This window comes from Luteimonas huabeiensis HB2, from assembly GCF_000559025.1.
In the GTDB taxonomy this organism is placed as follows: Bacteria; Pseudomonadota; Gammaproteobacteria; order Xanthomonadales; family Xanthomonadaceae; genus Luteimonas; species Luteimonas huabeiensis.
The window spans coordinates 1-57,671 of sequence record NZ_JAAN01000046.1; the positions used below are offsets into that span (position 1 = coordinate 1).

The 57,671-nt window shown below is 72.1% G+C and carries 45 protein-coding genes, 1 CRISPR repeat array and 1 riboswitch (1 of these 47 running past the window's edge); of the genes, 21 read left to right on the plus strand and 24 right to left on the minus strand.

What is annotated here, in order from left to right:
- Positions 1-90 precede the first annotated feature (90 nt).
- Both Z164_RS0118175 and Z164_RS0118180 read right to left on the minus strand, forming a co-directional pair.
- Entirely contained in the window at positions 91-888 is a 798-nt protein-coding gene (locus tag Z164_RS0118175; protein WP_024892098.1) for a TatD family hydrolase, read from the minus strand.
- A 70-nt stretch (positions 889-958) separates the two neighbouring features.
- On the minus strand, positions 959-2,746 hold the full coding sequence (locus Z164_RS0118180) for an endonuclease (protein ID WP_024892099.1): 1,788 nt from the start codon (positions 2,744-2,746) through the stop codon (positions 959-961).
- A gap of 99 nt (positions 2,747-2,845) precedes the next feature.
- Between Z164_RS0118180 and hrpB the strand changes: the two genes are divergently transcribed.
- Positions 2,846-5,344 (plus strand): ATP-dependent helicase HrpB, encoded by a 2,499-nt coding sequence (gene hrpB / locus Z164_RS0118185; protein ID WP_024892100.1) that lies wholly within the window; start codon positions 2,846-2,848, stop codon positions 5,342-5,344.
- A 119-nt stretch (positions 5,345-5,463) separates the two neighbouring features.
- A complete protein-coding gene (locus tag Z164_RS0118190; RefSeq protein WP_024892101.1) occupies positions 5,464-5,856 on the plus strand; it encodes a hypothetical protein in 393 nt (130 codons plus the stop codon).
- A gap of 51 nt (positions 5,857-5,907) precedes the next feature.
- On the opposite strand, the gene Z164_RS0118195 is transcribed toward Z164_RS0118190, so the two are convergent.
- The 3 genes from Z164_RS0118195 to Z164_RS0118205 form a co-directional block, all read right to left on the minus strand.
- Positions 5,908-7,023 (minus strand): hybrid sensor histidine kinase/response regulator, encoded by a 1,116-nt coding sequence (locus tag Z164_RS0118195; protein ID WP_024892102.1) that lies wholly within the window; start codon positions 7,021-7,023, stop codon positions 5,908-5,910.
- 123 nt (positions 7,024-7,146) lie between these two features.
- Positions 7,147-7,686, minus strand: coding sequence for a pseudouridine synthase (locus Z164_RS0118200; protein WP_024892103.1), 540 nt, complete (start codon positions 7,684-7,686; stop codon positions 7,147-7,149).
- Positions 7,687-7,713: 27 nt separating this feature from the next.
- Positions 7,714-8,595: a class I SAM-dependent methyltransferase gene (locus Z164_RS0118205; protein WP_425477243.1), complete on the minus strand. Its 882-nt coding sequence runs from the start codon at positions 8,593-8,595 to the stop codon at positions 7,714-7,716.
- A gap of 171 nt (positions 8,596-8,766) precedes the next feature.
- Here Z164_RS0118205 and Z164_RS21005 point away from each other — a divergent pair, with 171 nt between their 5' ends.
- The 4 genes from Z164_RS21005 to Z164_RS0118225 all read left to right on the plus strand — a co-directional run bounded on the left by Z164_RS21005 (position 8,767) and on the right by Z164_RS0118225 (position 11,577).
- Complete coding sequence (locus Z164_RS21005) at positions 8,767-9,729, plus strand: aldo/keto reductase (protein ID WP_043690879.1); 963 nt, start codon at positions 8,767-8,769, stop codon at positions 9,727-9,729.
- A 4-nt stretch (positions 9,730-9,733) separates the two neighbouring features.
- Positions 9,734-10,762 (plus strand): NADP-dependent oxidoreductase, encoded by a 1,029-nt coding sequence (locus Z164_RS0118215; RefSeq protein ID WP_024892106.1) that lies wholly within the window; start codon positions 9,734-9,736, stop codon positions 10,760-10,762.
- A 43-nt stretch (positions 10,763-10,805) separates the two neighbouring features.
- Positions 10,806-11,159 (plus strand): hypothetical protein, encoded by a 354-nt coding sequence (locus Z164_RS0118220; RefSeq protein WP_024892107.1) that lies wholly within the window; start codon positions 10,806-10,808, stop codon positions 11,157-11,159.
- A gap of 61 nt (positions 11,160-11,220) precedes the next feature.
- Complete coding sequence (locus Z164_RS0118225) at positions 11,221-11,577, plus strand: hypothetical protein (RefSeq protein WP_024892108.1); 357 nt, start codon at positions 11,221-11,223, stop codon at positions 11,575-11,577.
- A gap of 136 nt (positions 11,578-11,713) precedes the next feature.
- Here Z164_RS0118225 and Z164_RS0118230 read toward each other — a convergent pair whose 3' ends face one another.
- On the minus strand, positions 11,714-13,945 hold the full coding sequence (locus Z164_RS0118230) for an NADP-dependent isocitrate dehydrogenase (protein WP_024892109.1): 2,232 nt from the start codon (positions 13,943-13,945) through the stop codon (positions 11,714-11,716).
- Positions 13,946-14,422: 477 nt separating this feature from the next.
- On the opposite strand from Z164_RS0118230, the gene cas1f reads away from it, so the two are divergent.
- The gene (gene cas1f, locus Z164_RS21010) at positions 14,423-15,190 is read left to right on the plus strand and encodes a type I-F CRISPR-associated endonuclease Cas1f (protein WP_236621829.1); all 768 of its coding nucleotides are present in this window, start codon (positions 14,423-14,425) and stop codon (positions 15,188-15,190) included.
- Positions 15,187-18,576, plus strand: coding sequence for a type I-F CRISPR-associated helicase Cas3f (gene cas3f / locus Z164_RS0118240; protein WP_024892110.1), 3,390 nt, complete (start codon positions 15,187-15,189; stop codon positions 18,574-18,576). The genes cas1f and cas3f overlap by 4 nt, the downstream gene beginning before the upstream one ends.
- A gap of 14 nt (positions 18,577-18,590) precedes the next feature.
- Here the strand turns inward: cas3f and Z164_RS0118245 are convergent, their stop codons facing one another.
- Together Z164_RS0118245 and Z164_RS0118250 are read right to left on the minus strand one after the other, a co-directional pair.
- Positions 18,591-18,962, minus strand: coding sequence for a HepT-like ribonuclease domain-containing protein (locus Z164_RS0118245; protein WP_024892111.1), 372 nt, complete (start codon positions 18,960-18,962; stop codon positions 18,591-18,593).
- Complete coding sequence (locus Z164_RS0118250) at positions 18,959-19,249, minus strand: nucleotidyltransferase family protein (RefSeq protein WP_024892112.1); 291 nt, start codon at positions 19,247-19,249, stop codon at positions 18,959-18,961. Before Z164_RS0118250 ends, Z164_RS0118245 begins: the two co-directional genes overlap by 4 nt.
- Positions 19,250-19,677: 428 nt before the next feature.
- Here Z164_RS0118250 and csy1 point away from each other — a divergent pair, with 428 nt between their 5' ends.
- From csy1 to cas6f, 4 genes are read left to right on the plus strand one after another with little or no spacing between them, the layout of a single operon-like run.
- Positions 19,678-21,018: a type I-F CRISPR-associated protein Csy1 gene (gene csy1, locus Z164_RS0118255; RefSeq protein WP_043690882.1), complete on the plus strand. Its 1,341-nt coding sequence runs from the start codon at positions 19,678-19,680 to the stop codon at positions 21,016-21,018.
- Positions 21,015-22,010, plus strand: a complete 996-nt coding sequence (gene csy2 / locus Z164_RS0118260; RefSeq protein WP_024892114.1) for a type I-F CRISPR-associated protein Csy2 — start codon at positions 21,015-21,017, stop codon at positions 22,008-22,010. Before csy1 ends, csy2 begins: the two co-directional genes overlap by 4 nt.
- Positions 22,011-22,031: 21 nt before the next feature.
- Positions 22,032-23,069, plus strand: coding sequence for a type I-F CRISPR-associated protein Csy3 (gene csy3, locus Z164_RS0118265; RefSeq protein ID WP_024892115.1), 1,038 nt, complete (start codon positions 22,032-22,034; stop codon positions 23,067-23,069).
- Positions 23,070-23,074: 5 nt separating this feature from the next.
- Positions 23,075-23,641, plus strand: coding sequence for a type I-F CRISPR-associated endoribonuclease Cas6/Csy4 (cas6f, locus tag Z164_RS0118270; RefSeq protein WP_024892116.1), 567 nt, complete (start codon positions 23,075-23,077; stop codon positions 23,639-23,641).
- Positions 23,642-23,770: 129 nt separating this feature from the next.
- Positions 23,771-26,079: direct repeats of the CRISPR family, unit length 28 nt; unit sequence GTTCGCTGCCGCGTAGGCAGCTCAGAAG.
- A gap of 346 nt (positions 26,080-26,425) precedes the next feature.
- Here cas6f and panE read toward each other — a convergent pair.
- From panE to Z164_RS0118300, 6 genes are all read right to left on the minus strand, one after another.
- Entirely contained in the window at positions 26,426-27,361 is a 936-nt protein-coding gene (panE, locus tag Z164_RS0118275; protein WP_024892117.1) for a 2-dehydropantoate 2-reductase, read from the minus strand.
- A gap of 102 nt (positions 27,362-27,463) precedes the next feature.
- Positions 27,464-27,970 (minus strand): hypothetical protein, encoded by a 507-nt coding sequence (locus tag Z164_RS0118280; protein WP_024892118.1) that lies wholly within the window; start codon positions 27,968-27,970, stop codon positions 27,464-27,466.
- Between the two features lie 44 nt (positions 27,971-28,014).
- Positions 28,015-28,383: a LysM peptidoglycan-binding domain-containing protein gene (locus Z164_RS0118285; protein ID WP_024892119.1), complete on the minus strand. Its 369-nt coding sequence runs from the start codon at positions 28,381-28,383 to the stop codon at positions 28,015-28,017.
- Between the two features lie 100 nt (positions 28,384-28,483).
- Complete coding sequence (gene queF / locus Z164_RS0118290) at positions 28,484-29,302, minus strand: NADPH-dependent 7-cyano-7-deazaguanine reductase QueF (RefSeq protein WP_024892120.1); 819 nt, start codon at positions 29,300-29,302, stop codon at positions 28,484-28,486.
- 61 nt (positions 29,303-29,363) lie between these two features.
- Entirely contained in the window at positions 29,364-30,683 is a 1,320-nt protein-coding gene (locus Z164_RS0118295) for an amidohydrolase (RefSeq protein ID WP_024892121.1), read from the minus strand.
- Between the two features lie 77 nt (positions 30,684-30,760).
- Entirely contained in the window at positions 30,761-32,074 is a 1,314-nt protein-coding gene (locus tag Z164_RS0118300) for an amidohydrolase (RefSeq protein ID WP_024892122.1), read from the minus strand.
- 391 nt (positions 32,075-32,465) lie between these two features.
- Between Z164_RS0118300 and Z164_RS0118305 the strand changes: the two genes are divergently transcribed.
- A complete protein-coding gene (locus Z164_RS0118305) occupies positions 32,466-33,095 on the plus strand; it encodes a nicotinamidase (RefSeq protein WP_024892123.1) in 630 nt (209 codons plus the stop codon).
- An 87-nt stretch (positions 33,096-33,182) separates the two neighbouring features.
- A complete protein-coding gene (locus Z164_RS0118310) occupies positions 33,183-33,773 on the plus strand; it encodes a hypothetical protein (protein WP_024892124.1) in 591 nt (196 codons plus the stop codon).
- Positions 33,774-33,866: 93 nt separating this feature from the next.
- Here Z164_RS0118310 and Z164_RS0118315 read toward each other — a convergent pair whose 3' ends face one another.
- The gene (locus Z164_RS0118315) at positions 33,867-34,292 is read right to left on the minus strand and encodes an acyl-CoA thioesterase (RefSeq protein ID WP_024892125.1); all 426 of its coding nucleotides are present in this window, start codon (positions 34,290-34,292) and stop codon (positions 33,867-33,869) included.
- 198 nt (positions 34,293-34,490) lie between these two features.
- Here Z164_RS0118315 and Z164_RS0118320 point away from each other — a divergent pair, with 198 nt between their 5' ends.
- A complete protein-coding gene (locus Z164_RS0118320; RefSeq protein WP_024892126.1) occupies positions 34,491-35,759 on the plus strand; it encodes a glutamate-5-semialdehyde dehydrogenase in 1,269 nt (422 codons plus the stop codon).
- A 216-nt stretch (positions 35,760-35,975) separates the two neighbouring features.
- Positions 35,976-36,329 (plus strand): hypothetical protein, encoded by a 354-nt coding sequence (locus Z164_RS0118325; RefSeq protein WP_024892127.1) that lies wholly within the window; start codon positions 35,976-35,978, stop codon positions 36,327-36,329.
- 542 nt (positions 36,330-36,871) lie between these two features.
- On the opposite strand, the gene Z164_RS0118330 is transcribed toward Z164_RS0118325, so the two are convergent.
- Together Z164_RS0118330 and mntR are read right to left on the minus strand one after the other, a co-directional pair.
- Positions 36,872-38,206 (minus strand): GTP-binding protein, encoded by a 1,335-nt coding sequence (locus Z164_RS0118330; RefSeq protein ID WP_024892128.1) that lies wholly within the window; start codon positions 38,204-38,206, stop codon positions 36,872-36,874.
- A gap of 196 nt (positions 38,207-38,402) precedes the next feature.
- Positions 38,403-38,885, minus strand: a complete 483-nt coding sequence (gene mntR, locus Z164_RS0118335) for a manganese-binding transcriptional regulator MntR (protein ID WP_024892129.1) — start codon at positions 38,883-38,885, stop codon at positions 38,403-38,405.
- 188 nt (positions 38,886-39,073) lie between these two features.
- Here mntR and Z164_RS0118340 point away from each other — a divergent pair, with 188 nt between their 5' ends.
- Together Z164_RS0118340 and Z164_RS0118345 are read left to right on the plus strand one after the other, a co-directional pair.
- Positions 39,074-41,236: a TonB-dependent receptor plug domain-containing protein gene (locus tag Z164_RS0118340; RefSeq protein ID WP_024892130.1), complete on the plus strand. Its 2,163-nt coding sequence runs from the start codon at positions 39,074-39,076 to the stop codon at positions 41,234-41,236.
- Positions 41,237-41,264: 28 nt separating this feature from the next.
- A complete protein-coding gene (locus Z164_RS0118345; protein ID WP_024892131.1) occupies positions 41,265-41,828 on the plus strand; it encodes a thioredoxin-like domain-containing protein in 564 nt (187 codons plus the stop codon).
- A 30-nt stretch (positions 41,829-41,858) separates the two neighbouring features.
- Here the strand turns inward: Z164_RS0118345 and Z164_RS0118350 are convergent, their stop codons facing one another.
- The 5 genes from Z164_RS0118350 to Z164_RS0118375 form a co-directional block, all read right to left on the minus strand.
- Positions 41,859-42,227 (minus strand): hypothetical protein, encoded by a 369-nt coding sequence (locus tag Z164_RS0118350; protein ID WP_024892132.1) that lies wholly within the window; start codon positions 42,225-42,227, stop codon positions 41,859-41,861.
- A gap of 172 nt (positions 42,228-42,399) precedes the next feature.
- Entirely contained in the window at positions 42,400-42,717 is a 318-nt protein-coding gene (locus Z164_RS0118360; protein ID WP_024892133.1) for a DUF2149 domain-containing protein, read from the minus strand.
- On the minus strand, positions 42,717-43,199 hold the full coding sequence (locus Z164_RS0118365; RefSeq protein ID WP_024892134.1) for a MotA/TolQ/ExbB proton channel family protein: 483 nt from the start codon (positions 43,197-43,199) through the stop codon (positions 42,717-42,719). The genes Z164_RS0118360 and Z164_RS0118365 overlap by 1 nt, the downstream gene beginning before the upstream one ends.
- On the minus strand, positions 43,196-47,083 hold the full coding sequence (gene cobN / locus Z164_RS0118370) for a cobaltochelatase subunit CobN (protein ID WP_024892135.1): 3,888 nt from the start codon (positions 47,081-47,083) through the stop codon (positions 43,196-43,198). Before cobN ends, Z164_RS0118365 begins: the two co-directional genes overlap by 4 nt.
- A 1-nt stretch (position 47,084) precedes the next feature.
- Positions 47,085-49,022: a TonB-dependent receptor domain-containing protein gene (locus tag Z164_RS0118375; protein WP_043690885.1), complete on the minus strand. Its 1,938-nt coding sequence runs from the start codon at positions 49,020-49,022 to the stop codon at positions 47,085-47,087.
- A gap of 295 nt (positions 49,023-49,317) precedes the next feature.
- Positions 49,318-49,555, plus strand: a riboswitch (cobalamin riboswitch).
- A 216-nt stretch (positions 49,556-49,771) separates the two neighbouring features.
- Between Z164_RS0118375 and metE the strand changes: the two genes are divergently transcribed.
- Positions 49,772-51,835 carry a 5-methyltetrahydropteroyltriglutamate--homocysteine S-methyltransferase gene (gene metE, locus Z164_RS0118380; protein WP_024892137.1) on the plus strand — a complete coding sequence of 688 codons (2,064 nt, stop codon included), beginning with the start codon at positions 49,772-49,774 and terminating at the stop codon, positions 51,833-51,835.
- Positions 51,836-52,116: 281 nt separating this feature from the next.
- Here the strand turns inward: metE and Z164_RS21565 are convergent, their stop codons facing one another.
- Together Z164_RS21565 and Z164_RS0118390 are read right to left on the minus strand one after the other, a co-directional pair.
- Positions 52,117-53,142, minus strand: a complete 1,026-nt coding sequence (locus tag Z164_RS21565; protein WP_024892138.1) for a FecR family protein — start codon at positions 53,140-53,142, stop codon at positions 52,117-52,119.
- Entirely contained in the window at positions 53,139-53,699 is a 561-nt protein-coding gene (locus Z164_RS0118390; RefSeq protein ID WP_024892139.1) for an RNA polymerase sigma factor, read from the minus strand. The genes Z164_RS21565 and Z164_RS0118390 overlap by 4 nt, the downstream gene beginning before the upstream one ends.
- A 161-nt stretch (positions 53,700-53,860) precedes the next feature.
- On the opposite strand from Z164_RS0118390, the gene Z164_RS0118395 reads away from it, so the two are divergent.
- Together Z164_RS0118395 and Z164_RS0118400 are read left to right on the plus strand one after the other, a co-directional pair.
- Entirely contained in the window at positions 53,861-56,878 is a 3,018-nt protein-coding gene (locus Z164_RS0118395) for a TonB-dependent receptor (RefSeq protein WP_024892140.1), read from the plus strand.
- 38 nt (positions 56,879-56,916) lie between these two features.
- Positions 56,917-57,671 carry the 5' end (the start) of a S9 family peptidase gene (locus tag Z164_RS0118400; protein WP_024892141.1) on the plus strand. 1,192 nt of this gene lie beyond the right edge of the window, so only the first 755 of its 1,947 coding nucleotides appear in the window; the start codon lies at positions 56,917-56,919; its stop codon lies off the right edge, out of view.

Genomic DNA, 57,671 nt, shown 5'->3' on the forward strand with positions numbered 1-57,671 from the left:
CACCTTCTCCCGCTTGCGGGGGAGGGGACGGCATGGGCTCGCTTGCGGGAGAAGGAACGACATGGCCACGCTCGCCGACGGCCGCCGCGCTCAGGCGGCGGGCGGCAGGCGGAAGAACGCGGTGGCGGTGGCGGTGGTCGTGGCGGCGGTGGCCGCCGGGTCCTCGCCGCGGTCGCGGGCCAGTTCCGCGACGATGTGCGGCAGGAAGGCGGGTTCGTTGCGGCGGTCCTTGGGCATCGGCGACAGCGTGCGCGGCAGCAGGTAGGGCGCGTCGGTCTCCACCATCAGCCGGTCGGCGGGGATGTGCCGCACCAGTTCGCGCAGGTGCGCGCCGCGCCGTTCGTCGCACAGCCAGCCGGTGATGCCGATGTGCCAGTCGCGGTCGAGGTAGGCGAACAGTTCCTCGCGGGTGCCGGTGAAGCAGTGCACCACCGCCGGGCCCAGGCGGCCGTCGAACGCGCGCATGATCGCCAGGAAATCGGCGTGCGCGTCGCGCTGGTGCAGGAACAGCGGCTTGCCGGTGTCGGCGGCGATCTGCAACTGGCGTTCGAAGGCGCGGCGCTGCGCCGGGCGCGGGGAGAAGTCGCGGAAGTAGTCCAGCCCGCATTCGCCCACCGCCACGACCTCCGGGTGCGCGGCGAGCGCGCGCAGCTCGGCGTCGCATTCCTCGGTGTATTCGGCCGCGTGGTGCGGGTGCACGCCGGCGGTGGCGAACAGCACGCCGGGGTGCGCCTGCGCCAGCGCGAGTGCCTTGGGCGAATGCTCGCGGCTGGCGCCGGTCACCACCATGCGCGCCACCCCGGCCGCGCGCGCGCGTTCCAGCACGGCGTCGCGATCGCGGTCGAAGCTGTCGTGGGTCAGGTTGGCGCCGATGTCGATCAGGGTCATGCGCGCGGGCCGCTGGCGGAAGGCGCGCATTGTAGTCGGCGCGCGCGAACGCGCGCCGACCGCTGGGGCGTCAGTCCGGCAGGCGGCAGGTGGCCGGCTGGGTGCTGGTGAACAGCGCCCGCGTCGCCCACTCCGGGTGGTCGATGAAGGGGTTGCGGTTGCCCTGGAAGCTGTACACCACCTCGTTGCGCGCGCGCTCGGCGGCGTCCGGCGGATCGGCGTGGTGCCAGGCGAGCAGGGTCGAGAGCAGGCCCATGTACGCCGGCGAGCCGGAGGTCGGGACGATCCGGCTGCGGTCGTCGGTCAGCTCCAGGTCGGGCTCGGACTGCCCGGTCTGCGGGTGGCGGCCGCCCTCGTAGCGGATCGCCATGTACAGCACCGCGCGCGCCATGTCGCCCTGGCGGTGCTGCCAGACCTGGAAGCTGCTGGCGTTGGTCCAGTTCGAGTTGCCCGGGTACGTGCCGGTGCCGCCGCCGACGCCGTGGTGCGATTCGGTCGCGCGCTCGCTGCAGTTGGCCGCCGGCCCGCAGTCGGCGTAGGGCTTGTTGCCGCGCGCGGCGTTGTGGTCGGTATCGGTCAGGTAGAGCATGTGCGCGTCGGTGTGCGGCGCGTTGGGCAGGCCGCGGTCGCCGGTGGCGCTGCCGAAGCCCAGCGACTTCGGCCAGGTGTGCTCGCGGTTGTAGGTCAGCCCGCTGCCGGTGCCGGCGCGCGCGCTGCCCTTGGGGTAGCTGCGGTTGCGGTAGGCGTCGAGGATGCGGTTCTCGTCCAGCGGGTCCTCGTCGGCGATCTCCAGGATCGTCCAGGTGCTGGTGCCGCTGCCGCTGTAGGGATACGCGGTGTGGCCGCGGATGGTGTGGTGCAGGGTGCAGCGCAGCTGCTGCGGCGTGCTCGCGTCCACCCGCGCGTAGTAGCCGCCCGGCGCGCCCGGGCCGCCGCCGCCGGCGTCGGCCACGGTGAAGCGCACCGTTGCATCCGCCACCGGATGCAGGCCGCCGGCATCGGCGATGCGCTCGGCGCGGATGTCCAGCGTGCACGGCTCGCCGGCGTGCAGCGCGGTGTCGGTGGACAGCGCGAAGCGCGTGCCGCTGGCCGGGTGCGACAGCGGCACCTGGCCCGAGCGCGCGCAGGCCAGCGCGAAGGCGCCGGGCGACAGCGTCACCGGGGTGTCGAAGACCACCTCCAGGTCGCCGGCGGCGGGGAAGCCGGTCGCGCCGTCGGCGGGCACGGTGGAGACCAGCGCGGGCGGCGCGTCCTCGCCGCCGCCGCCGCCGGTGAACGCCTGCCCGGCGTTGCAGCGGCCGAAACTCTGCGCCGAGGCCGCGGCCCAGGCGAAGTCGGCCGCCGCGCGGCCGCTGCCGCGCAGCTGCAGCGAGTGGCCCACCGGCGTGGACGATCCTTCGGAGACCGGCAGGTTGGCGCTGGTCATCCCCGCCGCGGGGCCGTTGCCGGCGACGATCGCGCCCTCGTAGCTGAGGAACTGCACCACCGCGCCCTGCGCATCGACCAGGGCGATGCCGTCGTGGCTGCCGTTCTGCAGGCCGTCGCGCGGCCAGGTCACGGTGGCGATGCGCACGCTGGCGTCGCAGTCGGCGGCCTGCCCGGCGGGGACCGCCGCGTTGCCGTAGGTGCGCGCGTTGCCCGGGGCGCCGCTGCCGTTGTACAGCCAGAGACGATAGCCGGACAGGTCCTCGCCGGCGGTGGCCACGATCTCCACCGCCTCGCCGACGTCGGCGCCGACGTTGTCGTAGTGAAGCTCGTTGACGAAGACCTCGGCGAAGGCCGCGGGGCTGGCCAGCAGCAGGAGGCAGGCCAGCGGCAGCGCCCGGCGGCGCTGTGGGCGGGGGCGGCGATCGCGCATCGTGAAGGTCCCTGGGGTGGCGTCGTTGCCGAATGTAGCCCCGGGAAGATGACAGCCGCTCGCCGGAGGCGGCCAGCGGCTGGTGTAGTGTGTCGCGCCGTGATCGACGTCGCCTTTCCCATCGCGCCGCTCTTGCCGCGCATCGCCGCCAGCCTCGCCGCGCATCCGCGCCTGGTGCTGGAGGCGCCGCCCGGCGCCGGCAAGACCACGCAGGTGCCGCTGGCCCTGCTCGACGCGCCGTGGCGCGAGGACCGCCGGATCGTGATGCTGGAACCGCGCCGCGTGGCCGCGCGCGCCGCCGCCGGCTTCATGGCCGCGCAGCTCGGCGAGGCGGTCGGCGAGACCGTGGGCTACCGGATCCGCTTCGAGCGCAAGGTCTCGGCGCGCACCCGCATCGAGGTGGTGACCGAGGGCATCCTCACCCGCATGATCCAGGACGATCCGACGCTCGACGGGATCGCCGCGCTGCTGTTCGACGAGTTCCACGAGCGCCACCTGGCCGGCGATCTCGGCCTGGCGCTGGCGCTGGACGTGCAGGCGCAGTTGCGGCCGGACCTGCGCATCGTGGCGATGTCGGCCACGCTCGATGGCGAGCGGCTGGCGACGTTCCTCGACGCGCCGCGCCTGTCCAGCGCCGGGCGCGGTTTCCCGGTGGAGATCGCCCACTTCGCCGCGCGCCGCGACGAGTCGCTGGAGGCGCAGGCGCGGCGCGCGGTCGAGCACGCGCTCACCGCGCATCCGGGCGACGTGCTGGTGTTCCTGCCCGGCCAGCGCGAGATCGCGCGCCTGCAGGCGGCGCTGCAGGCCGCCGCGGTCGAGGCCGAGCTACTGGCCCTGCACGGCGAGCTGCCGGTCGAGCAGCAGGCGCGCGTGCTGCGCCCCGATCCCGGCGGGCGCCGGCGCGTGGTGCTGGCCACCAACGTCGCCGAATCCTCGGTGACCCTGCCCGGGGTGCGCGTGGTGATCGACAGCGGGCTGGCGCGCGCGCCGCGCTTCGATCCCAACAGCGGCTTCTCGCGATTGCAGACGGTGGCGATCTCGCAGGCCTCCGCCGACCAGCGCGCCGGCCGCGCCGGTCGCGTCGCCGCCGGCTGGGCGTGGCGGCTGTGGCCGCAGTCGCAGCGCCTGGAGCCGCAGCGCGTGCCGGAGATCGCCCAGGTCGACCTGGCCGCGCTCGCGCTGGAGCTGGCCGCCTGGGGCGAGAGCGCGCTGCGCTTCCCCGATCCGCCGCCGCCGGGCGCGCTGGCCGCCGCGCGCGACCTGCTGCGCCTGCTGGGCCAGCTCGATGCCGAGGCGCGCATCACCGCCGCCGGGCGCCGCGCGCTCGCGCTGGGCACCCACCCGCGCTGGGCGGCGATGCTCGACGCCGCCGCGGACCCGGCATCGCGCGCGCTCGCCTGCGACCTGGTGGCGCTGCTGGAGGGGCGCGATCCGCTGCGCGCGCGCTCCGATGCCGTGGCCGCGCGCTGGCAGGCGCTGGCGGCCTGGCGGGACGGCCGCGCGGCGGACCCGGCCGCGCGCGGCGCGCTGGCCGCGGTCGATGCCGCCGCGCGGCAGTGGCGCCGCCGCCTGGGCGTGGAGCGCGCGCCGCCCGCGCACGTCCCCGCGCACGCGCTCGGCGACCTGCTCGCGCACGCCTTCCCGGACCGCATCGCCCATCGCCACGCCGCCGATCCGCTGCGCTACCAGCTCGCCAACGGCCGCACCCTGCGCCTGTTCGACGACAGCGCGCTGATCGGCGAGCCCTGGCTGGTCGCCGCCGAGCTGCGGCACGAGGCGCGCGACGCGCTGTTGCTGCGCGGTGCGCCGGTGGACGAGGCCGTCCTGCGCCGCGACATGGCCGAGCGCTTCGCCGAGGCCGACGAGGTGCGCTGGGACCCTGCGCGGCGCGCGCTGGTCTCCGAGCGCGTGCAGCGTTTCGCCGGCATCGTGCTCGACGCGCGGCCGGCCGGCCGGGTCGATCCGGAACGCGCCGCGCAGGCGCTCGCCGACGCGGTGCGCGCGCTCGGCCTGGATGCGCTGCCGTGGACCGAGCGCCTTCGGCAGTGGCGCGCGCGCGCCGGCTCGCTGCGCGCGTGGATGCCGGAACTCGGCCTGCCCGACCTGTCGGACGCCGCCCTGCTCGACGGCCTGGACGGCTGGCTGCGCCCCGCCCTCGCCGGCCTGAGCCGGCTCGACGCGCTCGGCGAGGACGCGCTGGGCGAGGCGCTCGCCGCGCAGCTCGACTGGCCCGCGCGCCAGGCGCTCGAGCGGCTGGCGCCGGTCCGCATCGCGGTGCCTTCGGGGCAGGCGCGGCGCATCGAATACGCGCTGGAGCCCGACGGCACGCCGCGGCCGCCGGTGCTGGCGGTCAAGCTGCAGGAGCTGTTCGGGCTGGCGGAGACTCCGCGCATCGCCGACGGTCGCGTCCCGCTCACCCTGCACCTGCTGTCGCCGGCCGGCCGGCCGCTGCAGGTCACCCAGGACCTGCGCAGCTTCTGGGAACGCACCTGGCCGGAGGTGCGCAAGGAGATGAAGGGCCGCTACCCGCGGCACCCGTGGCCGGAAGACCCATGGAACGCGGTCGCCACGCATCGCGCCAAGCCGCGCGGGACCTGAGCAACGCGGTATCGTTCAGCGGCGGTGCGGCCGGCGCTCACGCATCCGCCACGATGCGCCGCCCACAATGCACGACCACGTATTTTCCGTTGCGCAGCACAGACCCAAGGACATCCCCCATGAGCAAGTTCGACGCACTGCAGGACCGGGCGCTTGAGTTGGCGGGCCATCTCGGCGACAACATCCGCCACGCCATTCCCGACCACGCCGGCAAGTGGCTGCAGACCGGTGCCGCGCTGGGCGCGGCGCGCGCGGCCACGCGGACCGCGGGCCGCTCCATCACCCGCCACCCGGCCATTTCCGGATCCGTGGTCGTCGCGGTGATCGCCGGCGCCGGCCTGCTGTGGTGGGCGAGCAAGCGCCGCAAGCAGAAACAGGCGGCCGGGTCCGGGCAGACCATCGAAGGCAGTTCGCACCGCGTCGAGGCGCGCCGCGCGCCGCGCCGGTCCGGCGCCCGTCGCGGCACCCGCACCACCGCCACCGCGCCGCGCGACGCCGACAGCGCCGACTGAGCGGCGCGCCATGCCCGACCGAGGACGCCGGCACCCGCCGGCGTCCTGCGTTCAGGGCGAGGCGCCCTTGCGGCCGCGGGCCTCGGGCAATTCGACCACGAAGCGGGCGCCGCCGCCCTCGCGGTCCTCGTACCAGAGCTGGCCGCCGGCGTTGGAGACGATCTCGCGCGCCAGCGAGAGCCCGAGGCCGGTGGAATTGCCGCCGTCGCCGCCGGCGCTGTCGTGCAGCCGCACGAACGGCTTGAACAGTTCGCGCTGGCGGGCGCTGGCGATGCCGGGCCCCCGGTCCTCCACCAGCAGCTGCCAGTAGCCGGGCGCGCCCGGCCGGCAGGTGATGTCCACGTCGCTGCCGGCGGCGTACTTCATCGCATTGCTGACCAGGTTCTCGGCGACCTGGCGCAGCACCAGCGGGTCGATCGCCACCCGCACGTCCTCGCTCCCGTGGGCGCTGACGCGCATGCAGCGCTGCCGCGCCTCGAACTGCAGCCCGTAGCGGTTCTCCAGCCAGTCCACGGTCTCGTGGAGCGAGGCGGTGGCGTTGCGCTCGGTGTGCTCGCGCGTGCTGCGCTGCATCTCCAGGTAGCGCTTGATGTAGCCCAGCGCGTCGCTGGCGCTTTCGTAGATGGTGTCCAGGTAGCGCGGCACGCGCTCCGGGCCGACGCCGTTGCTGCGCAGGATGTCGCTGGCGAACAGCACCGAGCTCAGGGGGTTCTTGAGGTCGTGGGCGACCAGGTTCACCAGCTCCTGGCGCTCGCGCGCCACCCGTTCCAGGCGATCGCGGGTGAGCTTCAGGCCGACGTGGGCGCTGACCCGGGCCAGCAGTTCCTCGGGCAGGAAGGGCTTGGTCACGTAGTCCACCGCGCCCGCGTCGAACGCGCGCAGCAACTGCTCGCGGTCGCGCGCGGCGGTCAGGCAGACCACCGGCAGCCGCATCAGCGTCTCGCGCTGCTTGATCTCGGCCAGCACCTCGAAACCGTCCATGCCCGGCATCAGCACGTCGAGCAGGATCAGGTCCGGCATCGCCTCGGTGGCGATGCGCAACGCGTCCTCGCCGTCGGTGGCGTTGAGCACGTCGTAGCCGTTGCGCGACAGCAGCGCGCTGACGACGCGAAGGTTCGCCGGTTGGTCGTCGACCACGAGAATGCGTCCGGCCGCTACCTTCGTCATCGCCCAATCATGACCCTGAACAGGAATGCGCGGACGGTAACAGAAGCGTGCGGGGCGTACTATCAGAAAAGTCTGCAAGTCCTTGGACGCGCAGCATGTTTTCTGAACAATTCATTCGCGCGTTCAGGAAACCGCGCGCCAGCTGCCGGGTTGCAGCCCGTGCACGTTCCAGGGGCCGATCGCCACCCGCACCAGCCGCAGCGTGGGCAATCCGACCGCGGCGGTCATGCGCCGGACCTGGCGGTTGCGTCCTTCGCGCAGCACGATCTCCAGCCACGCGTCGGGCACCGTCTTGCGATGGCGCACGGGCGGATCGCGCGGCCACAGCGCCGGCGGCGGATCGAGCCGGCGCACGCCGGGCGGCCGCGTCGGCCCGTCGCGCAGCACCGGCCCGGCGCGCAGCGCCTCCAGCGCGGCCTCGTCGGGATCGCCCTCCACCTGCACCCAGTAGGTCTTGGGCAGCTTGTGGCGCGGATCGGCGATGCGATGGATCAGCCCGCCCTCGTCGCTGAGCAGCAGCAGGCCCTCGCTGTCGTGGTCGAGCCGCCCGGCCGGGTAGATCCCGGCGGGCAGCCCGAATCCGGCCAGCGTGGGCCGCGGCGGCACGCTGCGGTCGGTGAACTGGCACAGCACGCCATAGGGCTTGTTGAAGGCGACGAGCACGCGGCCGGCGAACGCGGGCGAGGGCGGTCAGTCCTTGACGAAGCGCAACGTCATGCGGTCGCTTTCGCCGATCTCGCGGTACTTCTGCGCATCGGCCTCGTCGTGCCGGTTGGTCGGCGGCAGCGTCCACACGCCGTTGGGGTGGTCGCGGGTGTCGCGGGGGTTGGCGTTGACCTCGCTGCGTTCGTCCAGCCGGAAGCCGGCGGCCTCCGCCAGCGCGATCACCGTCTGCTCGGCGACGTAGCCGGAGCGGTCGTCGGGCGGCAGTTCGCGTTCGGCGCGGTGTTCCACCACGCCCAGCACGCCGCCCGGCTTGAGCACCTTGTGGAAGCCCTCGAACATCGCCTGCGCATTGCCGGCCATCAGCCAGTTGTGCACGTTGCGGAAGGTCAACACCGCGTCGGCCGAACCGTCGGGGCCGAACGAGGGCGCGGCCGGGTCGTACTCCACCAGGGTCGCGCGGCCGTAGACCTCGGTGGGCTCGCCGCCGAGCTTGGCGCGCAACTCGTCGCGCGCGCGGGTCGGGTAGGCGCGGCGGTCCTCGGGCACGCTGTCCGGCGCCACCACCGCACCGACGTAGGTGCCGCGCTCGCGCAGGTAGGGCGCCAGGATCTCGGTGTACCAGCCGCCGCCGGGGGTGATCTCGATCACCGTCATGTCGGGGCGGATGCCGAAGAACGCGAGCGTCTGCTTCGGATGGCGCCAGGCGTCGCGGGCGGCGAACTCCGGGCTGCGCCAGGCGCCGGCGATCGCGCGATCGAGCGCGGCTTCCGCCTCGGCGTCGAGCGCGCGGCCGGCCTCGGCCTCGGGCGTCGCCGCGGCGGCGGCATCGGCCGTCGCGTCGGCCGCGGTATCGGCCGGCGTCGCCGGGTCGGCGCCGCAGGCGGCGAGCAGCGCAACGGGCAGCAACAGGGGCAGCAGCGGTTTCATGGGCGCTCCATCGGGGTCGGGACCGCCAAGGGTAGCGGCTGGCGCGACCGGGAGCATGCCGGCGCGCAACACAGCATTCCCGCCGTCTTCGCAGCGTACCGACCCCGCGGTGGCTTAGGCTGGCGCCGATCGAACCCGAGGAACCGCTGCATGAGCTTTCCCGACCTGCGCCCGCTCGGCCGCTCCGAACTGCGCGTCCGCCCGCTGGCCTTCGGCGGCAACGTGTTCGGCTGGAGCGCCGACGAACCCACGTCCTTCGCCCTGCTCGACGCCTTCGCCGGCGCCGGCTTCGGCCTGATCGACACCGCCGACGTCTACTCGGCCTGGGTGCCCGGCAACCGCGGCGGCGAATCCGAGACCATCATCGGCCGCTGGCTGGCCCGCCGCGGGCGCCGCGACGACGTGGTGATCGCGACCAAGGTCGCCAAGTGGGGCGAGCGCCCGGGTCTGTCCCCGGACAACATCGCCCGCGCCGCCGAGGATTCGCTGCGGCGCCTGCAGGTGGAGACGATCGACCTGTACTTCGCCCACGAGGACGACGCGCGGGTGCCGATCGCCGACACCCTGGGCGCGTTCGCGCGCCTGATCGAGCAGGGCAAGGTGCGCGCGATCGGCGCCTCCAACTTCAGCGCGCCGCGGCTGGCCGAGGCGCTGGAGGTCTCCGCCCGGCACGGGCTGCCGCGCTACGAGGTGCTGCAGCCCGAGTACAACCTCTACGACCGCGTCGGCTACGAGGCCGAACTGGAGCCGCTGGCGCGCGAGCACGGGCTGGGCGTGGTCGCCTACTACGCGCTGGCCAGCGGCTTCCTCAGCGGCAAGTACCGCCGCCCGGAAGACGCCGCCAAGAGCGGCGCGCGCGGCGCCGGGGTGGTGGAGAAGTACCTCAACCCGCGCGGGGAACGCATCCTCGCCGCGCTCGACGCCATCGCCGCCGCGCACCGCGCCGCCCCGGCGCAGGTCGCGCTGGCCTGGCTGATCGCCCGCCCCAGCGTGACCGCGCCGATCGCCAGCGCCACCAGCATCGCCCAGCTGCGGGAGCTGGTCGCGGCGGCGGAACTGGTCCTGTCGGCCGACGAGATCGCCGCGCTCGACGCGGCCAGCCATAGCGAGTGACCCCATGACCACCGCCGTCCGCAACCGCCGCATCGTCCTCGCCGCCCGCCCGCAGGGCGAGCCGAAGCCCAGCGACTTCCGCCTGGAAACCGAGATCCTGCCGCTGCCGCGCAAGGGCCAGGTGCTGCTGCGCAACCGCTGGCTCTCGCTCGATCCCTACATGCGCGGGCGCATGAACGCCGGGCGCTCCTATGCGCCGCCGCTGGAGATCGGCGAGACCTTCGTCGGCGCCACCGTCGCGCAGGTGGCGGAATCGCTGCATCCGGAATGGGCCCCGGGCGACTGGGTGCTGGCCTACGGCGGCTGGCAGGACTACGCCATCGTCGATGGCGACGCCCTGCAGCGCCGGCTCGACCCGGACGCGCTGCCGGTCACCACCGCGCTCGGCGTCTACGGCATGCCCGGCTTCACCGCCTACGCGGGCCTGCACGAGATCGGCAAGCCGAAGCCGGGCGAGACGCTGGTGGTGGCGGCCGCCAGCGGGCCGGTCGGCGCCACCGTCGGCCAGATCGCCAAGCTGCAGGGCGCGCGCACCATCGGCATCGCCGGCGGCGAGGCCAAGGTGGCGCACGTGCGCGACGAGCTGGGCTTCGACGTCGCCCTCGACCACCGCGCGCCCGATTTCGCCGAGCGCCTGGCGGCCGCCGCCCCGGACGGCATCGACGTCTACTTCGAGAACGTCGGCGGCAAGGTGTTCGACGCGGTGCTGCCGCTGCTCAACGACTTCGCGCGGATCCCGGTCTGCGGCCTGGTCGCCCACTACAACGACGCCGAGCCGCCGCCCGGGCCCGACCGCGTGCCGCAGCTGATGGGCCTGATCCTGAGCCGGCACCTGACCGTGCGCGGCTTCATCCAGGCCGACTTCATCGGCCTGTACCCCGAGTTCCTGCGCGAGATGGGCGGCTGGCTGCGCGAGGGCCGCATCCGCTACCGCGAGGACATCGTGGAGGGGCTGGAGAACGCGCCGCAGGGCCTGATCGGCCTGCTGCGCGGCGAGAACTTCGGCAAGCGCATCGTCCGGATCGGCGACTGAGCATGCGCGGGCGATCGCCACCGCGGGCGGGAGCGCGACGGCCGTGGGCCTGACCCAGCTGCTGGGCGCGTGCGGCCTGCCGCTGGCGGCGACCGGCCTCGCGCTCGCCGCGCGCTGGCGCCGGCGCACGCCGCCGGGCGGGGTGCGACCGCTGCGCCTGTGCGCCGCGCGCGCGGCCTCGGCGCCGCTGCGGCGGCTGTCGATCTGGCTGCTGGCGCTGTCGCTGCTCGGGCTGCTGCGCCCCGACCTGCCGGGCGCGCCGTACGCCGCCGCCTGGGGCCTTGTGCTGCTCGCCGCCTGCGTGCTGCCGTGGCGGCGCGCGCGCCGCCGCGCCGCGCGTCGCTCCGCCCCGGCGGCGGGCGCCGGGGCGCTTGCCCGGCCGCACGAGCTGCCGTAGCTTTTCGCCCACGCCGCGCCCCCCTGGCCGGCCTCCCCAACCCACCCGATCCCTCGAGCCGATGAGCCCGACCGCCGACCTCGACGCCTGCACCCAGGTCGCCGTGGAATTCGCGACCAAGCTGATCCGCCGCCAGTTCGCCGGCGCGCACCTCCTGCTCGGCGCGCAGGCGCGCGAGGAGTGGCCGCCCTCCGCCCTGCGCGAGGCCTACCAGGAGCTGGTGGACTGGGCCGGCCCGGAGCCCGACCGCATCGAGGTGTCCGCTTCGCGCCGCGACTGGCCCGACCGCGAGGACGACGACCTCGGCTGGGTCTACATGCTGCTGCACGGCGGCGAGACCGAAGGCGTCGCGGTCACCGTGGCGCGCGAGCGCGACCGCACCGCGATCCGCGACATCGAGTGGGGCCGCATCCAGTGAGCGCCCGGCGCGGTTCCCGCCGCGCGTAGCTGCCCCGGCCGGACACGGCCCCCGCGACCGGAGCGGCGCATCCGCCGATCCCCGGATGCGCGAAGGCCCCGCTGTAGCGGGGCCTTCGCACGTGCCGGGACCGGGACTAGCCGCGCAGCGAATCCAGCGCCGCGTTGAACGTCGCGCTCGGGCGCATCGCCGCCGCGGCCTTGGCCAGGTCCGGATGGTAGTAGCCGCCGATGTCCACCGGCTTGCCCTGGGCGCCGTTGAGCTCGCCCACGATCGTCGCCTCCCCGGCGGCCAGGCGCTCGGCCAGCGGCGCGAACGTCGCCTTCAGCCCCGCGTCCTCGTCCTGCGCCGCCAGCGCCTGCGCCCAGTACAGCGCCAGGTAGAAGTGGCTGCCGCGGTTGTCGAGCTGGCCCAGCTTGCGCGCCGGCGAGCGGTCGTTGTCGAGGATCTGCGCGTTGGCCGCATCCAGCGCCTTCGCCAGCACCCGGGCGCGGGCGTTGCCGCGGGTCTCGCCCAGGTGCTCCAGCGACGCCGCCAGGGCCAGGAACTCGCCCAGCGAATCCCAGCGCAGGTAGTTTTCGGCCAGGAACTGCTGCACGTGCTTGGGCGCGGAACCGCCGGCGCCGGTCTCGAACAGGCCGCCGCCGGCCATCAGCGGCACGATCGACAGCATCTTGGCGCTGGTGCCCAGCTCCATGATCGGGAACAGGTCGGTCAGGTAGTCGCGCAGCACGTTGCCGGTGACCGAGATGGTGTCCTCGCCCTTGCGGATGCGCGCCAGCGACGCGCGCATCGCCTCCACCGGCGGCAGGATGCGGACGTCCAGGCCGCTGGTGTCGTGGTCCTTGAGATAACGCTCGACCTTGGCGATTACCTGCGCGTCGTGCGCGCGCTGCGGGTCCAGCCAGAAGATCGCCGGCGTCGCGCTCAGCCGCGCGCGGTTCACCGCCAGCTTCACCCAGTCGCGGATCGGCGCGTCCTTGGTCTGGCACATGCGCCAGATGTCGCCGGCCTCGACCGCGTGCTCGAACACCACGCCGCCGTCCTGGTCGAGCACCCGCACGATGCCGTCGACCGGGATCTCGAAGGTCTTGTCGTGGCTGCCGTACTCCTCGGCCTTCTGCGCCATCAGGCCCACGTTGGGCACGCTGCCCATGGTGGCCGGATCGAACGCGCCGTGCGCCTTGCAGTCCTCGATCACCGCCTGGTAGATCGTGGCGTAGCTGCGGTCGGGGATCACCGCCTTGGCGTCCTGCAGCTCGCCTCGCGCGTTCCACATCTTGCCGGAGTCGCGGATCATCGCCGGCATCGAGGCATCGACGATCACGTCGCTGGGCACGTGCAGGTTGGTGATGCCCTTGTCGGAATTGACCATCGCCAGGCCCGGGCGCCGCGCGTACACGGCCTCCACGTCGGCCTTGATCCGCGCCTGCTCGTCCTCCGGCAGCGAGGCGATGCGCGCGTAGAGATCGCCGATGCCGTTGTCCGGATCGAAGCCGACCCGTCGCAGGGCGTCCGCGTGCCGGTCCAGCGCCTCGCGGTAGAACGCCGAGACCGCCACGCCGAACATGATCGGGTCGGAGACCTTCATCATCGTGGCCTTCAGGTGCAGCGAGAACAGCACGTCCTGGGCCTTGGCATCGGCGATCTGCGCCTCGATGAAGGTCGCCAGCGCCTTGCGGCTCATCACCGCCGCATCGACGATCTCGCCCTCCTGCACCGGCACCCGATCGCGCAGCACCCGGGTCTGGCCGTCGCGGCCGACCAGCTCGATGCGCAGGCCGCCTGCCGCGCCCAGCGTGGCAGAGCGCTCGCTGCCGTAGAAATCGCCCGCGTCCATGTGCGCCACGTGCGTCTTCGAATCCGCGCTCCACTTGCCCATGCGGTGCGGATGCTTGCGCGCGTACTGCTTCACCGACGCCGGCGCGCGGCGGTCGGAATTGCCCTCGCGCAGCACCGGGTTCACCGCGCTGCCCTTGACCCGGTCGTAGCGCGCCTTGATCTCGCGCTCGGCCTCGTCCTTCGGCTCGTCCGGGTAGTCCGGCAGCGGATAGCCCTGCCCCTGCAGCTCCTCGATCGCCGCCTTGAGCTGCGGCACCGACGCGCTGATGTTGGGCAGCTTGATGATGTTCGCCTCCGGCTTCGTCGCCAGCTCGCCCAGCTCGGCCAGATCGTCGGCCACGCGCTGCGCCGCATCCAGCCGGTCCGGGAACTGCGCCAGGATGCGCCCGGCCAGCGAGATGTCGCGCGTCTCCACCGCGATGCCCGCGGGCGCGGCGAACGCCTGCACGATCGGCAGCAGCGACTGCGTGGCGAGGAACGGCGCTTCGTCGGTGAGGGTGTAGAGGATCTTGGGGGCTTCGGACATGAGGGGCGTGTCTCGTGTTGAGGCGGTAGGACGCCGCGGCCGTCGCCGGCGCCCGGCGTGGCCCTGGCCGGCGCGAAGCGATTGCAGCCGCAGCGAGCGGAGTCTTGGATCGACGCAACGTATTGTCGCGTGTTTGCAAAGGACGGAAAAGGATCGCTGCCGGTCGCGCCGACGTCTCGGGACATACGGGACAGAACGGGTCATTCCCGTCTCGACGGATGAGATCGGGTCGGGCCATAGTGCGCGACGGCACTCGGGGGAGCCGGAGCATGGACGACTTGTCGCCGTCGGATCTGAAAACGATCCTGCATTCCAAGCGGGCGAACCTCTATTACCTCGAGCATTGCCGCGTGCTGGTCAACGGCGGCCGCGTCGAGTACGTCACCGACGCCGGCAAGCGATCGCTGTACTGGAACATCCCGATCGCCAATACCACGACGATCCTGCTCGACGGGAACCTCGATCACCCAGGCGGCGATGCGCGAACTGGCCAAGGCCGGCGTGCTGGTGGGTTTCTGCGGCGGTGGCGGCACGCCGCTGTTCTCCGCCAACGAGATCGACATGGAGGTGGCCTGGTTCTCGCCGCAGAGCGAATACCGGCCCACCGAGTACCTGCAGGCCTGGGTGAAGTTCTGGTTCGACGACGACCTGCGGCTGTACGCCGCCAAGGCCTTCCAGCGCGCCCGCATCGCAAGGCTGCGCGAACAGTGGGCGCACCGGTCGCTGCGCCAGGCCGGCTTCGCCGCGACCCCGGCCCGGCTGGACGAACTGCTGCAGCGCACGTCTCGGGAGATCGAACTGGCCCAGGACAACACCGCGCTGCTGGCCGAGGAAGCGCGCCTGACCAAGGCGCTGTTCAAGCTGGCGGTCGATACCGTGGGCTACGGCGCCTTCACCCGCGCCAAGCGCGGCAGCGGCAGCGATCCGGCCAATCGCTTCCTCGACCACGGCAACTACCTGGCCTACGGCCTGGGCGCGACCGCCACCTGGGTGCTCGGCCTGCCGCACGGGCTGGCGGTACTGCACGGCAAGACCCGCCGCGGCGGGTTGGTATTCGACGTGGCCGACCTGATCAAGGACGCCAGCATCCTGCCGCAGGCGTTCCTGTCCGCAATGCGCGGCGACGACGAACAGCAGTTCCGCCGCAACTGCATCGAGGCGCTGACGCGCAGCGAATCGCTGGACTTCATGATCGACACCCTCAAGGCCGTCGCCCTGCAGACCGCCACGCAGGCCCAGCCATGAACGTCCTGCTGATCTCCCAGTGCGACAAGCGCGCGCTGACCGAGACGCGCCGCATCCTCGACCAGTTCGCCGAACGCAAGGGCGAGCGCACCTGGCAGACGCCCATCACCCAGGCCGGCCTGGACACGCTGCGCAAGCTGCTGCGCAGGACCGCGCGCAAGAATACCGCCGTGGCCTGCCACTGGATCCGCGGCCTGGACCACAGCGAACTGCTGTGGATCGTCGGCGACGCCCGCCGCTTCAACGCCGAAGGCGCGGTGCCGACCAACACCACCGTGCGCAACGTCCTGCGGCGCGAGGACGAGAACGACTGGCACAGCGCCGAGGACATCCGCCTGCTCGCGCAACTGGCCGCGTTGCTGCACGACCTCGGCAAGGCCAGCGTGGCGTTCCAGCGGCGGCTCGAGGGCACGCTGACCGAGCGTAACCGCTACCGGCACGAATGGGTGTCGCTGCGGATGTTCCAGGCGTTCGTCGGCGATGACGACGATGCGGGGTGGCTGCGGCGGCTGGCCGAACCGTCGGCCGCCGATCCCGGGCGATGGGACCCGGCACGATCCGGTCTGCGCGATGGCCTGGACCCGGAGGCCGCCATCCGCCTGCCGCTGGCCGGGCTGCCGCCCCTGGCTCGCGCCATCGGTTGGTTGATACTCAGCCACCACCGCCTGCCGGTGATGCCCGGCCATGATCGCAGCGGACATCCCCGGTTGGGTGCGCGGATCGAAGGCCTCCGCACCGACCGTCTGCACGATCCGCTGGCGAGCATCGCGTGCGACTGGAACGAAACCCCGGGCGATCGCGATGAGGACGCCGTGCGGCCCTATTGGACCTTTGCGGGCCCGTTACCCGTCGAGACCGAACGCTGGCGCGCGCGCGCGGCACGGGTCGCCAGGAGGCTGCTGGATCGGCTCGACCGCGACGGCCGCCGGTCGCCCATCGACGATCCGTTCGTCATGCACCTGGCGCGGATGAGTCTGATGCTCGCCGATCACCACTACTCCCGGCTCACCGACACACATCAGCGCGAGGCCGGGGCTCGGGACTATCCGCTGTTCGCCAACACGTTTCGGGACAGCGGCGCCTGTTGCCAGGCCCTGGACGAGCACCTGATCGGTGTCGCCAAGCACAGCGGTGTCGTCGTCCACGGGCTGCCCGGACTCGAACGCCACCTGCCCAGGCTGGCGCGTCATCGGCGGCTGCGCCAGCGTAGCGAAGACCCGCGTTTCCGTTGGCAGGATCGCGCCAGCGATACCGCCGCCGCGATGCGAGAGCGCGCCGCGTGCAACGGCGCCTTCATCGTCAATCTCGCCTCGACCGGTTGCGGCAAGACGCTCGGCAACGCGCGCATCATGAACGCCCTTGCCGATCCGCAGGCCGGCATGCGCTGCGCGTTCGCAATGGGGTTGCGCACGCTGACCTTGCAGACGGGGCGGGCGTTCCAGCGATTGCTCCGGCTCGGCGACGACGAGCTGGCGATCATGGTCGGCGGCGCCGCCAACCGCGACTTGTTCGCGCACCACGAGCGGCTGGCCGAGCGGGCCGGCTCGGCCTCGAGCCAGGATCTGCTGCCCGAGGACGGCCACGTCCTCTACGAAGGCAACGAAGATCACCCCGTGCTGCAGCGGCTCGGTGCCGATGCGCAGGTTCGTCGCCTGATCGCCGCGCCGATCCTGGTCTGTACCATCGATCACCTGGTGCCGGCGACAGAGAGCCAGCGCGGCGGGCGCCAGATCGCGCCGATGCTGCGGTTGCTCAGCAGCGACCTGGTGCTGGACGAACCGGACGACTTCGACCTCGAAGACCTGCCCGCGCTGACCCGGCTGGTGCACTGGGCGGGCCTGCTCGGCAGCCGCGTGCTGCTGTCATCGGCCACCCTGCCGCCCGCGCTGGTCGAGGGGCTCTTCCTGGCCTATCGCAGCGGACGCACTTGGTTCCAGCGCAATCGCGGCGAACGCCCGGACGCGCCCGCGGCGATCTGCTGCGCCTGGTTCGACGAGTTCGCCCAGGCGCAACACGATTGCGAAAGCGCGGAGGATTTTCGCGAACGGCATCTCGCGTTCGCGACCCGTCGGCACCAGATGCTCGGCCAGCAGGCTGAGACATCGGCATCGCGCCGGGCGGCGCTGCTGCCGCTTCCGCTTCAGGGCGAGCGAACAGAGCAGTTGCGCGACGAGTTCGCGCTGCGGGCGCGCGATGGCGCTCTGGCCCTGCATGCCGAACACCATGCGCGCGATCCGCGCAGCGGCAAGCGCGTCAGCTTCGGCCTGATCCGGATGGCCAACATCGAGCCGATGATCGATGTCGCGCTGGCGCTGTTCCGGCACGGCGTACCGCCGGGCGCGCGCATCCACCTGTGCGTGTATCACTCCCGGTTCCCGCTGCTCGTCCGCTCCGACATCGAGCGCCGGCTGGACGCCGCCCTGGACCGTCGCCGGCCGGAGGCCGTGTTCGACCTGACCGACGTGCGGCGCTGCCTGGACGCGTACCCCGAGGCCGACCATCTGTTCGTCGTGCTCGGCAGCCCGGTCACCGAGGTCGGACGCGACCACGACTACGACTGGGCCCTCGTCGAGCCCTCATCGATGCGTTCCTTGATTCAGCTCGCCGGCCGCGTTCGTCGGCATCGGCCCGGCGCGGTGGAGCGCGCGAACATCCAGGTGCTCCAGCGCAACCTGCGCAGCTTCGAGCGGCCAGGCAAGGCCGCGTTCTGCAAGCCGGGCTTCGAGCAGGACAGCGGCGCGTTCCGCCTGGTCCACCACGACCTGGCTCATCTGCTCGATCCGGCCGACTATGCGGTCCCCGATTCCCGGCCGCGTCTGCTTTCGGCCGCGCCTTCCGATCTGCGCCCGCAGGCGCGGCTGATCGACCTCGAGCATGCCCGGCTCCGGGCGCAGATGCTGCCGCCGCCGCCATCGCCCGAGCCCACGCCGCGACAGCGACGCTACGGCATCGCGCCGGAACCGGCGCCGCTCAACGCCAGCGCGTGCTGGACCCATGCGCACGCCGCCCTCACCGCCATCCTGCAAGTGCAGCAGCGTTTCCGCGACGACGGGCATCGCCGCGAAGTCGAACTGGTGCTGTTGCCCGACGAGAGCGAGGAAGACTACGTCCTGCATCGCATCGACGACGCGGAGCGACCGGGGAAGCAGGTGTACGTGCCGCTGCGCGACGGGGTGGACCTGCACCGCATTTCCGACGAGCGCCTCCGTGGCGCAGGGATCGGCATCTGGGGTGTTACCGACTACATGCAGGTGTTGCGGGATTACGCGGCCGAACTGGACGTGCCGCTGGAGCCGTGCGCCAAGCGCTATGGCAAGGCGTCGGTGCCGGACAGCACCTACGGCTGGTGGTTCCATCCGGCCCTGGGCTACACGAGACACGCTTGATGCGAGCGAACGGCTCAATGCGCCGGATCGGGATCGATGCGATCACTCGGGAGGGCCGCCAGTTGCTCGAGCAACGCCGGCAGGGCGCGCTGCACCGTCTCCCAGACCACGCCCATGTCGATCTCGAAGTACCCATGCGCGATTCGGTTGCGCATGCCCTTCATGCTCGCCCACGGGATCTGCGGAGCGCTGGCGAGCCGCTCCGGGTACCGTTCGATCAGCTTGGCCGCGATCTCGCCGATGATCAGCAGGTTCATGGCGACCGCCTGCTGGGTCCGGGGATCGTCCAGGAAGTCCTCGCGCGTCATGCCTTCAACGTAGCCGCAGGCCTGTACGGCCGCGGCGCGCATGTCGTCGAGCCAGCCGGCGAAGCGGTCCGGGCTCACAGCGGCCGGGCCTCCCGCAGCACCGCATCGCGGAACCGCGCCGGCAGATCGCCGGGCGTGCGGACGTCCACCGGAACCCCCAGCAGCTCTTCCAGGGCGACCTGCAAGCCGCCGAGGTCGAACAGCGTCGTTTCCGGGGTGGGATCGACCAACAAGTCCAGGTCGCTGCCTTCGCCGTCGGTGCCGTGCAGCACGGAGCCGTACACGCGCGGATTGGCGACCCGGAAGCGTCGGGTCGCGCCGTGCAGGGCATCCAGTCGGGTACGGAGGGCGTCGGAGGGTTTCATGGCGCAGCCGATTCAACAGGCTAGATGGAACTGCCTATGCGGCAGCGAATTGTAGAGATCCTCTCGGAAGCAACATCTTCTGAGCTGCCTACTCGGCAGGAGCCCAGTTTAGCGCAACAAGATTAGATATATATTGGAAGTAACATGGTTGCTTTGCGGGCGGAGTAGCTTTAAAGTGTCGATCGTCCGGGGGCTGCCACCCCCGGACGATCCAACAACGCTCGGTTCGAGAGGCCGGGGCCAACCGCAGGTCATGTGCGGCAAGGAGGGTAGTTCAGTGACTGGCAAACGCGCGCCCTCAAGATAGGAGCGCATCCACCATCAAGGAACGGATCCCCTGAGCGTTGCTCGGGGGATTCTAGCGGCTGCCTGCAGCCGACCCAAGCCAAGGAATCCCGATGGTTCACACCCCGACAGGCCGGCAAGCCATGTTCCGGGCCTCCATCGAGACGTTCATCCGAGAACGTCTCGACGCCAAGCTCGACAAGCTCGCCGACGACGATCCCAGGCGAGACGCCCTGATCCAGCAACACCAACCCGCCACGTGGCTCGCCGATGCGGCCCGGCGCGCCGGCCAGATCCAGGCCGTCACCCACTCGCTCAAGCCGATCCATCCGGACGCGCGCGGCAGCAACCTGTATTGCCCGCCCGACACCCTGCCCCGGCATGCCGAGATCGGCACTCACGCGCTGGCCGGGGATTTCACCGGCGATGTCGTCGGCAACGCCGCCGCCCTGGACGTCTATAAGTTCCTCAAGCGGGACGTGGACGGCCGGCCCTTACTCGACTGGATGCTGGACGAAGACGCTGATCTGGCCGCGGCGCTCCACCCGGACCCCGACCAGTCCCGCGACTGGATCGCGGCGTTCACCGGGCTGACCCGTCCTCGCGAGGGTGGACACGCCTCGCATACCCACGCCAAGCAGCTCTACTGGCTGGCCGGCGACGATCCGCTCGACGACGAGCAGTTCCGCATTCTCGCGCCGCTGTACGCCACGTCGCTGGCGCACGCGGTCTTCCAGACCCTCAACGAGGACCGGTTCGGCGAGACGGCCAAGCAAGCGCGTCAGGCGCGGCGCGACAAGCAAGCGCATCCGGTCGGGTACCGCGAGTACCCCCACCTGGCGGTGCAGAAGCTGGGCGGCACCAAGCCGCAGAACATCTCCCAGCTCAACAGCGAACGCGGCGGCAACAACTACCTGCTCGCCTCGCTGCCGCCACCGCCCTGGAAGTCCGAGCTTCAGTTGCTGCCCTCGAAGGGGCAGGGCTCGATCTTCGATGTCTGGTCGAAGAACCTCGACGTCTGGATGCCGGCCGGGGAGCTGAAACGATTCCTGGCGTCCAACCCGGGCAAGACCATGGACACCCGAGACGCCCGCGACGAACTGTCCGATCGCATCATCGACATGGTCCTGGCCTTCTCCGCTGCCGTGCAGAAGCATTCGCCGGGCTGGACGGCCGAGGCGGGGATCGCCCTCGATCCCGACGAGCAGCTGTGGCTCGATCCGCATCGCGGCGAATCCGATCTCGCCTTCCGCGAACAGTGGCGCCGGTTCGACTGGCCACGGCGCGTGTGCGATCGCTTCGGCCAATGGCTCAATACCGAGATCAGGAAGCGCGTGAAGCTCGGCGAGGACGAGTCGGCCGTGCAGCGGCACTGGGCGAGCGAACTGGCCCATCACCCGGACTGGCTGTTCGAGCTGGACCAGTGGAAACGCTGGCTCGACGACCTGGAGAAGCGCGAGCGCGCGGAAGGAGTGCGTCCATGACCGGCCTACCTGCCAGCCCGGCATTGCTGGTCCTGCCCCGGCTGCGCATCCAGAACGCCAACGCGATCTCCAGTCCGTTGACGCACGGCTTTCCCTCGATGACCGCGTTTCTCGGTTTCATGTGGGCGCTGGAACGCCGGCTTGCGGATACGGAGTTCGCCATTGCGCTGCAAAGCGTCGGTGTGATCTGTCATGGATTCCAGGAGCAGACGACCGAGGGCGGATACGTCAAGGCCTTCCGTTTGACGCGCAACCCGGTCGACAAGGACGGCGGCGCCGCCGCCATCGTCGAGGAAGGCCGCATCCACCTGGAGGTCACGCTCGTGTTCGGCGCGGACGGGCGCTTCACAGCGGAGGACGATACCCGCCGACAAGCCATCGCGGCCGGCATCGCCGCGGTTGTCGCCGGCATGCGGATCGCCGGTGGCAGCGTGTTCCTGCCGAATATCCAGGACCGCAACCTGCGACCCGCGCTCAGGATGCTGGACCAGGATGCGGAAATGGCTTCCAGGCAGTTCCGTCGCTGGCGGCGCCACTGGCTGCCCGGCTTCGCCCTGGTCTCCCGCGACGACCTGCTGCAGCAGCGCATCGCTCGCATGGCCGCCCAGGGCATGGGGCCGCTCGATGCCTGGCTCGACCTGTCGCGGTTCAACTGGCGATCGCATCGGATCGAGACCACGGACGAGCGCACCGGCGAGCCCAAGGTCCGGATCGAATGGGATCACGACCGCACGGAGGGCTGGATCGTTCCGATCCCGGTCGGGTATGGCGCGCTGTCCGACCTGCACGAGCCGGGCGCGGTCCGCAATGCGCGCGACACCGCCACCTCGTTCCGCTTCGTCGAAAGCTTGTACTCCATCGGCCAATGGATCGGCCCCCATCGGTTGACCCACCCCAGCCAGCTGCTCTGGTACGCGCACAGCGACGATGCCCGGCGCGTCTATCGCTGCCGGAACGATTACGCGCGTGGCTCTACTACCTCCAACGACTGATCGAATCGAAAGGAACTCATCATGTCCAAAGACCTCAAGACCGCCTCCGTCCTCGCCTTCGAGCGCAAGCTCGATCCGTCCGACGCCCTGTTCTTCGCCGGCAGCTGGGACGCGCGCGACGCATCCGCCGAGTGGAAGCCGGTCACGCTGCGAGAGAAATCCGTGCGCGGCACCATTTCCAATCGCCTGAAGGCCTCCGGGCAGGACCCCGCCAAGCTCGATGCCGCGATCCAGAGCCCTAACCTGCAGACTGTCGATGTCGCGGCACTGCCGGCCGATGCCGATACGCTGAAGGTCCAGTTCACCCTGCGCGTGCTCGGCGGTGCGGGTGCGCCGTCGGCCTGCAACGACGCCGCCTATCGCGAAAAGCTGCTCGCCACTGTCGCAGGCTACGTGCAGACTCACGGCTTCGGCGAACTGGCGCGCCGCTACGCCGCCAATCTCGCCAACGGCCGCTTCCTCTGGCGCAACCGGATCGGCGCCGAACAGGCGCGCGTGCATGTGGCGCACCTCAAGGAAGGCGTGCCCGTTGCGCAATGGACCTTCGACGCCCTGGCCCATCAGCTGCATGACCTCGCCGCTCCGCAAGACGAGGCGCAGGCACTGGCGGAACTGGCCGCGCTGATCGCGGAAGGCCTGGCGGGGACCGCCCATGTCCTGCTGCAGGTCACCGCCTTCGTGCGCATCGGCCCGGGTCAGGAAGTGTTCCCCTCGCAGGAGCTGATCCTCGACCGCGGGCGCGGCGACAAGAGCAAGACCCTGTATGCCGTGGGCGAAGGCGACAAGGCCGTGGCCGCCATCCACTCGCAGAAGATCGGCAACGCCCTGCGCACCATCGACACCTGGTATCCGGGCGCCGAGGAAAACGGCCCGATCGCCGTGGAGCCCTATGGATCGGTCACCACCCAGGGCAAGGCCTGGCGCCAGCCCAAGGAAAAGAAGGACTTCTACAACCTGCTCGACGGCTGGATCCTCAAGGACAAGGCGCCGGAGCCGGAGCAACAGCACTTCGTCGTCGCCACCCTGATCCGCGGCGGCGTGTTCGGCGAAGCGGGCTGAGCGTCATGACCACGCACTACATCGACATCACCGTCGTGCCGGACCCGGAAACGCCGGCCCCGCAGGTGCTGGGCACGTTGTACGACCGCCTTCACCTGGAGCTGGTGCGGCAGCGCGCGGACGACATCGGCGTGAGCTTTCCGGACTACAGCGTGACGCCGCGGACGTTGGGCAATCGGCTGCGGCTGCACGGAAGCGAGAGCCGCCTGCAGGGTTTCCTGGACTCGGGCTGGCTGAAAGGAGTCAAGGACCATGTCCGCGTGACCGACATTGCCGAGGTTCCGCGTGGTGTCGCCCACCGTACCGTTCAGCGCCGGCAGTTCAAGACCAGCGCGGAGCGGCTGCGCAGGCGGCGCATGCGGCGCAAGGGCGAAACCCCCGAGCAAGCGGCACGGGCGATCCCGGATACGGTGGAGCGGCGTCCCACCCTGCCGTATGCGCGCCTGCGCAGCCGCAGCACCGGCCAGCCTTTCTGCCTCTTCATCGCACTCGGTCCGCTCGCCTCGGTAGCCACCACCGGCCGGTTCAACAGTCATGGCCTGAGCGCCGCCGCGACCATCCCCTGGTTCTGACCCTTTTTGCGGAGGGTCTGCGAGATCTTTGAAAATCAATGGCTTGGGATCGCCGTCCTCAAAAGGGGCGGCGAGTCACTTGGGATAGAAATCTCTTTCGCTAAAGGAGCTTAGGAGCAAATTACTCTTGTTCGCTGCCGCGTAGGCAGCTCAGAAGACCGGCGGCAACATAGCCGCGCACGTAGCTGCGTTCGCTGCCGCGTAGGCAGCTCAGAAGCCGGGCACTCCCCGGGCGGCCGTTTTTCCGAGGTTCGCTGCCGCGTAGGCAGCTCAGAAGCCTGAGCGCCGCATCGCGGCACGCTTGGAATCGTTCGCTGCCGCGTAGGCAGCTCAGAAGGTGCTACCGGCAACAGCGCCGTGGACGCCACCGTTCGCTGCCGCGTAGGCAGCTCAGAAGTCGGCCTGATCTCGTATTCGACATTCGAGTTCGTTCGCTGCCGCGTAGGCAGCTCAGAAGCTCGTCTGTCGAAGCTCTTGGATGTCCTGCTCGTTCGCTGCCGCGTAGGCAGCTCAGAAGTTGCCCGGCTCCCACGCAATCGACCCGAGTGCGTTCGCTGCCGCGTAGGCAGCTCAGAAGGCCCACAAGACGGTCCACGACTACCCCGGAGGGTTCGCTGCCGCGTAGGCAGCTCAGAAGGATGAGGCGTGGGCGGCAGACGTCAGGCGAATGGTTCGCTGCCGCGTAGGCAGCTCAGAAGAACGCGCCGATGACCCGCAGGGTGTCGTGAACGTTCGCTGCCGCGTAGGCAGCTCAGAAGTTGAGAAGTGGGCGATGAAGGATCGTTACTCGGTTCGCTGCCGCGTAGGCAGCTCAGAAGAACACTGCCCATGTTGGTCGAAACGGCCAACAGTTCGCTGCCGCGTAGGCAGCTCAGAAGGGTCGGGTCCGGCACCTGCCGGATGGCCGCCCGTTCGCTGCCGCGTAGGCAGCTCAGAAGAACGGCGCAGACGGGCGCCGGGGTTGGCGATAGTTCGCTGCCGCGTAGGCAGCTCAGAAGACGGTGACGTCTGGCAGGACCATCCCGGCGTAGTTCGCTGCCGCGTAGGCAGCTCAGAAGTCGTCCACCTGATCGGCGTTGTCGTAAGGTTCGTTCGCTGCCGCGTAGGCAGCTCAGAAGAAGCCCGCGCCGAAGGGCAAGGGCAAGTCGAAGTTCGCTGCCGCGTAGGCAGCTCAGAAGTGTGCCGCGCTGGACAAGCGCGGGGATCGACAGTTCGCTGCCGCGTAGGCAGCTCAGAAGATCGGCGGTCAGTTGTCGTTGCTGATGCTGATGTTCGCTGCCGCGTAGGCAGCTCAGAAGTGCACGAGCTCGTCGCAGCGAGGAAGGCGGCCGTTCGCTGCCGCGTAGGCAGCTCAGAAGATCCAGGGGCTGCCCGCGGCGACCGCGCTCGAGTTCGCTGCCGCGTAGGCAGCTCAGAAGACATCCGTCGGCGCTACGGATTGCCGTTCGTGGTTCGCTGCCGCGTAGGCAGCTCAGAAGCAATCCTTGCGCAGAACAGGGATCGGCTACTTGTTCGCTGCCGCGTAGGCAGCTCAGAAGCTGCACGATGCGACCTACGGGGGTAGTGAAATGTTCGCTGCCGCGTAGGCAGCTCAGAAGGCGCGGGTCGAGACGGTCAACGCCCTTGAGGCGTTCGCTGCCGCGTAGGCAGCTCAGAAGGGTCGAAACGCAGGAGTGGTTCGAGGCAAAAGGTTCGCTGCCGCGTAGGCAGCTCAGAAGATCAACGAACTGCAACACGTCTGCCACCAGCGGTTCGCTGCCGCGTAGGCAGCTCAGAAGCGGATGGAGTGACCGACGCCATGAAGCAATCGGTTCGCTGCCGCGTAGGCAGCTCAGAAGATGAAGCAATCGCATCCCGAACTCGTGAAGGCGTTCGCTGCCGCGTAGGCAGCTCAGAAGAGCGTAGGTCATCGGGCCCGAATTCGTGGCCCGTTCGCTGCCGCGTAGGCAGCTCAGAAGGACCGCGAGCAGGCCCGCTTGGTAGCGGGCAGGTTCGCTGCCGCGTAGGCAGCTCAGAAGGCATCAATCGGGAGGGGCTGCACCCCTCCCCCGTTCGCTGCCGCGTAGGCAGCTCAGAAGTCGGCAAGGGGCGAGACCTGGAGGTTGGAGCGGTTCGCTGCCGCGTAGGCAGCTCAGAAGGTCGCGGCGGTCGGGCTGGTGTTCCTCGGGATGTTCGCTGCCGCGTAGGCAGCTCAGAAGTGGGCCGCCGCAACGGAGACTCGTCTATGCGTGTTCGCTGCCGCGTAGGCAGCTCAGAAGGCGGCGGGCGGGCGCATTCTGGGCGTTAGGGTGTTCGCTGCCGCGTAGGCAGCTCAGAAGGAGTGGGAGGGCGCCCACGTCGCCGGCGACCGGTTCGCTGCCGCGTAGGCAGCTCAGAAGATACCCAGGACCCACAGGGCCAGGCAGGCGACGTTCGCTGCCGCGTAGGCAGCTCAGAAGTCCGGGGGTCATCCGAGACCGCAGCAGCCACGCCGTTCGCCGCGACACATGCGGTACAGAAGCCCCACTTCCAGGGATCGCCCGCGCGTGATCGGGCCAGATCAGACTTTTCCTACACGCCATGCCGGCACTGCCCTACTGTGGCTTGCGGGATGCGGCGACACACTGTGCGGGCCCCGGCGGCACGGTCATGCGAAATGCAGGGAGAGCTGCTCCGCAAGGGAAAACTGGCCGCCATCTGAGCACATGGGGGATGCCGGGCCGGGGCACATTCTTCGATTCCTCACGCAGGGCGGCGCGGCCGCGTGCGGTGCGTGCGGTCGGCAAGGCGCGTGGGCCTGTGGGGTCAGGCGGCCAGGGTGCGTTCGTAGGCTTGCAGGTGGCACCAGGCGGCGGCGAGGCGTGGGGCGTCGGTGCCGGTAGCGCGCACGCGCTCGAGCATGTCGCCGACGATGTGCGCGGCTTCCACGCGGCGGCCGGCTTCGAGGTCGTGCAGCATCGAGGCCTTCATCGGCGAGCCGGGCTCGGTGAGCTGGCGCAGTGCGGTCTGCTGGGCGGCGGCGGGCACGGGGTGCCCGGCGGCTTCGGCGGCGGCGAGCGTTTCGGCGTAGAGGGCGCGCACGAAGTCGGGGCCGCCTTCGGTGGCGGCGATCGTGCCGACGTCGGTGCGCATCAGGCAGGTGGCGGCGGCCAGCGTGGCGAGGAAGGTGAACTTGTTCCACTGCTCGCCGGCGATGTCGGGGGCGTGCAGGTGTCGGATGCCGGCGGCTTCGCACAGCGCGGCGAAGCTGCGGCAGCGCGCGCTGTCTTGGCCGTCGCGCTCGCCGAAGGTGATCGAGGCGGCGCGGGTATGGTGTCGGATGCTGCCGTCGGGGGCCTGGGTGGCGCTGATGAAGCACAGCCCGCCGATGACGTTGTCGGGACCGAAGCGGGCGTCCAGCGCCGCGTAGTGGCGCAGGCCGTTGAGGATCGGCAGGACCGCGGTGCCGGGCCCGACGACGGGGGCGATGGCCTCGATGGCGCTGTCGAGATCGTAGGCCTTGCAGCTGAGCAGGACCAGGTCGAAGGGCTGCTGCGCGGCGATGGCGGGGGCGTCTTCGGCGGTGAGGCAGCGCACGGGGATGTCGGCGTCGCCCAGCGGGCTGCGCAGGCGCAGGCCGTCGCGGGCGAGCGCTGCGGCGCGCGCGGGCCGGACCAGGAAGGCGATGTCGGCGCCCGATTGGGCCAGCCGCCCGCCGAAGTAGCCGCCGGTGCCGCCGGCGCCCAGGACCAGGATCCGCATGTCGTGCTCCGTCGCGAGAGAGCGCACGATCATAGCGCCGGGCGGAAACGACGACGGGCGCGACCCGGAGGCCGCGCCCGTCGCGGTGCGCGCGGGAGGCGCTTACTGGACGACGTTGAATTCGCGCGTCTGCACGACGTTGCCGTCCAGCGAGACTTCGATCCGGTACTTGCCGACCGGCCAGTTCTCCGTGTTGTTGATCCTGAAGTTGGTCACGCCGGGGCCGGAGAAGTCCAGGCGCTGGCTGGATTCCTCGACGAGCTGGCCGTCCTGGAAGGTCCAGCGCGCGCGCAGCTCGCCGCTGTGATCGGCCGAGGCCTGGGTGATCACCGAGGCGATGATGGTGCGGTCGGTGGGGGCGAAGTCGGTCTTGGGATCGGCGACGCGTTCGCTGTCGCTGGCCTGGGTGCCGAGCACGATCTCGGTCACCTGCACCGACGGGCCCGCCGGCGGCTGTTCGGCGGGCGTGGCGGGCGCGGGAGCGGTGGGCGCCGTGGCCGGCGGGGGCGTGGTCTCGTCGGGCGTGCCGCGGTCGCGGTTGCAGGCGCTCAGGCCGAGGGTGCTGGCGAGCGCGATCGCGAGGGCGAGTGTGGTTCGGGTCTGGGTCATGGGCCGTGTCCTTGGGTTCGCGGGAAGTCGGAAGGAGGCGTCGTTCAGGCGCCGGCGTCGCGCGGGGGAATCCGCAGTACCTGGCCGGGCTGGATCAGGTCGGGATCGTCGAGCTGGTCGCGGTTGGCCTCGAAGATGTCCTTCCAGTGGTTCGGCGAGCCGTAGTACTGCTTGGAGATGGCGGAGAGGTTCTCGCCCTTGGCGACGGTGTGCGAGCGCGCGCCCGAGGTCGCCTCGGTCGACTGGACCGAGCCTTTCACGCCGCCGAAGTCGGCCTTGGGGGACTGCGCGGTCTGCTCGCTGCTCTGCACGTGGCCGCTCACCTTGGAGAAGTCGGCCTTGGGCGAGGCGTTCGCGCTGCCGCCTTTCAGCGAAAGCGACGCGGGGTCTGGGGTCTTGCGGGTGTCGCTCATGCGCCCTCCGGTCTGCTGCCTGCAGGTTGGGATGATGGAAGCGGCGGCAGCCTCGCACGCGGAAAGTTAAGACCGCATGTCCGGAATGTGAAACGCGTCGCTATTGGCGGATCTCGCGCGCCGGGCGCGGCGGCGCCAGGCCGGGGGTGGTGCGCCAGGGGTTGATGTCGAGCCCGCCGCGGCGGGTGTAGCGGGCCTCCACCGACAGGGCCGCCGGGCGCGCGCGCTGCAGCAGGTCGAGGAAGATGCGTTCGGCGCACTGCTCGTGGAACTCGGCGTGGTCGCGGAAGGACACCAGGTAGCGCAGCAGACCGGCGCGGTCCAGGCGCGGGCCGCGGTAGGCGATGCGCAGCGTGGCCCAGTCGGGCTGGCCGGTCACCGGGCAGTTCGACTTCAGCAGCTCCGAGCGCAGGGTCTCCTCGACGAGGGTGCCGGCCTCGGCGCGCAGGTGGCCGGGCTCGGGTGGGCCGTAGGCGTCGATGTCGAGGTCGAGCCCGTCGAGGTCGATGGCGTCGTCGGGCCCGGCGGAGAACGGCGGCAGGCCGGGGGCGACGTCCACCGGCGCGCCGGCGGCGGCGGAGAGGTCGCCGGCGATCGTCGCGAAGGCCGCCTCGCGGGTCTGGAAGCGCGCGGCGTTGAGGGAGTTCAGGTACAGCTTGAGCGACTTGGACTCGATCAGGTTCGGCGAGTCGGCCGGCACGGTCAGGGTGGCGGTGGCGACCACCGGCTTGCCTCGCGCGTCCAGCCAGCCCAGCTCGTAGGCGTGCCAGCGGTCGGCGCCGGCGAAGGGCAGGGCGGCGGGTTCGAGGCCGAGCGCGGCGCGGCCCTGCGCGCGCGGGATCGGGAACAGCAGCGCCGGGTCGTAGCGGTCCGGGTAGGCGACGCTGCGGCCGAGGCTGGAATCTTGGGGCGTGCTCATGGCGCCAGTGTAGGCGCTGGAGCGCGCCGTATCCGGCACGCGGCCGGAACGGCACGCGCGCCTAGCCTGCGTTGCCGCCTTCCAGGTAGTCCAGGGCGAGCTGCAGCATCGCGCGCAGGCCGAGGTCGAGGGCGGATTCGTCGACGTCGAACTGCGGCGAGTGGTTGCTGGGCGCGCCCGCGGGATCGGCGCCGACCGGGGTGGCGCCGACGAAGAAGAACAGTCCCGGCACTTCCCTGGCGTACAGCGAGAAGTCCTCGGCGCCCATGATCAGCGGCATGTCCACGACCTTGTCGGGACCGGCCACGGCTTCCAGGCTCGGGCGCATCCGCGCGGTCAGTGCGGGATCGTTGTAGGTGACCGGGTTGCCCTCGTCGGCGGGGATGCGCGCCTGCACGGTGGCGCCGTTGGCGGCGGCCACGTGCTCGGCGACGTGGTTGAGGCGGCGGAACACGTCGGCGCGCATGTCCTCGTCGAAGGTGCGGATGGTGCCAACCATCTCCACCGAGTCGGGGATGATGTTGTAGCGGATGCCGCCCTCGATCGCGCCGAAGCTCACCACCACCGGCTGCCGGCTGATGTCCATCTGGCGGCTGACGATGGCCTGCGACTGGTTGACGATCTGCGCCGCGGCCACGATCGGGTCCACGCCGCCCCAGGGCCGCGAGCCGTGGGTCTGGCGGCCGATCACCTTCAGCTCGAAGCGGTCCGAGGCGGCCATGGTGGGGCCCGCGCGCACGCCCAGGCGGTCGGCGTTGAGGGTGCTGAAGACGTGCAGGCCGAACACCGCCTCCGGGCGGAAGTCGGCGAACACGCCCTCCTTCAGCATCAGGCCCGCGCCGCCCTCCTCGCCCTCCGGGGCGCCTTCCTCGGCGGGCTGGAACACGAACAGGATCTCGCCGGGCAGTTCGTCGCGCATGCCGACCAGCGCCTCGGCCACGCCCATCAGGATCGCGGTGTGGGCGTCGTGGCCGCAGGCGTGCATGACGCCGGTGGTCTGGCCGCGGTAGGTGTCGGTGACCTTGGAGGCGAACGGCAGGCCAGTCTGTTCGGTGACCGGCAGCGCGTCCATGTCCGCGCGCAGGGCGATGCGCGGACCGGGACGGCCGCCCTTCAGCACCGCGGTCACGCCGGTGTGGGCGATGCCGGTGCGCGGTTCCAGCCCGAGCGCGCGCAGGTGATCGGCCACCTTGGCGCCGGTGCGGGTCTCGCGGTTGGAGAGTTCGGGATGCTGGTGGATGTCGCGGCGCCAGGCGACCACCTTGTCCTGCAGGGCGGCGGCGGCGCGGGCGACTTCCGGCCGCTGCGGGGCCTGGGCGACGGCGAGGGCGGGCAGGACGGCGCAGCAGGCGCCGAGCAGCGCGGTGGCGAGGCGTGGCATCGGAACGGCTCCCTGGAGTGTCGAGGCGATGCTAGACGATTTCCGACGCCGCGGTCGCCAGGATGTCCGGCGCGGCGTCACTCGCGCCGGGGCTCGCCTTCCAGCAGGTCCAGCGTCGCCTGCAGCATCGCGCGCATGCCGACTTCCAGCGCGGCTTCGTCCGGGGCGTAGTGCGGGGAGTGGTTGATCGGCATCGTGGCCGGGTCCTGGCCCTGCGGCGTGGTGCCGACGAAGAAGTAGGCGCCGGGGACCGCGTTGGCGAACTGCGAGAAGTCCTCGGCCACGGTCACCAGCGGCATTTCCACCACGTGCTCCGCGCCCACCGCGGCCTGCAGCGCGGGCAGCACGCGACGGGCGAGGTCGGGATCGTTGATCGTGGCCGGCGCGTTGTTGATGACCTGCAGCTCCGCGGTCGCGCCGGCGGCGTGGGCGTAGTCGGTGGCGATGCGTTCGAAGCGCGCGATCACGTCCTCGCGCACGGCCGGGTCGTAGGTGCGCAGGGTGCCGACCAGGCGCGCGTCGTCGGGGATGATGTTGAAGCGCACGCCGCTCTGGAACTGCCCGGCGGTCAGCACCACCGGCGCGTTCACGATGTTGACCTGGCGCGCGATCATGCTTTGCGTGGCCAGCAGGATCTGCGCGCCGACGGTGATCGGATCCACGCCGTCCCACGGCCGCGAGCCGTGGGTCTGCCTGCCGCCGATCGTCAGCGACCACTCGTCGGCGCTGGCCAGCGTCGGGCCGCTGCGGAAGCCGATCTGGCCGGTGTGCAGGCCGGCCCAGACGTGCAGGCCGAGGATCGCGTCGGGCGTGCCGCCGGCGAACGCGCCCTCGTCGAGCATGCGCTTGGCGCCGAAGGTCTCGCCCGGCTCCGGCGGGCCTTCCTCGGCCGGCTGGAACACGAACACCACCTCGCCCGCCAGCCGGTCGCGCATGCCGGCCAGCGCCTCGGCCACGCCCATCAGGATCGCGACGTGCATGTCGTGGCCGCAGGCGTGCATCACCCCGGCCGGTTGCCCGCGGTAGGTGGCGGTGACGGTGGAGGCGAACGGCAGGCCGGTCCGTTCGGTGACCGGCAGCGCATCCATGTCGGCGCGCAGCGCGATGCGCGGGCCCGGCCGCGCGCCCTTCAGCACCGCGACCACCCCGGTCGGGCCGATGCCGGTGCGCGGCTCCAGCCCGAGCGCGCGCAGGTGCTCGGCCACCTTGGCGGCGGTGCGCGTCTCCTGGTTGCCGAGCTCCGGGTGCGCGTGCAGGTCGCGGCGCCACTCCACCGCGCGCGGCTGCAGCGCGCGCGCCGCGGCTTCCGCCTCCGGTCGCGGCGCGGCGAGCGCCGTGGAGACGGCGACGGACAGCAGCAGGGCGGCGAACAGGCGGGGGCGGACGGGCATGGCGGATCTCCTCACGATCCCTCGATTCTAGGGCGAATCGACATTCGACCTGCAGTGTCGAAACCGTCCCTTCTCTCGCAAGCGGGACCATGCCATCCCTTCTCCCGCAAGTGGGAGAAGGTGGCGCGCAGCGCCGGATGAGGGGGGCTTTTGCACGCCTGCGGCGTGCCCCCATCCGCCTTCGCACCTTCCCCCGCTTGCGGGCGAAGGGACAAACAGCATGACCCCGCGTGCGGGGGCAGGCCAAAGACAGCGTGCCTCCAAGAGCGGGCCTTTCGCGCGCTGAATGTCGATACAGTCTAGGGCGTGCCGCGCGGCGGCCGAAACGCGGCGCAGGCGATAAGCTGTCGAACCCGGTGCCGTTCGATGCCCGCCGACCCGAGGTCGCCCCATGCGTCATGCATCCGATATCGCCCTGATCGCGGTCGACGTGCAACCGGACTTCATGCCCGGCGGCGCGTTGGCCTGCCACGAAGGCGACGCGGTGGTCGCGCCCATCGCCGCGCTGCTGGCCGCGCGCCGCTACCGCACCGTGGTCGCCACCCAGGACTGGCACCCGCCCGGGCACGCCTCGTTCGCCAGCAGCCACCCGGATCGCGCGCCGTTCGAGACCATCGAACTGCACGGCGCCCCGCAGGTGCTGTGGCCGGACCACTGCATCCAGGGCAGCGCCGGCGCGCAACTCGATCCGCGCATCGACTGGTCGCCGGCCGACCTGATCCTGCGCAAGGGCAGCGACCCGCAGGTCGATTCCTACAGCGGCTTCCGCGAGAACCACGGCCCCGGCGGCGCGCGGCCCAGCACCGGGCTTGCCGGCTGGCTGCGCGAGCGCGGCATCGCCGAGGTCCACGTCTGCGGGCTGGCGCGCGACTATTGCGTGCTGTGGACCGCGCAGGACGCCGCCGCCGCCGGCTTCCGCGCCCGCGTGCTGTGGCCGCTGACCCGCCCGGTGACCCCGGAGGGCGACGTCCCCACGCGCGCCGCGCTCGCCGCGGCGGGTATCGCCATCGACGGCGATTGACGATCGCCCGCTGCCCTGAAGAACGTGCGCTTGCCGACAGAAGCGCGGTAGGCTGGAAAACGTCGCCTGGACAGGGGGGAGAGTTCGATGCAGGAGGCCGAGTGTCTGAATCGCGCCATTGCGCGTTATCGCCGGGCGCATGGCGAATCCGATCCGCTGGCACCCGCACTGGAGCGGCTGCAGCGCGAGGGCTGGGCGCTGTGGCGCGTTCCCGAGGCCGAGCATCCGGACGTTCGCCGGTGCGCAGCCGACTTCATCGTCGACTACGTGGAGCACGCGCTCGACGATCATCGGATCTGCGACGAAGAGATGGGCAGGATCGCCACGCTCAAGAGCATCTTCGCGATGCGCGAGGGTGATCTGCATGCGTTGAACCGGCATCGGATCGCCGAGCTGGTGGCGCTCGAAATGGAGCGGATGCTGATCGACGAACGCGTCGAGGATGCCGAGCTGCTCCAGCAGGCCGCCTTGCAGCGCGCGCTCGATCTGGGGTTCGACCAGTTCCTCGCACTGGCGAGGGCGCCCGTCGAACGGATCGTCGAACGCCTGCTGGCGCAGGCCAGGCAGGCGGGTCCCGAGGCGCGCGCAGGCGTCCTTCGGCGCATCGGCGCACTGCAGACGGTGGTGCGCATCGACACGACGACGCTGACGGCGACGTGGCCCGGCGCCTCACCATGAAGACGCTCCGGACGTCGGGCGAAGGTGGCGTTGCGGGGCGCCGGTTCCCGGCCGCCATTGACGACTCGATCGCCGCGTGCGCGCCCCGGGCGCTTACGTCGCGGTCGCCTCGGCCGCGTGCGCCGGCAACGGCGGTGCGGCCACCGGCCGGCCGAGTTCGTCGAGCGCGACCATCACGAAGTGCCCGCGCGTGCACAGCTTGCGGTCGCCGGTCAGCAGGTCCTCGGTAATCAGCTCGACCTCCACGTGCATCGAGCTGCGGCCCACGCGCACGATGCGGGCGATGGTCTCGACCAGCTGGCCCTTCTTGACCGGCTGGTTGAAGTCGACCTGCTCGGAGCGCGCGGTGACCACGGTGCTGCGCGCGTAGCGCGAGGCGGCGATGAACGCCGCCATGTCCATCCACGCCAGCGCCTGGCCGCCGAACAGCGTGCCGAGGTGGTTGGTGTGGTCGGGGAAAACCATCTCGAGCAGGCGGGCTTCGGTGGGGCGCGGCTCGGTGCTTGCGATCTCGGACATGGGCTTCTCCCGGTGTGGATGCATGCCCTCCCGGCCCACATGCTGGACCCGCCCGGGACCCGCTGTCGAGCCGGCGCCGCGCACCCGTTCGGCCCCGCGCGTTCACCCGGGAATCAACAAAGGGGGCGCGGGCCATTAAGCTGTCGATGCGGCTGCGGCTTCGTCGCCTCCGCCCCCATTCCGCAAGGAGACCGTTCCATGTCCGGCTACGTCCGTTCCCTGGCCGTGCGCGCCCGCGAGGCGGCGCAGGCCGTCGCCGCGCTCGACGGCGCGCAGCGCGCGGGCCTGATCGAGGCGATGGCCGCGGCGGTGGATGCCGGCCGCGCCGGAATCCTCGATGCCAACGCGCAGGATCTCGCGCGCGCCGACGCCGCCGGCACCGGCGGGGCGCTGCTCGACCGGCTGCGCCTGGACGACGCACGCATCGACGGCATCGTGCGCGCGCTGCGCGAGGTGGCCGCGCTGCCCGACCCGGTCGGCCAGGTCACCCGGCGCGAGACCCGGCCAAACGGCCTGGCGGTGGAGAAGGTGCGCATCCCGCTGGGTCTGATCGCGATGATCTACGAGGCGCGCCCGAACGTGACCGCCGATGCTGCCGCGCTGTGCCTGCGCGCCGGCAACGCGGTACTGCTGCGCGGCGGTTCCGAGGCCGCCGCCAGCAACGCCGCGATCGCGCGCTGCCTGCACGCGGCGCTGCGCGAGCGCGGCCTGCCCGCGGAGGCGGTGTCGCTGGTGGAGGACACCGCGCGCGAGCACGTGCTGGAACTGTTGCAGCTCGCCGATCTCGTCGATCTGGCGATCCCGCGCGGCGGCGAGGCGCTGATCCGCTTCGTCGCCGAGCACGCGCGGGTGCCGGTGATCAAGCACTACAAGGGCGTGTGCCACCTGTACGTGGACGCCGCCGCCGACGAGGCCGTGGCCACGCGGCTGGCCATCGACGGCAAGCTGTCGCGGCCGGGCGTGTGCAACGCGCTGGAGACGCTGCTGGTGCACGCGGCGATCGCCGAGCGCTGGCTGCCCGGCGCGCTGGCCGCGCTGGCCGCGCGCGGCGCCGAGCTGCGCGGCTGCGCGCGCACCCGCGCGCTGTACCCGCAGGCCGCGCCCGCCACCGAGGACGACTACGCCGCCGAGTTCCTGGCCCCGATCCTGGCCGTGCGCGTGGTCGACGACCTCGACGCGGCGATCGCCCACATCCGCCGCCACGGCTCCGACCACACCGAGGTCATCGCCACCGCCGACCCCGCCGCCGCCGAGCGCTTCGTCCGCGCGATCCCCGCCTCGGCGGTGATGGTCAACGCCTCCTCGCGCTTCAACGACGGCGGCGAACTCGGCCTGGGCGCGGAGATCGGCATCTCCACCACCCGCCTGCACGCCTACGGCCCGATGGGCCTGGAATCGCTGACCATCGAGCGCTGGGTGGTGCGCGGCGAGGGCCAGGTGCGGCACCCGGAATCGGCGCAGGGCTGACGCGGCAGCGCCGGCCGGGTCGATCCGGTACGCCGCGATCGTCGCCGTGCGCGATGCGACGCATGGCCCGTCGAACCCCCGGTCGACGCGCGAAACGCGCGATGCGCGTCGGCGGGAGTCTCGCGCGATCGTCGCGTGGGGTATGTTGCGCATGCCCCAGCCCTGCAGCCAGGCAGCGCTTGCCCATCCGTTTCATCCCGCATCAGGAGTCGTGCGATGAAGGCGAAGAGTCTCGTTCTGCTGGTATCGATTCTGGCCCCCTGCCAAGGTTTCGGGGCGCCGCCCGCCTCGGCGTCGTCGCAGGCCGCGCCCCACGGCGAGCGGCACGTCGCCCGGTCGTTGACGTTGCCGGACGGGCAACGCGTCCAGATCAAGCACGTTGTTCTGGACGGTGGCAGCTTTCTGGTCAGGCCACGAGACCAGGAGCCCGCTACGCTCGATGCCCTGCGTGCCTATTGCCGCGACAGCGTCGGTGCCTCGCTGATCGAAGATGCACAGATCATCGTGGATCAAGGCGTAATTCCCGCTCTTCCATGCGGCGTTACCTCGCAGAGAGGGGGGGGGGGCTGAGCGCGAGTCACGCGGTTTAGTGGGTTCGGGAGAACACGTTTCCCGGAGCAAGAGCAACTGCGGCCATACGTTCGTTTCGGTCGATCTATGGGGGGCGGACCGAATCGAGCAGGGCGATTCGGATACATACGAGGCGTCCGCCGACTACGAGTATGAGAATTTCCTGAGCGAATACGCTACGCTCTCGGGCAGTATCATCCCTGGTTGCTCGTTTACGGTGTCGACCATGATTAGCAGGTGGGGTTCGATCGTCCTTCCGTTTCTCTGCACGGCGAATGTGCCAAGAGGCGATTACACCGCATCTGCGGCCGCGAGTGTATGCGGCGAGTCAGCTTCGACGAGCATGCTGGTTTCGGTGATCTGACATCGCCATCCCGCGGGCGCGCGCGATCCAGGGAGGTCGGATGGCCCGAGTCACGCATCGGCGCGTGCCGACCGAGCCGCCCCGGCAGACGCGTCGGCCGGCGCGAACAGGCCGGCATGGCGGGCGAGGAAGCGCGCCGCGCGGCGGCCGAGCTGCGGTGTCGTAGCGCGCGCCCGGCTCAGGCCGCCGCGCGGCGCCAGGCCGGGAAGGGGTCGGGCAGCTCGCGCCAGCGCTCCGGCCCGGCGGCCATCTCGCGGTCGTCGAGCAGGCAGGCGTCGAGCGCAGCGACGGTCGCCTCGCGGTCGAGCCCGATGCCGATCAGCGCCAGTTCCTGGCGGCGGTCGCCCCACAGCGGATGCCACAGCGCGCGCAGCGCCGCATGCTCGGCCGCGTCGGCGGTCTCCTCGGGCGCGGGCGGCGGGTCGGTCCAGGCCGCGGCCTGCAGGCGTTGCCGGCCAAGGTCGGTCAGCGGCGCGACGGGACCGTGGCGCGGCGCGGGCGGTCGGTCGAGCGCGCCGCGTACGCGCGAACGCGCCGCGTACCAGAAGCCGATCGCCTGGTGCCGGGTCGAACCGCCCACGGTCGACAACTCGCCCACCCAGTCCATGCGGCTGGCCAGCCAGAAGAAGCCCTTGCTGCGCAGCACGCCCGGCAGCCCCTCGGCGAGCAGGCGCGCGTAGCGCTCGGGGTGGAACGGCCGGCGCGCGCGGTAGACGAGGCTGCCGATGCCGTAGGCCTCGGTTTCGGGCGTGTGCTCGCCGCGCAGTTCCTGCATCCAGCCCGGCGCCCGCTGCGCGCGCGCGAAATCGAAGCGGCCGGTGTCGAGCAGCACCGACATCGGCACGTCGTCGCCGTGCGAATCGACCAGCAGCGCGTCGCGGTTCATCGCCCGCAGCACCGCGCGGATCCATTCGGACCGGCCCGGCGGCAGGAGGTCGCACTTGCTGATCACCAGCACGTCGGCGAACTCGATCTGCTCGCCGAGCAACTCGACCACGCCGCGCGCGTCGCCCGGCCCGGCCTGCAGGCCGCGATCGGCCAGGCGCTGGGCGGAGGCGAAGTCGGCCAGGAACGACACGCCGTCGACCACGGTCGCCATCGTGTCCAGGCGGGCGACATCGGACAGGCTGAAGCCGTCGGCGTCGCGCACGGCGAAGGTGGCCGCGACCGGCATCGGCTCGCCGATCCCGGTGGATTCGATCAGCAGGTAGTCGTAGCGACCGCTCGCGGCCAGCCGGCGCACTTCCTGCAGCAGGTCGTCGCGCAGCGTGCAGCAGATGCAGCCGTTGCTGAACTCGACCAGGGTCTCCTCGGTGCGGCGCAGGGTCGCGTCGCCGGCGCGTACCAGCTGCGCGTCGATGTTGACCTCGCTCATGTCGTTGACGATCACTGCGACGCGGCGACCCTCGCGATTGCGCAGCACGCGGTTGAGCAGGGTGGTCTTGCCGGCGCCGAGGAAGCCGGAGAGCACGGTGACGGGGAGGCGGGTGTCGCGGGGGCGGGACGGGGACACGGGCTCGATCCTGGGAGTGATCGTGATGTTATAAAGTAACATCATGAGCCTGGACAAGTCGGCCCCCAATCCGACCCCGCGCGGCGGACGACGCCGCGGCCGTCCCGCGCCCGGCCGGCGTGGGCCCGGGGAAACGGACCGGACCCGCAGGGGCCGCTGCACCGCGGTCGTCCCGCGCGCCGACGCGCCGTATCGGCTACGCGCGCCGGCCCGGCTTGCGCGGGTCGCGTGCGAAGGCGGCGAAGATCTCCAGCGTTTCGCGGCTGACGTGGTGCTCGATGCCCTCGGCGTCGCGGCGCGCGATGTCCGCCGGCACCCCCAGCGCGAGCAGGAAGTCCTCGACCGTGCGGTGGCGCTCGCGGCTGGCGCTGGCCAGCGCCTCGCCGGCCTCGGTCAGGAACACGCCGCGATACGGGCGCTTCGACACCAGGCCCTCGCGCGCCAGCCGCTGCAGCATTCGCGCCACGGTCGGCTGGGCCACGCCCATGCGCTCGGCGATGTCCACCTGGCGCGCCTCGCCGCCGTCGGCGATGAGGTCGGAGATCAGCTCGACGTAGTCCTCGACCAGCTCCGAGCGGTGGGCCTCGCGGACCTGGCGGAAGCTCTCGACCTGGATGCGGGCGTCGACCAGCGCGGAGGCGGTGGAAGCTTCGCGCGGGGCGGGGCGCTTGTTCGACATGCCGGTCCCGGGGCAGTGGCGGGGCTGCCATTGTCGCCAATCCGCGCCGCGGGCAGAAAACAAAGTCTCTACTCATCAAGTATTCTTCTACTATGAGATATAGCATAAGCTATATTTCGTCGGGTCGATTCCGCCGCCGCTCGCGGCCCGCCGCCCTGTCCCTGTCACCGTCCCCCGGAGCCCACCCGATGTCCCGAACCGTCCCGCCGCGCCCGCCGCGCCCGGCGCCCCGCCGCCTGCCGATCGCCGTCTCGCTCGCCCTGTCCGCGTCCGCCGCGATGGCCGCCGACGACGGCGCCCGCCGCGCGGTGGAGCTGGACGCGGTGCGGGTCACCGTCAGCACCGCCACGCGCACCGAGCGGCTGCTGGCCGACGTGCCGGTGCGCACCGAGGTGCTGCGCGGCGAGGACATCCGGCTGCGCGGGGCGAGCGACTTCTCGCGCGCGGTGGAGCTGATCAACGGCCTGCGGGTGGAGAGCAACTGCCAGAACTGCAACACCTCGGAGGTGCAGTTGCTGGGCCTGGGCGGGGCGTACAGCCAGTTGCTGTTCGACGGTACGCCGCTCATGTCCACGCTGGGCGGGGTGTACGGCCTCGAACAGATCCCGGCTGCCTTCATCGACCGCATCGAGGTGGTCAAGGGCGGCGGCTCGGCGCTCTACGGCCCGGGGGCGGTGGCCGGGGTGGTCAACCTGGTGTCGGAGCGGCCGCGGCGCAACGGCGGCTTCGTGCAGGCGGCCACCGAGGTGCAGAAGGGCGAGCCGCTGCACGTGGTGGACGGCCGCGTGGACCGGGTCGATGCCGGCGGCCGCTACGGCCTGTCGCTGGTGGGCCAGGCCGCGCGCAACGACGCGATCGATTTCGACGGCGACGGCTACAGCGAGATCACCGAGAAGGACCGCAAGGTCGTCGGCGTGCAGGGCTGGCGGACCGTCGGCGAGGGCGGCGCGCTGCGCGCGGACTACCAGTTCACCCGCGAATCGCGGCGCGGCGGCAACCGGCTCGACCAGCCGGAATGGCTGGCCAACGTCGCCGAATCGCTGCAGACCGACTACCACCGCGGCGGCGTGCGCTGGGACCAGATCGTGAACGACGATCTCGACTTCGGCCTCGGCTATTCGTTCGCCTACATCGAGCGCGACAGCTTCTACGGCGGCCTGGGCGACGTGGCGACCGACCCGGCCGACCCCGATTACGACCCGGGCGAGCTCGATCCCGCCCGCCCCGGCAGCGCGGCCGCGCGCGCCTACGCCCAGTACGGCTACACCGAGAACCCGCTGCACTACCTGGACAGCCAGGCCAACTGGCGCGTCGGCGCGCACCTGATCGCCTTCGGCGCGCAGTACCGGCGCGAGCGCGTGCGCGACGAGAACCGCGACGCCGCGGGCAGGACGCTCGCGCGTGCCGGCGAGGAGACCTTCACCAACCTCGGCGTGTTCGTGCAGGACGAATGGGCCGTCGGCGAGGCGGTGGACCTGGTGCTGGGCGCGCGCGCGGACAAGAGCTCGACGCTCGACGACGCGGTGTTCTCCCCGCGCGCGGCGCTGGCCTTCCAGGCCAGCGAGGGCCTCAAGCTGCGCGCCGGCGTGTCCACCGGCTTCCGCGCGCCGGAGATCTTCAGCGAGGATCTGCACGTGGACACCCTCGGCGCGGCGCCGGTGCGCATCCGCAACGCCGAGGGGCTGTCGGAGGAGCGCGCCACCACCGCCATGCTCGGCCTGGACTGGCGGTCCGATCCGGCCGACCCGCGCTGGATGTGGGACGCGGCGGTGTCCTGGACGCGCATCCGCGACACCTTCGTGCTCGGCGAGATCCGCCGCGACGGCGACGGCGCGCTCTACCAGGTGCGCGAGAACGCCTCCGGCTCGCGCGTGGCCGGCGTCGAGAGCAACCTCGGCTGGCAGGCGACCGACGCGCTGCGCCTGACCGGTGGCGTGGCGTGGTATCGCGCGCGCTACGACGAGGCGCAGGTGGTGTTCGACGACGGCGACACGGTGCTGGCCACCCGCGACCTCCTCAAGACCCCAGCCTGGAGCGGCGTCGCGCAGGCGGCGTGGGCGCCGAGCGAGGCCTGGGATCTCTATCTCGGGCTCAAGTACACCGGCCGCATGCACGTGCTCAACAACAACACCGCCCGCCTTGAGCGCGTGCGCGACTTCTGGGTGGTGGATGCCGGCGCGACGCGCCACTTCGGCGCCGGCGAGCGCCACTGGGACCTGTCGCTGGGCGTGCGCAATCTGTTCGACCAGCGCCAGCGCGACCTGGAGACCGGACCCGACCGCGACAGCGACTACGTCTACGGCCCGCGCTTCGCGCGCTCGGCGTATGCCAGCCTGCGCTTCTCGTTCTAGCGCGCGGCTGGCGCGTGCGCTCGCGGCGATGGTCCTGGCGTGGGCCGCGGCCGCCGCGCCGGCGCGCGCGGACGCGCTCCCGCAGGCGCCGCCCGGGCTGCGCGAAGACATCGCGGATGCGCTGGTGCGCCCGCAGGGGCCGCGCTTCGCCGCCTATCGCTGGCCGCGCGAGCCGGAGATCGTGGCGCTCTACTACGGCGCCGGCTGGTGCGCGCCCTGCCATGCCTTCGTGCCAGAGCTGCGCGCGGTCTACGACGCGTTGCGCGCGGCCGGCGCCGACACCGAGGTGGTCTACGTCGGCCTCGACGCCTCCGAGCGCGAGATGCACCGCTACATGACCCGGCAGGCGATGCCGTGGCCGGCGATCGACCATCGCCGGGTCGAGCGCATGCCCGGCTTGCGCGCGCTGGGCGGCATGGCGCCGCCGAACCTGGTGCTGTTGGACCGCGAGGGCCGGGTGCTGGCCAGCGGCTGGGCCGGGCGCCGCTACGCGGGCCTGGCGCCGGTGCTGCGCGCCTGGGTCGAACGCGTCGGCGGCAACGCGCCGGTGGCGGACAGGCGCGGGGGGACTGCCCCCGACGTGCAGCGGTAGCGCATCGCGGGCGCCCGCGGGCCCGCGCGTTCAATCCAGCGGCAGGGCGACCATCGACAGCATGGCGGCGGTGCCGCCGCAGGCGATCCAGCCCGCGTGGTTCGCCAGGCGCAGGTCCCAGCGGCGCACGGTCAGCCGGGCCAGTGCGACCGCCGCGATGCAGAACGCCGCGGCCAGCGCCATCCAGGCACCGCGCGAGAACACCACCACCACGGCCGGAACCGCCAGGTTCATGTACATCAGTACGCCGATCCGCCGGGGTCCCCCGGCGGGCTCGAACACCCGATCAGGATCGTGTCCGTCGCGACGCAGCCGGCGATCGAGCAGCCAGACGGTCGCGCCCGACCACACGGCGAGCGCCAGCAGCCCGTAGGCCGCGACCGCGGCCCAGGTCGGCACCTCAGCCGCCGCGGCGGTGGCGCAGCCAGGCGCCGATCGCGCCGCAGACGACGCCGATCGCCAGGCCGAGGCCGATCCATTGCAACAGGGTCACCGGAAGCTCCGCAGACGAATCGGATACGGCCGGGCAGGGTACCAGCCCGGCCCGCGCCCCGGAATGCGCGACGGGCGCTCAAGGCGCTTCGCCCTCGGGCACGTAGACCATGCGCCCGTCCGGCAGGCGGTAGGTGACGCCCGCGCGCACCCCGCCGCCCTCGCCGATCTCGTCGGTGGACTCGTAGCGGGTGAGTTCCTCGCCCTGCTTGATGGTGATGCGCATGTCGGCCTCGCCCGGGTTCTCGATCACCACCGCGTTCGCCTGCGAGAACGGGTTCAGCGGGTTGCGCACGATGACGATCATCAGGATGCCGATCACGACCAGGAACAGGTCGATCAGGTTGACCACCGACAGGATCGGATCGTCGGCCTCGTCGCCTTCCAGGAAGCGCATCAGCCCGCCTCCGCCTGCGCGCGCTCGATCGCGCGCAGTTCTTCCAGCAGCCAGCGCCGGCGCACGGTCAGCACCAGGAAGGCGATGCTGGCCGCGACCAGCGCCAGGATCACCGCGGAAAACGCCACCACCAGGTTCTCGCCGACCGCCTGGGCGTCGTTGCGGGTCAGCGCCAGCAGCGCCGGGCCCATCGGGATCATCGTCGCCACCAGGCCCAGCATCGGCGCGGTGCGCGCGACGATCCGCAGCCATTCCAGGCGCTTGAGGATCCACAGTTCGAGATCGTCGGAGGTCGCCGCCGCGCCGCGCGCGTGCGCTGCGGCGAGCTCGGAGCGGTGGCGGCCGCGGCGGCGCTGCAGCGCTTCGAGCAGGAACTGGCCGAGCACGCAGAACGCATAGGCCAGCGCGAACAGGATCAGCAGCAGCACCGGCCACAGGAACAGGTGGGCGATGTCGTAGAGCAGGGCTTCGAGGGCGTTCATGGCGTCTGGACGTTGGGGAGGGACAGGGCGGCCTGGGCGCGGCGATAGCGCCAGCCGCCGAGGCCGAGGCCGCCGGCCAGCAGCGCCAGCAGGGCGAACGGTCGCCACGGGGGGCCGGCGGTGGCGGTGGCCTCGGCGGCCACCTCGCGCAGTACGCGGCCGCGCACGGCGGGGGCTGCGGCTTCGGCAGCGGGCGGCGCTTCAAACGCCGCGGCGGGCGCGGGCGGTGCCGGGGCGGTGGGTGCGATGCCGAACCCGGCGGCCGGTGCGGGCGCGGCGTCCGACGGCGCGGCGTCGTCGCTGCGCGCCATGCGCGCGTCGAGCGCCGCCAGCCGCGCATCGAGCTCGGCGCGGGTGGCGGCACCGGCCTCCCACAGGCCGCGGTCGATGGCCTCGCGCAGGCGCCGGATCATCTGCGCCTGCGCGGCCGGGTTGGCGGCCTCGAACCAGGCATCGATGCCCAGCGCGCGCGCGTCGCGCACGTAGGTGTCGTGGATCGCCTGCCACTGCGCGTCGCGCACCGTCGAGGGCGCGGCGACCTGCCAGCCGAACAGGTTGTTCACCGTGTCCAGCACCTGCAGGGTGCCGGCGTAGCCTTCGGCCTGCATCGCGCGGATCCACTGCGGGTTGAGCTGGCGGCTGCGCAGTTCGTCGGCGAGGAAGCGCGCGGCGGTGGCGATGCGCGGCGCGTTGCCGCGGGTGTCGGTCACGTACAGCGCCGGCTCCCGGCCGTCGAGGTGGCGGATCGCGGTGGCCAGGCCGCCGAGGTATTCGAACGGGTGATCGGTCGAGAGCAGGCCGTGGGTGTGGGAGGAGCGCGAGAGCACCGCGGCATCGGTGCCGCGCAACTGGTCGGCGAACAGGTTGCCGCCTTCCAGCGCCACGCCCCAGTCGCGCGCGCCGTAGGCGTATTGCAGGTTGGCCAGGAAGGTCCCGGCGAGCGCGGCGTCGCCCTTGTCGGCGCCGGCCTCGTCGGCCAGCACGCGCTCGGAAAAGCCGCTGCCGTAGGCGCCCGGCGCGTTGCCGAAGATGCGCAGCGCCGCCAGCGCCCGCGCGCGCCGCGGATCGACGCCGCGCGCGGCCAGCGCCTCGGCCTGCATGCGGACGTTGCGCGCGAGCGGATGGTCGCCGGTGTCGGCGAGGCGGTCGATCGCATCGGCCAGCAGGCGCATGAAGCCGTCGAACTGGTCGCGGTAGACACTGGTGACCTGCAGCACCACGTCGATGCGCGGCTGCTCCAGCTCGGCCTCGGGCACGATCTCCAGTGCGGTCACGCGGCCGGCCTGGTCCCAGACCGGGCGCAGGCCCAGCGCGTGCAGCACTTGCGCTTCCAGCACGCCGAGCTGGCGCATCGCCTCCGAGGACCACAGGCTGAAGGCGAGCTTGTCCGGGTCACGCCCGTGCTCGGCGCGAAACGCCTCGACCAGCTGCGCCAGCGCCTCGCCGCCGGCCTCGTAGGCGGCGCGGGTGGGGATGCGGTCGGGCTCGAACGGGTACAGGTTGCGGCCGCTGCGCAGGCTCGGGTCGCGCACCGGATCGCCGCCGGCGCCCGGCGGCACGAAGCCGCCGGCCAGGCCGCGCAGCAGCGCCTCGATCTCCTGCGGATCGGCCAGCGCGCGTTCGCTCCGGCGCGCCTGCGCGAGCAGGTCGCGCAGGGCGGGGTCTTCGACGGCGGGGCCGTCTTCGGGCAGGCGGACCTGCAGCCAGCGCCAGGCCGGGTTGCTCTGCAGGGCCTCGGCGTCGTCGGCGAACAGTTCGTCCGCGTCGAGCCCGAGCGCGGCGTAGTACGGCGTGCCGAGCTGCTGCATGACCGTGGCGATGCGGTGTTCGGGCGCGGCGGGCCGGCCGAAGGTGTGCAGGCCCAGCGGCATCGCGCTGCGCGCCAGTTCGTGGAGCTGGTCGTGCAGCGCCTGCGCGAAGGCGTCGAAATCCCGCAGCGCCTGCGCGCGGGTCCAGCCCACGTCCTCGCCGATGCCGGCGGCGAACGCGGCATCGACCAGCCGCGCGGCGGTACGCGTGCGCACGCCGCCGTCGTCGAGCTGCAGCAGTTCGTGGACCAGCGCATGCAGGTCGCGCAGCTCGTCGTAGAGCCCGGCCGGCGCGAACGGCGGCGTCTGGTGGCTGACGATGACCGCGCGCCCGCGGCGCTTGGCCTGCACCGCCTCGCCCACGTTGTCCTGGATGTAGGGATAGAACACCGGCAGGTCGCCCAGCATCGCGAACGGCCAGTCGTAGGCCCACAGCCCGCGATCCTTGCCGGGCGTCCATTCCTGGGTGCCGTGGGTGCCGAAGTGGATCAGCGCGTCGGCGCGCAGGCCCTGGCGCAGGTACAGGTAGGTGGCCAGGTAGCGGTGGTCGGGGATCGCGGCCAGGTCGTGGCTGGACTCGCCCGGGCGCGCGCCGCGCGGCGGCTGCGGCAGCACCGCCAGCGCGCCCAGTTCGAGGCGCGGCAGCAGCAGCACCTCGCGGCCGTCGATGCGGCGCACCGCGGGGCTGTCGGCCGGGGCGCCGTGGCGTGCCAGCAGGGCCTGCCGCTGCGCCGCCGGCAGCGTCTGCAGCCAGCGTTCGTAGTCGGCCAGCGGCAGTGCCGCCGCCAGTCCGCGCGCGTGCAGCGCATCGAGGGTCTCGGGCCGGTACAGGCCGCCCAGCAGCGCCTGCGCGTCGTCGATCAGGCGGCGCTCATCCGCCGGCGTCACCCGGTAGCCGGCCTCGGCGAGCGCCGCGGTCAGGTGTTCCAGGCTGCGCGGCACGTTGAGGTGCGAGGCCGAGAGGTTGGCCTCGCCGGCGGGGTAGTTCCAGAACATCAGCGCCAGCCGCTTGTCGGCGTTGGCGGTGCGGCGCAGCGCGGCCAGGCGCGCCAGCTTCGCGGCCAGCAGGTCCACCTGCTCGGGGATCGGCACCTGCGCGCCGTCCTCCACCGCGCCGACCACCAGCGGATCGCTGGCGCCGAAGCCTTCGGGCACGGCGAGGAAGGTCGGCACCAGCGGCATCGGCACCCCGCTGGCGGCCGCGCGCCACTGCGCGGGCGGGCCCTGTCGCCAGTTCAGCGCCTGCAGGACCGGCACGTCGAGCCGCGCGAATTCCTCGCGGCGCAGGCCCACGTCCTGCAGGTGGGTCAGGTTGACGATCGCGTCGACCTCCAGGCCGTCGAGCGCGCGCTGCAGGCCGTCGGGCGCGGTGCTGTCGAACCACGCGCCGAACGCATGCACGCCGTGCGCCCGCGCCGCGGCGACGATGGCGTCGAGCACCGCGGTCTGCAGACCGGCCACCGCGCCGGGGGCGACCAGGATCGCCGCGGTCGGCATGGCGGCGTCGGCGCCGTCGCGCTCGCGGCGCCAGCGGCGGTAGTCGGCGGCATCGGCGAATACCCGCGCGGCGTCCGGGTGGTAGTAGCCGGTGGCGGGCATCGGCACCGGCGGCGGCACCGCGTCCGCGTCGCCGCCGCCCAGGAACGCGGCGAGGTAGGCGGCGAGATGGCGGAAATTGGCCGCGCCGCCGCCGGCGTAGTAGCCGGCGATGCGCCGGACCTGCGGCGCCGACAGCCCGCCGGCGGCCGGCGGCCCGCCGCCGATGCGCACCCAGCGGAGTCCGGGCGCGGCCAGCCGCCCGCCCAGCGCCTCCTGCACCGCGGCGGCGTCGGACGGGCGCGGGGTGTCGAGCAGCAGCAGGTCGCTCGCGGCGACCACCGCATCCAGGTCGCTGCCGACGGGCGCGTGTTCGAAGCGCACGCCGGTCTCGCGCGCCAGCGTGTCGATGCGCGCGATCTTCTCCGGCAGCACGAAGTCGCTCGTCACCACCGCGATCCTCAGCGGCGCCTGCGCCGCGGCCGGCGCGCAAGCGAGCGCCGCCAGCCACAGCAGGCAGCCTGTCGCCCAGGTGCGCACGTCAGAAACCCAGCTCCACCCGCGCGTGCACGTAGCGTCCGGTCTCCGGGTACGGATACAGCGCGGAGGACGGATCCAGCCGCTTGTCGGCGAGGTTCTCGATGCCGCCGCGCAGGGCGATGCGTTCGCCGATGCGGTAGCCCAGGTCCAGCGACCACAGCGGATAGCCGGGCAGGCGCACCAGGCCGCCGTCGCCGGTCTGCCACTGCGCCCCGGTGTAGTCCAGGCGCAGCCCGGCGTTCCAGGCCTCGTCGGTCCAGCGCAGCCCGGCATGGCCGCTGTGGCGGCTGCGGCCGGTCAGCGGCCGGCCGGCCACGAGGTCCTCCGCATCGAGCCAAGTGTAGTTGAGCTCGGCGTCGAAGCCCGCCGGCAGTTGCGCGCGGAGCCCGAATTCCGCACCGCGCAACCGCGCCTCGGCGACGTTGACGTAGCTGCGCCGCTCGGCGCCGCGGATGCCGCAGGCGGCGGTGCACACGGTCTGGATCAGGTCTTCCAGGTCGTTCTGGAACACCGTGGTCTCCAGCGACAGCGCATCATGGGCCCAGGCCAGCGCCAGCTCGTAGGTGGTGACCGTCTCCGGCTTCAGCGCCGGGTTGCCGACGATGGTGAACATGCCGCCGCCGCCGACCGCGGCATAGCCGGGCGAGAGATTCTTCAGCGTGGGCGCCTTGAAGCCCGCGCCGAGGCCGCCCTTGAGGGCGAAGCCGTCGCCGAACGGGTACACCGCGTAGGCGCGCGGCGAGTGATGCCAGCCGAAGGTGTCGTGGTGGTCGGCGCGGTTGCCGAGCACCAGCGACAGCGCGCCCAGGTCGATCTCGTCCTGCACGAACAGCGCGCGCTGCACGCGGGCGTCGCGGCCGGCGGCGTTCACGCTCGCGTCCTGCAGCCGCTCGCGCCGCCATTCGGCGCCGGCGCTGACGCGGTGGCGCTGGCCGAGGCCGAGGGTGGCCAGGCCGTCGACGATGTCGTCGGTCAGCGACTGCGGGCCGGTCGCCGCGCCGAGGTCGCGGGTGTTCTCGCGGTCGAGGGTGGACCGGTAGGCGCGGACCTGGGTCTCGCCCCAGCGCCAGCCGCCACGATGCGACACGGTGGTCTGGCGGCGGTCGATGTCGTCGCGGCTGCGGTAGACGTAGGGCGCGCGCCCGGCCTGCAGCGCGTCGCGCTCGCGGCGTTCGCGGCCGACGAGGTGGCTGACGTCGATGCGCTGGGCGTCGTCCGGCGTCCACGCCAGCGCCACGCGCGCGGTGTCGGCGTCGCGGCCTTCCTGCTCGGTGAGGCGGGCGTCGGCCGGGTCGCGGGTCGGGTCCTTTTCGCGGTGCTCGGCCTGGAAGCTCATGCCGAGACGATCGCGCAGCAGCGGACCGGCCAGGTGCACGCCGGTCTGGGCGACGCCGCCGCCGCGCCCACCGGTGACGATCCCGCCGCCGTGGCGCAGGCCGCCATGCCAGGCCTCGCCGGCGGCGCGGGTGATGATGTTGACCACCCCGCCCAGCGCCTCGGAGCCGTACAGCGAGGACATCGGCCCGCGCACCACCTCGATGCGCTCGATCGCCTCGGCCGGGATCCAGCCGAGGTCGAAGTCGGCGTGCGCGATCGCATCGCTGGCCGGGTTGATGCGCTGGCCGTCGACCAGCACCAGGGTGTACTCGCTGTCCATGCCGCGGATGCGGATGCCGCGCCGGCCCATGCCGATGCCGTCCAGGCTCACGCCGGGCGTACCGCGCAGGGCATCGGCCAGGTCCAGCACCGGGCGCTCGAGCAGGTCCTCGCGGGTGACGACGCTCATCGACGCCGGCGCGTCGGCCAGCGTGCGCTCGGTGGCGGTGGCGGTCACCACCAGGGTGTCGAGGTCGCGCGCGGCGGTGTCGGCGAAGGCGGGAAGGCAAAGCAGGGACAGCGCGCCGGCGAGGCCGGCTCGAACGGGGACGGTGGGGAACACGGGGTACCTGCGGACGGGTTTTCGGGTGGAGAGGAGGCTGGATGCGGCGGCGAGCGGCCCGCGCTGCCGCGACGACGAACCCGTCCCTGGGGGCGGCGCGGCCGGAGCCGGCGCGGAAGCCGCCCGGTAGCGCACGACAGCGCCGACCGGCGCTGCCGAATAGTAATGATATAACATGACGTGAACGAGCGCAGCCGCTGCCCGTTCCCCACCCCGCGCCGGCCCCGGCCCGACACCGGATGGCGGTCTTCGCCGCGCCGGTTTCCTCCACCCTTGACCGCCGCCCCGGCAGCGCCTAACGTGTCGCCGCCGAGGTTTCATCGCTTCATCCGAATGGAGCGATTGAATTAAAAGGGAAGCCGGTGCGGATCCTCGCGATCCCAAGCCGGCGCTGCCCCGCAGCGGTAGGTGGAAACGAACTTCGCCATCAGCACTGGAAGCGCCAGACGCGACCGGGAAGCGGCGGACAGTAGGAGGAGCGCACGCGCTCCGCGTCCACGAGCCCGAAGACCTGCCCCGGCCGGCCGGCGCGCGCAACGGCGCCCGGCCGTACGACCTGGGACTTCCGCGGGGAGGTCGCCGGGGCGTTCCGCCGCGCCTTGCCGCGCCGGCGGCGCGCCCGTGCCCGTTCCGCGCAGGTGCCGGTTCGCCCGAGGGAGGCGAAGGTCGGCCGGACGACGCGCGCGCCGCCAGGCGCGTGCGCGCACGGCCGCCCGCGTCCTCCCGCCACCCACGCACGAGGACACGACATGGCACTGGTCACCAATCTTGGATTCCCCCGCATCGGCGCGAAGCGCGAGCTCAAGCGCGCCGTGGAGGGCTACTGGCAGGGCGACCTCGCGGCCGAGGCGCTGCAGGAGGCCGCGCGCGCGCTGCGCCTGCGCCACTGGCGCCTGCAGCGCGAGGCCGGCGTGGACCTGCCGCCGAGCAACGATTTCTCGCTCTACGACCAGGTCCTCGACGCCGCGTTCTGCGTCGACGCGGTGCCCGAGCGCTACCGCGCGCTGGCCGATGCCGATCCGCTGGCCGGCTACTTCGCGCTGGCGCGCGGACACCAGCGCGGCGGGCTCGACCTGCGCGCGCTGGAGATGACCAAGTGGTTCGACACCAACTACCACTACCTGGTCCCGGAGCTGCACGCCGGCCAGCGTTTCCGCCTGCGCGACGACAAGCCGGTACGCGAGTACCTGGAGGCGAAGGCGGCGGGCATCGAGACCCGTCCGGTGCTGATCGGGCCGGTCACCCTGCTGTGGCTGTCCAAGACCACCGACGGCAGCGACCGCTTCGACCTGCTCGACGCGCTGCTGCCGGTCTACGCCGAGCTGCTGCGGCGGCTGCACGATGCCGGCGCCGGCTGGGTACAGGTGGACGAGCCGGTGCTGGTGCTCGACCTCGACGCGCGCGTGCGCGACGCCTACGCGCGCGCCTACGCCGCGCTGGCGCAGGGGCCGCGGCCGCAGCTGCTGCTGGCGACCTACTTCGGCGCGCTCGGCGACAACCTGCCGCTGGCCGCCGGCCTGCCGGTGGACACCGCCCACGAGACCGCGCTCGACGAGGAATTCCGCGGCTGGCTGGCGTTCGCCCGGCAGAAGCTGGAGGAACTGCGCCTGCTGGCCGACGCGCTGGCCGACGAGGGCGCCGTGGCCGATGCGCTGGCGCAGGCGCGCGCGCGGGTGGAAAGCCGGCGCCGCTCGCCGCGGGTACACCGGCCGGAGGTCGCCGCGCGGCTGCAGGGCCTGGCCGAGGTGCTCGCGCAGCGCCAGTCGCCCTACCCGCGGCGCGCCGAGCTGCAGCAGGAGGCGCTGGGCCTGCCGCCGTTCCCGACCACCACCATCGGATCCTTCCCGCAGACCCACGAGGTGCGGCAGGCGCGCGCCCGCCATCGCGCCGGCAAGCTCTCCGATTCCGATTACCGGGCCTTCCTGGAGGCCGAGACCGAGCGCTGCGTGCGCATCCAGGAGGAGATCGGCCTCGACGTGCTGGTGCACGGCGAATTCGAGCGCAACGACATGGTCGAGTACTTCGGCGAACAGCTCGACGGCTTCGCGTTCACCAGGAACGGCTGGGTGCAGAGCTACGGCTCGCGCTGCGTGAAGCCGCCGGTGATCTACGGCGACGTGGCGCGCCCGGCGCCGATGACGGTGCGCTGGTCGGCCTATGCGCAGTCGCTGACCCAGCGGCCGATGAAAGGCATGCTGACCGGCCCGGTGACGATCCTGCAGTGGTCGTTCGTGCGCGACGACCAGCCGCGCGCCGAGACCTGCCGGCAGATCGCGCTGGCGCTGCGCGACGAGGTGCAGGACCTGGAGGCGGCCGGCATCCGCGCGATCCAGATCGACGAGCCCGCCCTGCGCGAGGGCCTGCCGCTGCGCCGCGCCGACTGGGCCGCCTACCTCGACTGGGCGGTGGAGAGCTTCCGCCTCAGCGCGGCGGGCGTGCGCGACGAGACCCAGATCCACACCCACATGTGCTACTCGGAGTTCAACGACATCATCGAGGCGGTCGCGGCGATGGACGCCGACGTGATCTCGATCGAGACCTCGCGCTCGCGCATGGAGCTGCTGGATGCGTTCGTGCGCTTCCGCTACCCCAACGGCATCGGCCCCGGCGTCTACGACATCCATTCCCCGCGCGTGCCCGACGCCGCGGAGATGCTCGAACTGCTGCAGAAGGCCTGCGCGGTGATCCCGCCGGCGCAGCTGTGGGTGAACCCGGACTGCGGGCTGAAGACGCGCGCCTGGCCGGAGACGCGCGCCGCGCTGGAGGCGATGGTCGCCGCCGCCCGCGTGCTGCGCGCGCAAGCCGCCGCCTGAGCGCGGGCTGCCGGATCGACACCGACCCGCAAGGTCGAAGTCGTTCCTTCTCCCGCGGGGGCATCCTGTCTTGCTCCCGCGAGCGGGACCATGTTGTTCCTTCTCCCGCGAGCGGGCGCATATCGTCCCTTCACTGCGGCGTGCCCCCATCCGCCTTCGGCACCTTCCCCCGCTCGCGGGGGAAGGGAAAAACAGGGTGTTCCCCGCTTGCGGGGGAAGGAAAAGGCAGCATGGCTCCCCGTTTGCGGGGAGGCGCTTCTCGCGCTGGATGTCGATGCACCCTAGGGCGCGCGCGCCTCGTCGCGATCCGGCGCGGGACGCAGGCGCAGCACGCCGGGCTCGGAGGCGTCCAGCGCGACCGGGTAGGCGTCGGCGAGCGCGCCGGCGAAGGCGGCGGCGCCGTCACTGCGGAACACGCCGGTGATGCGGATCGCCGAGAGGCCATCGCCGTCGAGGACGATGCGGCCGTGGCCGTAGCGGTTGAACTCTGCCGCCGCGTCCGCCAGCGACGCGTCCTCGAACACCAGCCGCCCGCTCAGCCAGGCCGGCGCGGCCGTCGCCCGCAGCGGTTCGATCCGCGGCGCCGTCAGGCCGTCGCCCAGCCGGGCGCGCTGGCCGGCGACCATCCGCACCGGCACCGCCGCGGGGCCGCGTGCGTGCTCCGGTGGCAACAGCAGCACTTCGCCCTCGATCAGCGCCACCTCGGCCGCGCGTTCGTCGCCGCGCAGCTCGAACGCGGTGCCGACCACGCGCACGCCGCCGTGGCGGGTACGCACCGACAGCGGGCGCGCCTCGTGGGCGACGCGGAAGAAGGCGCGGCCGTGGTCCAGGACCATCCGGCGCTCGTCGTCCAGGTAGGCCACGCGCAGCCGGGTGTCGGTGTCCAGGGTCACCCGGGTGCCGTCTTCCAGCGACAGGCTGCGTTGTTCGCCGACGGCAGTGGCGTATGTCGTGTCCGCGGCCGCCGGCGGCCGCAGCGCCCAGGCGCCGATCGCCGATGCCGCGAGCGTGGCGGCGGTCGCGAGCCCGAACAGCCACCGCCGGCGCGCGCCGGTGCGCCCGATCCCCGCAGGGCCGTCCGCCAGGCGCCGCGCGATCTCCGGGTGCGGCGCGTGTTCGCCCGCTTCCGACCACAGCCGCTCCAGCCGCTCGTAGGCGCTGCGGTGGCGCGGATCCGCCTCCAGCCATGCGGTCCAGCGCTGCGTGTCGGCGGCGGTCGCGTCGTCCGAGCGCAGCCGCGCGAACCAGGCGGCCGCCTGCTGGCGGACCGGGTCGCCGCCCGCGATCGATTCGAGTTCAGGCTTCATGCTCCGCCCAGCTTCGCGTCCAAGTGCAGCAGCGCGCGCATCATGTGCTTCTCCACAGCGCTCGCGCTGATCCCGAGCCGCTTGGCGATGGCGCTGTAGGTCAGGCCATCATATCGCTGCAGCAGGAACACCTGGCGACAACGCGGTGACAGCTCGTCGAGCGCCTGCAGGAAACGTCGCAGGCGCGCCTCGTGTTCGTAGACGCGCTCGCAGGACGGTTCCTCACCCGGCAGGCCCGGCGCCGCGATCTCGATCGGGACATGGTCGGCCGCGTGGTGGCTGCGATCGCGGCGGAAGCGGTCGCGCAGCAGGTTGGAGGCGATGCGCAGCAGATAGGCCTCCATGTTGGCCACGCCGGCCAGGCTCTGCGCCGTTTGCTGGCTCAGCCGCGCCAGCGTTTCCTGGGTCAGGTCCTCGGCGTCTTCGCGCGAGGCGAGGTGGCGCATGAAATAGCGCATCAGCGCCGGCCGGTGGCGTAGCGCCAGCTGGCCGACATCGCGCGCATCGGCGTGCGGCACGGCGGCTGCGGGCGCCTGGCCGGTGGCGGGGCGGTTCATTGGGGGTGGGGGCGACGACGGACGGGCGTTCCCGACCCTACGTCAAGTCCCGGTGCGCCGGCAAGGTGAGGAATCCGCGCAGCGCTGCGTCTACCCCAATGAAGGATCGCTCGACCCGTCATGGACGACCGCCAACGGCTTACGACCATCGAGGGGAATACATGAGGGGTTCCGGGACACACGGCGATCGCCGGCTTTCGCTTCGTCCGCTGGCCACGGCGCTGGCCGTCGCACTGGGCGTCGCCACCGCGGCCGCGCCGGCCGCGGCGCAGACCGCCGCGCAGCACTACGCGATCGAACGCCAGCCGCTCGGCTCGGCGTTGAACGCGCTCGCCATCGCCGCCGACCGCCAGATCATGGTGGCGCCGGAACTGGTCCGCGGCCTCGAGGCGCCCGGGCTTTCCGGGCGCTACACGCTGGACGAGGCGCTGGGCCGGCTGCTGGCCGGCACCGGGCTGTCGTACCGCGAGAGCGAGGCCGGGGTGATCATCGTCCCGCTCGAGCGGCCCGCCGCCGCGACGCCGCCAGCCGCCGCGCCGCAGGCGCAGGGCGCGCCCTCCGGCGCCACCGAGCTCGACGCGGTGCGCGTCTCGGCCTCGCGCATCGACCGGCCCGACTTCGTCTCGCCGACGCCGATCCTGCCGATCAGCGCCGAGGAACTGAGCCTGGACACGCGCACCAACGTGGGTGCCGCGCTCAACGACCTGCCGCAGTTCCGCGCCACCAGCTCGCCGCAGACCACCGGTTCCAACACCGGCGCCGGCAACGCGCCGGTGGACCTGCGCGGCCTGGGCATCAGCCGTACCCTGGTGCTGCTCGACGGGCGCCGCGTCTCCGGCGACAACGACCTCAACACCATTCCCTCGGTGCTGGTGAAGTACGTCGACGTGGTGACCGGCGGCGCCTCGGCGGCCTGGGGCTCGGGCGCCGTCGGCGGCGTGGTCAACATCACCCTCGACCACGACTTCACCGGGGCGAAGTTCGGCGCGCAGGCCGGCCGCTCGACCTATTCCGACGGCGACGAGCGTCGCTTCGAGGGCGCCTGGGGCGCCGACTTCGCCGACGGCCGCGGCCACGTGCTGATCGGCGGCGAGTACCTCGACAACGACGGCATCGTGCCGCGCAGCGCGCGCGAGCGCGCCGGGCGCTGGTCGACGCTGTCGATCGACGGCACGCCCACGCTGATGCCCGACGTCGGCTTCTCCGATGCCGCCATCGGCGGCCTGATCTCCGGCGCGAAGGACGCGGCCGGCAATGCGCTGGAGGGCTTCTCGCTGATCGGCAAGGCGTTCAACCCCGACGGCTCGCTGCGCGACTTCGACTACGGCACCGTCGTCGGCGCGCTGATGAGCGGCGGCGAAGGCCCGTCCAACGACGACTACAGCCCGCTGAGCGCGCCGCAGCAGCGCTACTCGGCGCTGGCCAGCGTGCGCTACGACCTGACCGATGCGGTGCGCATGACCGCCGACCTGCGCCACTCGCGCATGTACAACGACTACATCTGGTTCGGCGACCACAACCGCGGCCAGTCGCTGTCGATCGGGATCGACAACGCCTTCCTGCCGGACGAGGTGCGCGCCGAGATGCTGGCCGCCGGCGCCAGCAGCCTGACCCTGGGCCGCTTCAACAACGACATCAACTACCCGCACATCGACTTCGAGCGCCGCACCACCCAGGCCACGCTCGCCTTCGACGGCTACGCCGGCGACGACTGGCGCTGGAGCGCGTACTACTCGCACGGCGAGGCCGAGCAGAACTTCGACACCCCCGGCTTCGTGCTGCGGCAGGAGTGGGCCAACGCGATCGACTCGGTGATCGACCCCGCCAGCGGCCAGCCGGTGTGCCGGGTCACGCTGAACGATCCCAGCGTGCACTGCGTGCCGATCGACCTGTTCGGCGAGGGCGCGCCGTCGCAGGAGGCCGCCGACTACGTCACCGGCACGCCCAGCCAGCGCTCGACCGTCAGGCTCGACACCTTCGGCGCGAGCCTGCGCGGCGAGCCCTTCGAGATGCCGGCAGGCGCGGCCTCGGTGGCGGTCGGCGTGGAGGCGCGGCGCGAATCGATCGACCAGCGCGTCGGCGCGCTGGACGCGGCCAAGGCCTTCCGCTCCTTCAGCTTCAATCCCATGAAGGGCAGCTTCAACGTCAAGGAGCTGTTCGGCGAGGTGCTGCTGCCGATCGCCAAGGACCACCCCGGCCTGCGCGACTTCTCGCTCAACGCCGCCGCGCGCGTGTCCGACTACTCCACCACCGGCGCGATCTGGTCGTGGAAGCTGGGCGCGACCAACGAGTTCTTCCCGGGCTTCCGCGGCCGCGCCGCGCGCTCGCGCGACATCCGCTCGGCGAACCTGTCGGAGCTGTACACCACCAGCACCACCGGCTGGAGCTACGTGCTCGATCCGGCGACCGACCGCACCGTCTACGCGCTGAGCAACGGCGGCGGCAACCCCGGCCTGGTGCCGGAGACCGCCGACACCCTGACCGCCGGGGTGACCTGGTCGCCGCCGGCGGTGGAGGGCCTGGACCTGTCGGTCGACTACTTCGACATCCGCATCCAGGACGTGATCACCACCATCGGCCTGCAGGACATCCTCAACCGCTGCGCGGCCGGCAACGCCGCCATGTGCGCCCGCGTCGAGCGCGACGCCGCCGGCGAGATCGTCCGCATCGTGTCCACCTACACCAACCTGTCGGAGTACCAGACCGACGGCGTGGACGTGGAGATCGCCTACCGCCGCCCGGCGACGCTGTTCGGCGTCGGCGGCACCCTGACCGCGCGCACGCTGGCGACCTGGATCCACAGCCTGACCACCGACGACGGCGTCAACGACATGGAATACGTCGGCTCGCAGGGCTACGCCTTCGGGCTGGGCGTGCCGAAGTGGCGCGCCGTCTCCAGCCTGGGCTTCGCCAGCGACCGCTTCTCCGCCCACGTGCGCGCCCGCTACATCGCCGCCGGCCAGTACGATCGCAACCAGGCCATCGTCAACGGTGCGATCGGCAGCTACGTCTACTACGACCTCGGCGCCAGCGCGCGCCTGGGCGAAGGCCGGCAGGTGGAGCTGTACGCGGCGATCAACAACGCCACCAACAAGCTGGCGCCGATCGGCTCGACCTTCTCGCCCTACTACGACGTGATGGGGCGCTACTACACCGCCGGCGTGCGCCTGAACTTCTGACCGCCATGCCCTGCCGTCCACCGAACCACGGGAATCGAATGAACCCTCTCCTGAGCACCTTCCTGGGCCTGGCCCTGACCGCCGCGGCGGCGACCGCGCACGCCGAGGTGGCGCCGCCGGCCGCGGTGCTGGCCGACGGCGTACCAAAGATCCCGGCCGCCACCGCCGAGGCCACCCGGCCCTACCTGGAGTTCCGCAGCGCGGGCTTCCTGGGCTGGAACCCGGCCGACCGCTCGATGCTGATCAAGACCCGCTTCGGCAACACCGACCAGCTGTTCCGGGTCGCGGCGCCGGAAGGCGCGCGGCGCCAGATCAGCTTCGAGCACGAACCCACGCCGTTCGCCACCCACGCGCCCGCCGGCGGCGAGGCGCTGGTGGTGCAGAAGGACGTCGGCGGCGACGAGTTCTACCAGCTCTACCGCCTGCAGGACGGCCGCCTGACCCTGCTGACCGACGGCAAGAGCCGCAACTGGTTCGGCGCCTGGAGCCGCGACGGCCGCCTGATCGGCTATTCCTCCACCCGCCGCAACGGCGCGGATGCCGACCTGTACGTGATGGACCCGCGCGATCCCGCCAGCGACCGCCGGGTGGCGACGGTCGCCGGCGGCGGGTGGAACATCAGCGACTTCTCGCCCGACGGCACCCGCGCGCTGGCGATCGACCGGCGCTCGATCGACCACGCGGCGATCCACGAGATCGACCTGGCCAGCGGCCGGATCACGGCGCTGACCGATCCCGCGCAGGCGGTGTCCTACGCCTCGGCGCGCTACGCCGCCGACGGCCGGATCTGGGT

Excerpts from the sequence above, each read along its gene's own strand:
- Z164_RS0118365 (WP_024892134.1), bottom strand. The coding sequence starts at position 43,199 with ATGAACGCCCTCGAAGCCCTGCTCTACGACATCGCCCACCTGTTCCTG.
- Z164_RS0118305 (WP_024892123.1), top strand. The coding sequence starts at position 32,466 with ATGCGTCATGCATCCGATATCGCCCTGATCGCGGTCGACGTGCAACCG.
- Z164_RS0118360 (WP_024892133.1), bottom strand. The coding sequence starts at position 42,717 with ATGCGCTTCCTGGAAGGCGACGAGGCCGACGATCCGATCCTGTCGGTG.
- Z164_RS0118340 (WP_024892130.1), top strand. The coding sequence starts at position 39,074 with ATGTCCCGAACCGTCCCGCCGCGCCCGCCGCGCCCGGCGCCCCGCCGC.
- cas6f (WP_024892116.1), top strand. The coding sequence starts at position 23,075 with ATGACCACGCACTACATCGACATCACCGTCGTGCCGGACCCGGAAACG.
- csy2 (WP_024892114.1), top strand. The coding sequence starts at position 21,015 with ATGACCGGCCTACCTGCCAGCCCGGCATTGCTGGTCCTGCCCCGGCTG.
- cas1f (WP_236621829.1), top strand. The coding sequence starts at position 14,423 with ATGCGCGAACTGGCCAAGGCCGGCGTGCTGGTGGGTTTCTGCGGCGGT.
- Z164_RS21005 (WP_043690879.1), top strand. The coding sequence starts at position 8,767 with ATGAGCTTTCCCGACCTGCGCCCGCTCGGCCGCTCCGAACTGCGCGTC.
- Z164_RS0118250 (WP_024892112.1), bottom strand. The coding sequence starts at position 19,249 with ATGAAACCCTCCGACGCCCTCCGTACCCGACTGGATGCCCTGCACGGC.
- csy1 (WP_043690882.1), top strand. The coding sequence starts at position 19,678 with ATGTTCCGGGCCTCCATCGAGACGTTCATCCGAGAACGTCTCGACGCC.
- panE (WP_024892117.1), bottom strand. The coding sequence starts at position 27,361 with ATGCGGATCCTGGTCCTGGGCGCCGGCGGCACCGGCGGCTACTTCGGC.
- Z164_RS0118310 (WP_024892124.1), top strand. The coding sequence starts at position 33,183 with ATGCAGGAGGCCGAGTGTCTGAATCGCGCCATTGCGCGTTATCGCCGG.
- queF (WP_024892120.1), bottom strand. The coding sequence starts at position 29,302 with ATGAGCACGCCCCAAGATTCCAGCCTCGGCCGCAGCGTCGCCTACCCG.
- metE (WP_024892137.1), top strand. The coding sequence starts at position 49,772 with ATGGCACTGGTCACCAATCTTGGATTCCCCCGCATCGGCGCGAAGCGC.
- Z164_RS0118280 (WP_024892118.1), bottom strand. The coding sequence starts at position 27,970 with ATGACCCAGACCCGAACCACACTCGCCCTCGCGATCGCGCTCGCCAGC.
- cas3f (WP_024892110.1), top strand. The coding sequence starts at position 15,187 with ATGAACGTCCTGCTGATCTCCCAGTGCGACAAGCGCGCGCTGACCGAG.
- Z164_RS21565 (WP_024892138.1), bottom strand. The coding sequence starts at position 53,142 with ATGAAGCCTGAACTCGAATCGATCGCGGGCGGCGACCCGGTCCGCCAG.
- Z164_RS0118320 (WP_024892126.1), top strand. The coding sequence starts at position 34,491 with ATGTCCGGCTACGTCCGTTCCCTGGCCGTGCGCGCCCGCGAGGCGGCG.
- Z164_RS0118180 (WP_024892099.1), bottom strand. The coding sequence starts at position 2,746 with ATGCGCGATCGCCGCCCCCGCCCACAGCGCCGCCGGGCGCTGCCGCTG.
- csy3 (WP_024892115.1), top strand. The coding sequence starts at position 22,032 with ATGTCCAAAGACCTCAAGACCGCCTCCGTCCTCGCCTTCGAGCGCAAG.
- Z164_RS0118175 (WP_024892098.1), bottom strand. The coding sequence starts at position 888 with ATGACCCTGATCGACATCGGCGCCAACCTGACCCACGACAGCTTCGAC.
- mntR (WP_024892129.1), bottom strand. The coding sequence starts at position 38,885 with ATGTCGAACAAGCGCCCCGCCCCGCGCGAAGCTTCCACCGCCTCCGCG.
- Z164_RS0118285 (WP_024892119.1), bottom strand. The coding sequence starts at position 28,383 with ATGAGCGACACCCGCAAGACCCCAGACCCCGCGTCGCTTTCGCTGAAA.
- Z164_RS0118390 (WP_024892139.1), bottom strand. The coding sequence starts at position 53,699 with ATGAACCGCCCCGCCACCGGCCAGGCGCCCGCAGCCGCCGTGCCGCAC.
- Z164_RS0118215 (WP_024892106.1), top strand. The coding sequence starts at position 9,734 with ATGACCACCGCCGTCCGCAACCGCCGCATCGTCCTCGCCGCCCGCCCG.
- Z164_RS0118295 (WP_024892121.1), bottom strand. The coding sequence starts at position 30,683 with ATGCCACGCCTCGCCACCGCGCTGCTCGGCGCCTGCTGCGCCGTCCTG.
- Z164_RS0118315 (WP_024892125.1), bottom strand. The coding sequence starts at position 34,292 with ATGTCCGAGATCGCAAGCACCGAGCCGCGCCCCACCGAAGCCCGCCTG.
- Z164_RS0118345 (WP_024892131.1), top strand. The coding sequence starts at position 41,265 with ATGGTCCTGGCGTGGGCCGCGGCCGCCGCGCCGGCGCGCGCGGACGCG.
- Z164_RS0118325 (WP_024892127.1), top strand. The coding sequence starts at position 35,976 with ATGAAGGCGAAGAGTCTCGTTCTGCTGGTATCGATTCTGGCCCCCTGC.
- Z164_RS0118300 (WP_024892122.1), bottom strand. The coding sequence starts at position 32,074 with ATGCCCGTCCGCCCCCGCCTGTTCGCCGCCCTGCTGCTGTCCGTCGCC.
- Z164_RS0118190 (WP_024892101.1), top strand. The coding sequence starts at position 5,464 with ATGAGCAAGTTCGACGCACTGCAGGACCGGGCGCTTGAGTTGGCGGGC.
- Z164_RS0118195 (WP_024892102.1), bottom strand. The coding sequence starts at position 7,023 with ATGACGAAGGTAGCGGCCGGACGCATTCTCGTGGTCGACGACCAACCG.
- Z164_RS0118230 (WP_024892109.1), bottom strand. The coding sequence starts at position 13,945 with ATGTCCGAAGCCCCCAAGATCCTCTACACCCTCACCGACGAAGCGCCG.
- Z164_RS0118225 (WP_024892108.1), top strand. The coding sequence starts at position 11,221 with ATGAGCCCGACCGCCGACCTCGACGCCTGCACCCAGGTCGCCGTGGAA.
- Z164_RS0118395 (WP_024892140.1), top strand. The coding sequence starts at position 53,861 with ATGAGGGGTTCCGGGACACACGGCGATCGCCGGCTTTCGCTTCGTCCG.